Genomic DNA, 56,446 nt, shown 5'->3' with positions numbered 1-56,446 from the left:
GCAGCTCCCCCAGCTGCGCACCGGTCAGGTCCGGTGTCGGCACGGTCCTGGCGATGGCATCGAGCAGGGGCACCACCGCCAGGCTGTGCCCGCTGTAGTACTGACCGCCGGTGCCGAGCACTGTGGTCAGCGTCGGGAGGAGATCATCTCTGATCACCGCGATCGTGGCGTCGAAACGTCGGCGGTTGTCGTCGGATTTCATGTACTCGTTCTCGTAGGCGGTCCACAGCAGCCGCACCGTGCCATCGGCGGTGCTCGGGAACCCCTGCAGCGTCTGCCCGAACTGCCCGAGCAGGAACGACGCAGGCAGTCGCTGCGTATCCGCGACCAGCGTGGCCGTGACGATGATCGTCTGGATGAGCGGGGTGAACGCGCGTGTCTGGTTGGCGATCATCGCCAGCACACTCGCCAGTTTCGGTGTCAGGACATCGTCGGTCAGTTGCCCGATCGATTGCAGCATCGTGGACATGGTGACGTCGGAGACCCGGGACGCGCGGTCTCCGGTCAGGTCGACCACCGCGTTGTCGACCAGATCGATTCCGCCGGCGCGGGGCAGTAACTCGACTTCGCTGATACCGAAGAGGTTTCCCGGTGCGTAGTCGATATCCAGCGCGTCGGTCAACCCGAACAGCTCGGCTTCGGCCAGGTCCAGCACGATCCGCTGATAGCCGTCCGGTTCCGCTTCGATCCTGGCAACGGCACCCACGTTGACCCCGTCGAGGCGGACGTCGGTACCCGATTCGATTCCCGGCCCGACTCGTTCGGTGCGTAGTGTCACGGTGATCCGACCCGGCGGTTCGTTCGTCGAGGCGACCCGGATGACGATGAACGACAGCAGGGCGGCGACGACCGCGACAGCGCCGGTGATCCGGGCCCCCCGCTGCTGTATCCGTATCCCGGGCAGTGCGTAGTTGAGTGGCATGCGTGTCACCCCGTGAATGCGATCGGGGTGCTGAAGCCCCACAGCACGATTGTCATGATCATGTCCAAAGCGATGATGGCCACCAGACTCGCCCTGATCGCCCGGCCGGACGCCGCACCGACGCCCTCGGGGCCACCCACCGCGAAAAAGCCTTGGTAGCAATGAATGAGGATGACCGCGACGGCGAACACCAGCACTTTGATCGCTGCTGCCAGCACGTCCCAGGCCACGATGAACTGATTGAAATAGTGCGCGTACACCCCCGCGGGTTCCCCGTGCAGCACTGTGATCACCAGCCCGGTCGTCGCGTAGGAAACGAGCAATGCGAGCAGGAAGGTGGGGACGATGGAAACGGCGCCCGCGATGACGCGCGTGGTCACGACGAACGGTACCGACCTGATGCCGAGCGATTCGACGGCGTCGATCTCCTCGGAGATCCGCATCGACCCGATCTCCGCCGTCATACGGCAGCCGGCCTGCGCGGCGAATCCGACGCCCGCCGCGATCGGCGCCAATTCACGTGTCGTGGCGAAGGCCGACACCAGGCCGCTGACCTGGCCGAGCGCGACGAGGTTCAGCGCGCTGTAGGCCTCGATGCCGATGGAAGCCCCGACCGCGGCACCCATCACGAGCATGACTGCCGCTGTCCCACCGCCGACGATGATCGAACCGCGGCCCCACGTCATGTCGGTGATCGTCGCGACGGTTTGGGAACGATAGTGCTTGAGCGTCAGCGGGATCGACGATACGACCTGCCAGATGAAGCTGAGCACGAAGCCCACGTGCTCGAGCGGAGCCAATTTCTTGACCCGCCGCCGCAATCGGCTGAACGGGTGCAACAGCGGCGGTGTGTACGGCGTTGTCGTCATCAGGACAACCTCGTCGGGAAGAACATCGCGACCACCTGGGTGATCAGCACATTGACGACCGCGATGGACACGACCGACAATATGACCGCCGCGTTGACTCCGTCGGCCACGCCGCGAGGCCCGCCCTTGGCTTCCAGGCCACGCTGGCAGGAGATCACCACAACCAGATAGCCGAAGATCACCGATTTCACGATCGACACCCAGACATCGGTGATGGTGGCGAATGATCCGAACGAATCCCAGTAACTCCCCGGCGTCACATCGAGCGCGACGATGGCCACGATGTAGCCGGCCACGATGCCGACCGCGATGATGAGCACGTTCAACAGCGGCGCCACCAGGACCATCGCGAAAACCCTGGGGACTACCAGACGCTGGACCGGGTCGATTCCCATCACCCGAAGCGCGTCGACTTCTTCCCGGATAGCGCGTGCGCCCAGATCCGAGGCGATGGCCGCGGCTCCCGCGCCCCCGAGCAACAACCCGGTCGCCAGCGGCGCGCCCTGTTTGATGACTCCGAGTCCGCCGGCCGCACCGATCAGCGCGTTCGCGCCGAGTTGATGCACCACGTTGCCGACCTGCGCGGAGACGATCACACCGAACGGGATCGCCATCAAGATCCCGGGCACCGCGGTCACGGTGATCAAAAACCACGCCTGGCCAAGCAACTCACGCACGGGCAGCCGCAGACGGACGAGGTCGACGACACCCTGCTTCGTCGCCGCGGCACCGGAACGCATGGCTCGGCCGAAGGTCTCGAGGCTCGACAGAACCGTCCCGGCGAAGTTGCCACGCAGGACCTGCATCGCGGACGGCGGCGAATCCTGATCACGCATCGCGGCCTGGTCGGTCGGCGTCATGAGACCACCACCTCCAGCGCCGAATCGAGTGACACGGTTCGGCGACCATTTCTGGTCGACCGAGTGAACGGACTACCACCGAGCGACAGCGACATCTTCGCATGACACGGCAGCAGAACCGCGGTAGAACATGCGGTGATCGCCATCGGCAGACAGGGGCGCCCGTCCTGCGCCGTGGCTTTCACTCCGAGCTCGCGGCGCGCGCGTGCGCGCGCATGTCGGCCAGGTCGGTCAGCTTCAGCCGTGGCCGCGTCACGGCCAGACCGGCGGAGACCTCGAACTCATCGATGCGCTGCCACCCCATCCAGTCGGTGTAGTCGGCGGCGGCCCGGCGCCGGCACAGGTCGTCGAAATCCGCAGGCACAGTGCGGTTTCTCGGCAGAATCCCGGATTCGAGATCCTCGAGCAGGGCGCGGACCGTGCCGACCGCACAGAGCTTGTTGGTGCCGATGACACCCGAGGCACCGCGTTTCGCCCAACCCGCCACGTACACACCGGCCACCGGTCGATCACCATCGATCACCCGTCCCGCCTGGTTGCGGATCGTGCCCCGCCCGTCCAACGGAACGCCGAAAGGTGCTTCCGAACGATGCCCGACCGCAGTGACAACCAAGCCCGCCGCGATCGTCTCGACCACGCCGGTCAGCTCCGCCCTGACTCGTCGATCGGCCCCGACGCTCAAACGCGTATCGGCGGCGACAACTGCGCGCACACACTCCTCACCGCTGAAGGCGGTGGGAACGGAACAGAACTTCAAACGAATCGACTTCGCCGCACCCGACACGCCACGATCGGCGAGTTCCCGGACGATCTGGACGTTCGACTCGACCGAATTGGCATTGGCGGCATTCGCCTCCGGCACCAGTGCGGCCGGATCGTCCATACCCTGCACCGTCACGTCGACATCGGCGAGCTTGCCGAGTTCGATCAGCTCCGGGGAAGTCCACGCCGCCTGTGCCGGTCCGCGCCTACCGAGCACCACGACCTCGCGGATCCGGCTGCGCGACAGGGCGTCGAGCGCGTGCTCCGCGATGTCGGTGCGTTCGAGCTCAGCGACGGGCGTGGTCAGGATGCGAGCGATGTCCAGTGCGACGTTTCCGTTTCCGACCACCACTGCCCGTTCGACCTCGAGGTCTACCGGCAACAGCCGCTGATCCGGATGGCCGTTGTACCAGCGGACGAAATCCGATCCACCGAAACAGCCGTCCAGCCCGGTCCCGGGAATCTCGAGTCCACGGTCCGCGGCGGCCCCGGTCGCGTACACGACCGCGTTGAAGAAACCGCGGAGCTCGTCGTGGGTGATATCGCGGCCGATTTCGACCCCACCGAGGAAGTGGAAGCAAGGGTGCGCCGCCGTCCTGGTGAACAACGAGGTCACCGACTTGATCTTCGGATGGTCCGGCGCCACGCCGGAGCGCACCAAGCCGAAGGGGGTCGGCAACCGATCGATCATGCAGACCCACACATCCGGGCCCAGCTTCTTGATGAGCTCAGCGGCGGCGTAGAAACCGGACGGCCCGGATCCGACGATCGCCACACGCAAGGGTTCCGAAGGCATTCCCCGATCCGCCTTTCACTCGAAGTAGGCGGCGTTGGCGTCGATACTGGCCGCATGCTCCTCGGGCACCCGCTCGATCGCGTGGATGGCGCCGACAGGACAGGCCGCGAAGCACGCGTCGCAGTCGATGCAGGCACCGGGATCGATGTACAGCTGCTCCGCCGCCGCGTAGCCAGGAGTGTCCGGCTCGGGATGGATACATCCGACGGGACACACATCTACGCACGAGGCGTCCTTGTTTCCCACGCACTCGGCGGTGATCACATACGGCATCCCGTTCGACTCCTTCGTCTCGGGTTCATCTGTCTTGCTGAAATCCGGCCATCACGGCCGTGCCACGCGGCCCACATCCAGGACCACCGGCGAACCGAAGACGGTCCACTCAATCGCGGATGATCGAACCCTAGTACAGGGTTGACCCGCTGTCCCAATTATAGGTCATTGAGACTATCGGTCAAGCTTCCTTGGGCACGCCACCTGCAACGACGGCATGGCGGATCACCGCACCGAGCACCGAACACAAGGTCACGGCACGGACCGCGCAGGTCATCCTCGTCAGATGACCTGCGGATTTGCTGAATACCGAACGCGCGGGACCGCGATTGGTCAGGCATCCCGCGGCAGGCTCAGTGGCGGGCTTTTAGGACATCGAGCCGATCAGGTCGGTATTTGGCGGGGCGGCTGAGAACGCCGCCGCTAAGCTCAGGAGCCGTGAGCACTGACGACGACCGAATCGCCAACGATGACGCGGAGGTCGATCCCGAGACCGCTCGCCTGTTGGACGTCGCGCGCGAGGAGTTCATCTCGCATGGATTTCGACGAACCAGCATCGGCGAGATCGCCCAGCGAGCCGGCGTTTCACGCAGGACCGTGCACCGGCGCTTGGGCGAGAAGGACGATATCGTCGCGGCCGTCGTCGAACGCGATATCCAGGAATTCCTCGTGCGAGTAGCTCAATCGGCGATCGCCAGGACCGCACCGGAGGTCGCGACGGTCGAAGCCTTCGTCCTCGGCATCCGGGAGTGCCGCACTCATCCGCTGGTGGCGGCGGTACTCGAGTACGAACCGGAAACGCTGCACGAGACCGCTTTCGGGAACTCCGAAACGCTGGTCAGGATCCGTTCGGTGATCGCCCTGCTCATGGCGCTGGACGGCAGCTTGGATCCCGATTCCGCGCACGAAGTCGCCGAGCTGGTCATCAGGATCACGCTCACCTTGCTGATAGCCCCCTCCGCGGTACTGCCGACCGGCACCGATGACGAAGCCCGCCATCTGGCCACCAAGTATTTCGTCCCCCTGATCACTGCGGCCAAGGCCCAGGCACGCCCACTGCAGCAGTGACGGCGAGCAGATCAGGCGGCGGCCGACGACCGCCGCCTGATCATCCGGCGGTGGGCTCCAGCAGTTGTCGACGCAATCTGCCCTCGGTGTACTCGATCCCCTGCGTGACCAGCGCGTCGATCACCTTCGCCAGCGCCCGGCCGGTGAGCCCGCCGACCAGCGTGTAGGCCACTTCCGCCGCAATCCTGGTCCGACCCGGGTCACGAGGCTCGAAACGCCAGGTCATCACCCCACTGATCGGCCCGTCGGTGAGCGTCAACGCAATCAGCGCGTTCTCACAGTATTCAGTGACCGTACCCAGACTGTGCACAGTCATCGGACCGAATTTGATCGTGACAGCGACGACGGCGCCCAGTCCCCGCTCCTGCGGGCCGATGGGCTCGCACTTGGTGACTCCGAACATCCATTCGGGCGCCTTCCGCATGTCGTCCACATAGGCGAAGCAGACTTCCACCGGGACAGCGATGTCAGCCGAATGGGAAACGCGATGCATGTTATTTCTCCTTGCCGGCCATCCGGCGGCGATATAGAACCCTCTCCGGCAGCGACAGTTTCGTGCCGGCGGCGCGCCGACAGACCACTCGACATGGCCCGCCGGCGCTGTCTGCGCTGAGCCGGTCAGGCCACCTGGACCGTGGTGGGCGGATCACCGGCGCCGGCCTTCTCACGCAAGCGGTCCAGGGCGGGAGAGTAGATACACGCGACCACGACGGCCGCGTTGAGCACCGTGGCCAGAATTCCGGCGATCCAGCCGACGACCGGACCCGCGCCGGTGTGAATAGCGAGATACGCAGGCCAGGTGGTGACGAGCGCGAACAGCGGCAAGACCGCGGCGAGAGCGAAAGGCACCACTACCCAACGCCATCCGTGAATGTGCGGCAGCAGCCACGCGAGCACCCAGGCGACCACCGCGAACATGCCGCCGTTCTGTACGTAGCAGTAGATCGGGACACCGAAGATCACGGAATGGTTGTCGTAGTACTGCATCCACCCGAACTGGGCGCCCGAAATCTCCATCGGCACTTCGAGGATGGTCACGGCGATCACCAACTGCAGCAACCGCTTCGCCGGCAAGCCGCGCTTGGTGATCTCGTGAGCGGCGACCGTCACCAGCGGGATGCCACCGCCGTAGAACAATACCGCGAGCCACGGCATCGGCCGGTCGAAGACGGTCGCGGCGACATCCATGTTCGCCGGGTACCACACTGCGACGAACCAATCGCCGAATGGCTCGACGACCAGCGGGTAGAGCGTCCAGCCCGCTACCGCCGCCCAGAAGAACAGTGGGCTTCGCGTGCGAATCGTATAAACGATCCCGATCACCGTTGTGACGATGGCGAAGCAGATGCCGAAAATCGTCGGGACCGAGGGATATTGAGCGATCGCATCGACGGGCGGGTCGCGGAAAACATCTGTGAACGACATTGCATATTCCCTATCGAACTGAAGTGAGGGCGACCGGCAGGCCGCCCTGGATCACGGTGGAGAACGTCGAGGCGCGCTTCGTTGTCCAACCCGGGTGGGCCGGTACGGATCGGCCGAGTCACCCCGCCACGAACCGCCTCATTCCGCCCTGACCGAACCGGACCTCGGGCGGTAGGCGTGGCAGTCATCGCCGACCGACCTGGACAGATGGTGGCATCGCAGATTCGAATTGTCAATCGCGTATGCGAATCACGATTCGCATACTAGGATTCTGGTGACGACACGTGGGAGGAGGACCTGTGGCTGCCGAGCGGCGATTGGCCGAACGCACGCGAGCCCAGCGCACCGAGCAGGTACGCAAGGAGATCGTCGACGCGGCGATCGTCGAGTTCATCGAGCGCGGATACCACGAGGCGTCCCTCGCCCACATCGCCGAAAGGATCGGGACCGGCGCATCGACGATCTACCGGTACTTCGCGAGCAAGCGCGAGATCCTCGACTACGCGGTCGCCGACACGGTCGCGGCGCTGGCCGAACTCCTGGGCCGCGCAAACGCCGAACCGCCGGGTTCGATCGCCGAATTCCGTCACCGGGCAAATGAATTCGGCGATGTGATGGCCGACCTGTTGACGGGCGATCCGCGAATCGCGCAGATGATGCTCATGGTCGCGACGTCGAAGGACGAAGAGCTGCGCGGGAAGTGGACGGCGATCTATGCTCTCGCGACAACCGTCGTCGAGGATTTCCTGTCCGGCGCGGTCGCGTCCGGCTTCGTCCGCGCCGACCTGGACGCAAAGGCTACGGCCGCCGCGATCATCGCGATCCCGTTCGGCATGGTGGCCTGCAATCCCGACCTTTTCGCCGATCCGAAGGCCGCGACAGCGGCGGTTCGCGCGACGGTCGACATGGTCGTGGGTGGTATTCGCAGCTCCGAAGCCCCGCTGACTTCGCACAGCTGACGCATTCGGCGGAGAAGCCCATTGGAGCGGCGCCCCCGCCGGCAAGGTGCATGCTTGGCGGCGTTCCGCTCGCCTCTGCGGCGCTCTGGGCTATCGCACAACTAGACAAGGTCAGGCGCGGCGCTAGATCTCGGTGCCGACTACTGCCACAGCGTAGGTCGCAGCGAATCGGAGCGGTGACGAGGGTCGTCCCGTCCCCTTCTTCGGTGCCCCGCCGAGGGCACAAACCTGCGACACCATTTTCGCAGCTCAACAGCTTATGCCTCGTAATTCCGAGGAAGTCTCATCATGAAAGCCCAGGTCAGTCGCATTCGCCCTGGTGAAGTGGGTAGGGCAAGCGAACATGGGAACACATCGGTCAACAGGACAAACGTGCCAGGTCCTTCCATGACGTCGACCGCCGCTCCTTGCGGCTTCGCCAATGGCCTGGCGGGGTGCTCCACTGTCCCGACCTCGACCGAGTCCGTCTAGTGACAGCATCGAGGCGGTCATGCTAGGTCGGTTGCACGCCTCCAGCCCTTCTCGGCGTCCTGGAATCCGGTCGGTGTGACGCCTTTCCAGCGTTTGAAGGCATGAGTGAAGCTGGCGGCTTCGGCGTAACCGAGCCGAATCGCGATGTCCTCCACCGACAGCGCGCCGCTGCGCAGCATCTGTTCGGCGAGGGTCACGCGCACTTCGTCGCGCAGGCTGTGGAAGGTGGTGCCTTCCTCGCGAAGACGGCGACGCAGCGTGCGGCTGCTCAACCCGAGCTGACGGGCGACGTCGTCTTGGCCGGTCGCTGTCAGATCGAGCCGAGTCAGCACAACCTGGACCTGGGCCGACAGCCCGTTGCGTTGGCGCCGGGTGTTGACCAGTTCCCGGCACAGCGCCTCGCATTCGGCGAGGATTCGGGGATTGGCCTGTGGGAGCGGCTCGGTCAGCAGTTTCGGATCGAAGACGATGCGGTTGGCCTGTTGCGCGAAGACCGGACGGACATGCAGCACGTCTTCGAACGGCTGCGTCGAAGCCGGTGTCGGCGTAGTCAGTTCGACCCGGTGCGGCCGGAACCGGCCGGGGAAGATTTCCTCGATCACGGTCAGAATGGCGGCCGCATCGCGCTCGACCAGGAACTGCCGGACCGGCTCGGGTATGCCCGAATCGTCCAAGCTCGCCACGACCGCGTCGGCGGTGACTTCGACCTTGGGAATGCAGAAGGTGAAGGTGAGGTCGAGATATCGCAGGAAGACGCTCGCCGCGTCGGCGAAGGTCGGACTGGACAGGCATGCGAATCCGAAGCTGCCGAAGGTCGACATTCGATATCGGCGGCCGAGTTCGAGGCCCACCTGCGGGTGCCCATCGAGGGCGCGCGCGATGTTCGCGGCGACCCGCATCTCCTGCTCGGCACTGATCTGCGCGGTGGAGTCGGCCAGGTCAGCGGCGGTCAGGTCGGACCCGGCCAGAATCCGATCCAGGGGAATCCGCCGGTCGACACCGAACTGGGTCATCAGAACTACGGAAGCCATCGACCGTCGGAATCCGGACCCGGTGACCACGGCGGGAAACTGCACTGGCATACGAGAAGGCCTGGTCCGGGGTCGATCGGCGCTCGCGGGTCTCGAAGCGGTCAGAGGTTCACCGCCCACTTCCGATTCGCCTGTCGTTCCGGGTAGGGATTGCCACGAAATCGTCGGCGCCGAATCTCCTTGTGCGCCGCGCGTACTCCGAGACCAAGCCGGGCCAATTGGAGGTGATTCGTGCCGAGGTCGCGGACCGGTACCAGCTGGCGCAAGCCGCCCACGCGGTCGTGGTGAGGCGCTGCTGGATTTCTTGATCGTAGTGATCTTCGATGTCGGGGCGCACGTCCAGGCTCATGCCTGGACGGTCGAGGAGGTGTCGCACAGCCTGGCGGATGTATTCGGCTTGGCGCTCGAGCATGAAAATGATGGACCCGGTCCCGAGATTGGTGTTGGGGCCGTACATGAGGAACAGGTTCGGGAAGTTCGGCACCGTCATGCCCAGGTAGGCACGAGCGCCCTCGGACCACACCTGATGGAGATCGAGCGCTTCTCGGCCGGAGACCTCGATCGGCCCGAGGAATCGTTGCGTGGCGAATCCGGTGCCGTAGATGATCACGTCGGCGGGGTGTTCGATGCCGTCGGCCGTCCGTACGCCGGTCGCCGTCACTTCCGCTACCCGGTCGGTGACGACGCGGACGTTGGGTTGCGAGACGGCCGGGTAGTAGTCGTTGGAGAACAGGACCCGCTTGCAGCCGATCTCGTAGTCGGGGGTCAACGACTCCCGCAACCGCCCGGAGCGCACGCGGGCCCGTAGGTGCCCCAGTGCCGCCGCCCGCACCGCCGCGCTCACCGCCCGGTTGCCCAGCATGCCGAAGGTCCACAGTTCGCCCAGCCCCCACCACAGCCCACGTTCGGCGCGCAAGGTGATCGGAGCCCGACGGAACAGCCCACGCCGGAACTCGCCATAGCCCCCATCGGGTTTGGGCAGCACGTAAGGGGCCGAGCGCTGGAACACAACGAGGTCGGCGACCTGCGGCTGAATACGTGGGACGAACTGGATGGCGCTGGCTCCGGTGCCGATCACGGCGACGCGCTTTCCGCGGAGGTCGACATCGTGGCGCCACTGCGCCGAGTGGAACGACGGGCCGGCGAAACCGGCGATTCCCGGGAGTTCGGGCAGCGCCGGTCGCGAGAGCTGGCCCGTCGCCGGGATCACCGTTCGGGCCGTGAGGACGGTGCCGTCGGCGGTCTCGACCGTCCAAAGGCCGGACTGTTCGTCGAACCGTAGTGCCGTGACCTCGACGCCACACCGGATACGGTCACGTACTTCCGGTTCATCGGCCGCCGCACGGAGGTATTCCACGATCTGAGCCTGTCCGGCGTAACGCCTCGTCCACGCCGGATTCGGTCGGTCGGCGAAGGAGTAGTACGCCGAGGGCACATCGCAGGCCGCGCCCGGGTACGAATTCTCCCGCCACACACCGCCCACCGACCGCGCCTGCTCGAGAACGAGGAAGTCCTCGATTCCTGTCCGGATGAACTCGCGCGCCATCGCCAAGCCGGCGAAGCCCGCGCCGATGATCACGGCCGACACTGTCTCTGTCGCAGTCATATCTCGCACGACCGTGAACGGTAGTGGCCGCGCTGAGCACGGCCGAGATACTTGTGGCCAGGATTTTGATACTTCGGGCCATCCTTGCTCGGGGTGCTCGGCGTACCGGGTTGCGCTGGCGTCGAGGCAGGGATAGACGGCGCCTGCCCGCTTCGTGTCGGCCATGGTGTCATGCCTCGGCCGCAGCTATCGAAGTGAAGGTGAGCGGCATCGCCGCGGGTCCGCGCAGGGTGGTGTGCTCGCGGTAGGGCGGTGGGTCCATGGTCAGGCGGGGGTCGATGACCCGGCGGGCCAGGCGGCTGACGGCGACGGTGGCTTCGAGGCGAGCCAGCGAGGCGCCGAGGCAGAAGTGCTGGCCCAGGCCGAAGGCGAGATGTCGATTTGCCCGGGCGGGGTCGAAGCGGTCGGGGTCGGTGAAGACCGCGGGATCGCGGTTCGCCGCGGCGATGAGCATGACGATCAGGTCGCCGGCCACGATGGTGACATCCGGGAGGTGAATGTCGTCGCGGGCGATCCGGGGAATCAGCTGGACCGGCGGGTCATAGCGCAGGCTTTCCTCGATCACCGCGGCGGCGAAGGGCGGCGCGGCGCGCAGAATCCCGAGATGGAGGCGGTGTCGTAGCAGGGCGAGAACGGTGTTGGCGATGAGGTTGACCGTGGTTTCGTGGCCCGCGATCAACAGCAGAGCGCACGTGGCGATGAGTTCGTCGTGGGCGAGTGCCTCGTCTGTTTCCTCGGCGGCGATCAGCGCGGACAACAGGTCCTCGCCCGGCCGGGTGCGGCGGTGACGCGCGAGTTGTTCGAAGTAGTCGTGCATCTCGTTGTTGTCGCGAACTAGCGCCGCAGGCTCGGGGCGGTGGAGGGTCGCCGTGGCTGAGACGGGGTCGAGCGCGCGGGTCAGCCGGGTCGACCACCGTCGGATCAGCGGTTCGTCATCGAGCGGAACGCCGAGTAGTTCGCAGATCACCGTGACGGGAAGTGGACCGGCCAGATCGGCGACGACGTCGAGTCGACCGCGGTCGGCCGCCCGATCAAGGGCAGCGTCGGCGATGGCGGTGATGCGTGGCTCCATCCGGCGTACGACGGCGGGGGTGAAGGCTTTGGCTACCAGGCCACGCAGGCGTGCGTGGTCTGGGTTGTCGCGAAACAGCATCGGGGCGGTGCCGACGAGTTCGCCGGCAGCCTCACCCACGAGATCGTGCAGGGGCGTGGGCCCCAGGGGAATCGCGGCGTGGTGGCGTTCGACGCTGCTCGCCTTGTGGCGCAATACCGTTGCGCAGTTCTCGTACGACGACAGCACCACCACCCCCGCCCCGCCCAGCCGGAGCGAACCGTGTTCACGAACGCGGGCGTAGAGCGGGTAGGGGTCGGTGCGTTGTGCCGGATCGAGCAGCTGGGCGAAAAGTCCGGGGTCGATCGGGGGTGGGGTGGTCATCATGTCGCCGCGACGGTCATCCGTGCCGGATGGCGCGGTGGGTGAAGGTGGGTGAGGTTCCGGGATTGAGCAGCGCGCCGGTCAGCTCACTGGACGGGAAGAACTGGAGGAAGCGCGAATCCTGCTGGGATACATCGACAATGGTCTTCTCGATGATCAGCGAGTTGTACTGCTCGTAGGTGGTCTCGATGGTGTTGACGTTCAGCACCACCTCGTGTCCCCAGGATTTCGCCGCGTTCGCCAGGCCGGGGATCCGCGACCTGTCCGGGGTGAGGCATTCGGTGGCGATGGCATTCTCGCTGATCGCCCAGATACCGGTGTCGGTATTGAGTACCAGGGACTGGTTGCCCATCGCGTGGCCGGGCGTGGTGATCAACGCGACGCCGGGGCCGAGCAGGACGCTGCCGTCCAGCGGCAGGATCTTCTCGGGCGGCAGGTCGACGAAGGTGCGCGGCTGGTACCAGGGCCGTTGGAAGGGATGCAGGTCGGCCATGGCCTCGAGTTCGTCACGCTGGGCCAGCAGCTTGGCATTCGGAAATGCCGCTGCCACCGGACTGTTCGGGCTGATATCGGGCTGCGGCCGGGTGGTGCCCAGCCAGCGCCGCACGTCCTGGGTGTGCAGGTGGTCGAAAGCGAGGTAGTCGACCTCGGCCGGATCCACCCCCGCACGGTGGCAGGCGGTCAGCACATCGGTGTGCTCGTGGACGAACAGCCCACGCAACGGTCCGGGGGCCATGCGTTTCATGTCGTCGAAATAGGGTGTGTAGGAGTCGAGTTCGTGATCACTCGGCTCGAAGAGCAAAGTGCGCGGGGTGCCGTCGGTTTCGGTCCAGCGCACGATCAGCAAGCGGTTGCTGATCGTGACGAACGGCGTGGGGCTGATCGCGGCGCGGAACAGACCGTAGCGAGTCGGGTAGGGCAGCGAGATCAGATCGTGGGTTCGGACCGAGTCCGGGCGGCCGGTCGCGGCGAACTCGTGACGGAAATCCAGTGCCGCCGTTCGGCATGCGCGCAGTCGTGGACCGAAACCACCTGGCGCGGTGAGCGCCTTGTCGAAGGTATCGATCCGGGGAAACGATGCGGTGACAGCCGGTCGCGGGATGGCGAGCGGCTCGGTGACGAGTCGATCGGCGATACTCATAGGACTCGGGGCCGCATCCGGGTGGCGGTGAACAGCGGGGTGAGCGGTCGCAGCGGTATCGGTGGCACCCACACGCCGAGCAGGTCGACGCGGTGCAGCCGTGCCTCGATCACCCGCCCGATCCCCATCTGGTCGAGCGGATCGCGTTCGGAGCCGTGCAGTTCCAGGGTGAAGTCCTCGATCTGCCGTACCTCGATCACGCGCTCGCGGGGCGTGAAGCCGACCAGGAAGGCGGGGAACAGGCCGGCGAGGCCGACGACGTTGCGGTGGGGGCGGGCCAGGATCGGCGGTGGATCGGCGATGACCGCGCCGAGCTTGCCACCCATCGTGAGCAGCTTCTCGCCACGGCGCGACGCCTCGGCACGGATCTCGGTGTCGGTGGCGGTCCAGTCGACCTCGCCGAGCTTCTTCGGATAGCCGAGCAGTTCACGTCCGATGATCAAGGCGACATCGTCGTCGAGAATCATCCACGGGCAGTGGATTCCGGTGCCCTGCACGGTCTTGATGTGCACGAACAACCCCGCCTCGTGGTATCCCGGTGATTCGAAGTTGTTGTCCGGGAAGCACGCGGTGAACAGATCCGCGCGTGCCGGTTCGGCCAACCGCACCCCGGCGGGGAGCCAACGGCTCATCGCATCGGGCTCGATTTCTACGGTGGCGCTGAAGTAGTGGGCGTCGCGATAGAGGCTGCGGCGTGGATCACCGATCGCCAGTGCGCGCCGCACATCCGCCCCGAGAGAGCGCCCATCGGTGCGGTCGGCAGGTTCCCAACCCATGTCACTTGACCTTTCGGTAGACGGTGCGCAGGATCGGGCCGACCAACCCGCGCGGGGTGTACTGGCCGCCGACGGTCTGTACTTTGGCGAAGATGCCGGGGACCACGCGGCGGCGGCCACCTGCCATGCCCGCGATCGCGTCGCTCGCGGCCTGTTCGGCGCTGACCCACAGCGGTCCCGGTACCAACCGGTCCAGGTTCGGAACCTCGGCGACTTCGGCGTATTCGGTCCGCACCGGGCCCGGCGCGAGCAGGGTGCACTGCACGCCGGTGCCTGCCAGTTCACCGTGCAGCGATTCGGCGAAGGTGTTGGCGAAGGCCTTGGTGGCCGCGTAGGTGGCGTTGTTCGGGCCGGGCTGGTTGCCCGCGGTGGATCCGGTGATCAGGATCGCGCCCGCGCCCCGCGCGAGCATGCCGGGCAGCACGGCCAGCGTGAGGTCGTGGACGGCGACGGTGTTCAGTTCCACCTGTTGGCGTTCCCGGGCCGGGTTCGCGGTCGCGAGTGTGCCGTAGGTGGCGAAACCGGCGTTGTTGCACAGCACGGCGATCTCGCGCGAGGCTAGTTCGTCGCACAGTTTCGCGCGCTCGTCGCGGTCGGACAGGTCGACTGCGCGGACCTCTGCTTCGATGCCGTGGCGGCCGGCGAGCCGGTCGGCGGACTCGCGCAGCCGGTCTTCGCGTCGTGCCACCAGGATCAACGAGTATCCGCGACGGGCCAGGCCGTCGGCGAGTGCCTCGCCGATGCCGGAGGAGGCTCCGGTGACGACGGCCCGCAGGGCGGGGGTGGGAGTGGGCAAGCTCATGAGTAACTCCTCGGTGATCAGAATTGGGTGAGCGCGCGGACGGTCACGGTGGTCCCGGCGACGGCCAGCGTCCGGAGCGCGCCCGGTCCGCTCACCTGTCGCTCGCCGGCCGCGATGCGACGGAAGTTCGCTGCGTGCCAGGCGAGTTGGAGGTAGGAGTTGATCGGTGTCGCGCCCTTGATCGGGATGCGCGGTGCCGTGGGCAGCGTCAGCGGCTCCTGCGTGCCGGCCAGCAGTTGTGCCGCGATCTCGGGGCGCACCGCGAACGGACGGCCGAGTCCGATCACATCGACCGCGCCCTGGTCCAGCACGTCGTTCATGAAGTCGAGGGTCCGGATTCCGCCGGTGAGCATGAGCGGCATCGCCGATTCGGCGCGTAGATTCTGCGCGTAGCGCAGGAAGTACGCCTCTCGCGCACGAGTGCTGTCCTGCACGACACCGGTCATGGCGGGGGCCTCGTAGTTGCCGCCGGAGACCTCCAGCAGGTCGATCCCGATCTGATCGAGGGCCAGCGCGATATCGAGCGATTCGCGTTCGTCCAGTCCCCCGCTCTGGAAGTCGGCGGAGTTGAGCTTCACCGAGAGCAGCGCCTGTGGCCCGATGGCCGCACGCACGTCGGCGACGACCTCGAGCAGCAGGCGACGGCGATTCTCCGGGCTGCCGCCGTATCGGTCGGTGCGCTGGTTGGCGATCGGCGAGAGGAACTGCGAGAGCAGGTATCCGTGTGCGGCGTGTACCTGCACGCCGGCGAAACCGGCCTCGACGGCCAGCTCCGCGGTGCGTACGAAGCGGCGTCGCAGGTCGGCGATGTCATCGAGCGTCAACGCGCGCGGCTTGCGCAGGTTGTAGCCGATCGTCCCCGGACGCAGCGCCGACGGGCCCACCGGTAGCCGATTCAGCGGGCCGATCGCGACCCGGCCGGGATGGTTGATCTGCATGACCATGACCGAACCCTCGCGCGATCCCGCGCGCGCCCAGTTGCCGACGGCCTCGAGGTGGCGATCGTCTTCCAGCGTCACATTGCGCGGCTCGACGTAGGCGCGGCGGTCGATCATGACGTTGCCGGTGATCAGCAGACCGGCACCGCCGCGGCCCCAGGCGCTGTAGAGCCGGGTGAGGGTCTGACTGGGGGCGCCGTTGATCTCGCCGAGTTGTTCGCTCATGGCGGCCTTGGCGATGCGGTTGGGCAGGGTGACCCCGCACGGCAGAGTCAAGGGGCTGCCGATGGCGACGGTGTGGGGTGCGTGGTTCTTCGGGGGCATGGAGAGGTCTCCTGGGTTGGTAGTTGCGGTCAGGCGATCCGGCGGCCGACGGCGCGGACCGGGCTCAGCACGATGCGGGGCAGGCTGCGCGACGCAACCGGCCCGGGTGCGGTGCTCGCCGTGTCCGGCGCTGTCGTGGCGGGGTCGCCCAACAGCAGAGACTGCAACGTGGACAGCTGGGTCAGCCTGCGCACCAGCCATCGGCCGCGCAGCACTTCCCAGCGCAATTCCGGTCCGCCCGCGAGGATTTCACCCGAAGGCTCGGAAACGATCGAGTACAGATCGCCGAGCGGGGTGCGGATGCGCTGTTGCAGCAGCGCGGCCTCGGCGAGCAGTCGGGAGCTGTTCATCAGCAACATGCCCGCGCCGGAGCGCGGCGCGACCAGTCCGGCGAAGGAGAGGTTGGCCAGGCCGGGCGCGAAGGTGTGCGACACCAGCCGTGGCTGACCGTTCTCCCAGGTGAGCAGCCCATCGCGCAGGAACGGGAAGGTGGTCTTGAACCCGGTCGCCCAGACGATGGTGTCGTATTCGCCGCTGGTGCCGTCGGTGAAGTGCACGGTGTGCCCGTCGAAGCGCGCGATCTCGGGGCGGACCGCGATCCGGCCGTGCTTGAGGAAGTAGGGCAACTGCTGGTTGACCACCAGATCCTGGTCGAAGATGCGGTGTTTCGGCTTCTCCAGCCCGAACTGGTGATAGCTGCCCATCCCGAGTGCGACGATCGCCCGAAAGACAGTCTCTTGCAGTAGTTTCGGCACCGGAACGGACCCGATGTCGAATTTGCTGCTCGGTACGCCGAGCACATATTTGGGAATGAACCAGTAGCTGCGGCGCAGGGAGATCTCCGACGTGCCGAAATTCAGTGCGGCTTCCACTGCCAGATCGCAACCGGAGTTGCCGGCGCCGACGACCAGGATCCGCGTGCCGTCGAGATCGGCGGGGCGCTTGTAGTGCTTGGAGTGGAGCTGCTTGCCGGTGAATTCGCCCGGGTAGGTCGGGATGTTGACGTCCCAGTAGTGCCCGTTGGCGACGACGACGCCGGCGTACTCGCGCACCTGCCCATTCGCGAATTCGACCCGCCAGCCCGCCAGGCCGGTGTCGTCGAGCGGCGCGACATCGGTCACTTCGGTGTCGAACTCGATGCGCCGGTCGAGTCCGAACTCGGCGGCGAAGGAATTCAGGTAGTCGCGCATCTGTGCGGCGCTGGGAAAGTCCGGATAGTCCTCGGGCATCGGGTAGTCGGGATACTCGGTGACCGCTTTGGCGCTGATCAGGTGGGTGGAGTCGTACACACCGTGCGACCAGTTGCCACCGATCGCGGCGGTCGCCTCGATGTGGTCGTAGTCCAAGCCGAGATCGGTATATGCCTTCGCCACGGCCAGACCGGTGTATCCCGCTCCGATGATGCAGTATCGGCGCGTCATTGCGACCTCCCATCAAAAGCTACAGTGATAGTAGCTACAGTGAGTGTAGTATTTGCCATCCGGTGGTCCGGTGTCAAGCGAGGGACATCGAATCGCCCATGACACTCGGGACGATTCACGAGGAGAAGTCACTTGGACAGCGCACCGCGGCAACGGCAAAGAAGGCGCTACGCTGCGCGTAAGACACCGGCGGATCGCCGGGAACAGATCCTGGACGCCGTGCTCCGCATCGTCGTCGAACAGGGCGCGCACTGGGTGACCATGAACAGGGTGGCACGTGCAGTGGGCGTCAGCCGCCCCGTCATCTACCGCGCCTTCGCCACCACCGACGACATGCTGACCGCCTCACTGGAACGAGAACACAGGGCGGTGCTGGCCGAGCTACTACCCTCACTGTTCATCCTTCAGCCTCCGAAGGACACTCACCCCGGGGGTCGTGGACATCGAGATCACCGCACACGTCGTATACACACTGCTGTGGGAAGCCTGCCGCACACTGCTGACAGAGCCGGAAGCCTTCTTTCACCAGCGCATTGTCATGTTCGCTCACACAACGATCGCCGACCACGTCGACAACCCGCGAAATCTCGGCGAACAGCCGACGGCCGAATCGACGAAGGGCCCCGTCGACGACGGCGGACTTCGTCAGGCTTCCGAAGGACTACGAAATGTGGGTAGGGCAGGGAGGAGCCGAGCGACGTAGTCGCGAATGCGTTGCGGCGGAAAGGCATCGGGTTCGGCCAGCACGAGTCGGCCCGCTTCCCAGAACAGCGCGTGGATGAGCCGGGCCGTGAGCTCGACGTCGGTCGAGGCGAGTCTGCCGGATGTCACCGACGCGCGCACATAGGCGGCCAGAGCCTCGGTGAACACCTGGCGTCCGCGCTCGAGACGTCGACGGAAGGCGGGGGTGCTGGAATCGGCGAGCTGGAACGCCGCCCGCCAGCGATCAGGGGCCGCCTGCACCACATCGAGGAAGCGGCCGAGACTGTCCGCCAAGGCACGCGCGGGATCGTCGTCGTCCCGTGGCGACAGCTGGACCACCGTGGCCATCTGCGCCACCGCCCCGGCCTCCTCGCGATCGAGGCAGGCCAGCAGCAGCTGGTCGGAGTCGTCGAAAAGGCCGTAGACCACGGGACGACTCACGCCGGCCTCTTTGGCGACAGTGTCGATGGACACCTTGTGTACACCCTGCCGGACGATGACCCTCAGAACCGCGTCGAGCAACTGCTCCCGACGCTGCTCAGGAGCCATTCGCGGGGCATACGCTGCCCGGCCCTGCCGTTCGGCCACGATCCCTACCACCTTTCCGCGCCGACAACGGTTACCCAGCGGGCAGCGCCGCGAGAATAGTACAACCAATGTAGCTACACATAATGCAGCATTACTTCGGTTGCAAGCTGTCAACGCCCGATAGGCAGGCCGGGTTCGCCGCGGAGACCGCCCATCGCCGCGCATGTGCAGACGGAACACGCGTTGGCCGGATCGGTCGTTGGCCGACCCGACCCGCCACAAGCTCGAGGAACCGGATGGATTCGGCCACTCGCGGTCGCGGATTACAACACCGCGCACTCGGCCATCGGACGCGGCGACCCCGATCTCGCGGACAAGCTCGACGGGCAGGCGCACGAGCGCGCCGCCGCGTTCTGGCCGAACAAGGGCGAGATCGATCCACGCCCGGACCAGAGCCTCGGGTACGCCTCGATCGCGCCGGTCGCGCCGAAGCGGCCCGCCGTTCCCGCCGGCGCGCCCGCGGCCCTGGTGCTGCTGCCCGTTCCCGCCGTTCGCGGCGATCAGCGGCAGCCGAACTGAGCAGGTTTCAGGAATGACAAGCAGTTACTCGACGCGATCGCCGCGTACGCAAGCACAGCGCAGCGCGCGGACGAAGGAGCGACTACTGGAGGCGACAATCGACTGCTGGTCCGAATTCGGCTACGCAAGCACCTCGATGCCTTCGATCGCCCAGCGCGCCGGAGTCACCCGCGGCGCGCTCGACCACCACTACCCGTCGGCGGGCGAACTCGTCATCGCGGCCGCCACCTATCTGACAGACAGGTGGTCAGCGGATCTGATCGCTGCCTCCGCCGACGGTGAGCTGTCGATTTCCCAGCAGCTCGATCGGCTGTGGTCGACTCATCAGGACGGGATCTGCTCAGCGATGATCGAAGTGACGATCGCGGCCCGAACCGACCCAGCGCTGGCGTGCCACTGGCAATCCGTGCAGGACGGCCTTCGGCCACGTAACCCCGCGCCACCACGATCCGAACCAACGAGGTTCCCGGAGTGGGCGGATACCGCCCTGGACGCCATCTGCGGCCTACTGATGAGAACCTTCACCTCCAGCGACCCGGCCACCGCGCGGCAAGCTCACTGGCCGCAACTCCGACAGCATCTGATCACAATGATCAAAGCCGAAGCACCGACCAGATCCGAGCAGTCCTCGACGACAGTTCCCGCCGACTGAACACCGGCGCGGTCGTACATGATTGGTGCGCACCAGCAGTGCCCTGAACTGCGTAAACAAGATTCACCAAGTGGTCAGGTTGATGTCGATGGACGTGCGCACGATCTGCGGTGTGGTCATCTCCCACGGTGTCGGTGGTTCGGCCGCTATCGTCGATCGGTTCGAAGCTTGTAGCGCTGGAGTTTGCCGCTCGGAGTCTTCGGTAGATCATCCACGAAATGAACCCTGCGGGGATAGGCGTGCGCGGCGAATTGTTGTTTGACTCGCTGCTGGAGTTCTGTGACGAGTTCGGGCGAGCCTTGCCCGCCTGCCCGCAGAACGACGTACGCCTCCAGTACCTCGCCGCGGAGCTCGTCCGGCGCGGCGACGACCGCGGCCTCTGTGACGGCGTCGTGGGTGGCCAGGACGTTCTCCACATCGGCGGGGCCGATGCGGTAGCCGGCCATGATGATCACGTCGTCGTCGCGAGCGGAGAAATACACGCGCCCGCTCTCGTCCTGCTTGGCGGTGTCGCCGGTGAAATACCAGCGGCCATCCGCGCTGTATCGCTCGGCGGTCTTGTCCGGGGCGTCCTTGTATTCGCGAAACCACATCAGTGGGCTGGTCGTGTCGAGGGCAAGACGACCTATGGTGCCGTGCGGCGCGACGACGTCCGCGTCGTCGGCGAGTACCACACACGACCAGCCGGGAAGCGCTCGACCCATCGACCCGGCGAGGATGGGCTCGCGGATCTCCGCGCGCCACGCGTTCGCGATCACCATGCCGAGTTCGGTCTGCCCGTAGTGGTCGCGCACCTCGACACCGAGTGCCTCACGCGACCAGTCGACGACTGTCGCGGGGAGCGGCTCGCCCGCCGAGGACGCGCAGCGCAGCCGGACAGCGGGGCCGGGCTCGGCCCGCATCGCGCGATAGATCGTCGGCGCACCCGCGAAGTTGGTGACCTCCAACTCGTCGAGGACTCGCCAGGTGAGCTCCGCCGAGAAACCGGCGTGCAGCAGGATGCTGGTCCGGCCCATCGCGAGTGGGGCGATGATGGCCAAGTAGAGGCCGTAGGCCCATCCGGGGTCGGCGGCGTTCCAGTACACGTCGGACGCCCGCACGTCCAACGCGTCGATCAGGTAGCGCTGCATCGACGCGAGCGCGCGGACAGTGACCGGGACGCCCTTCGGCGCGCCGGTCGTTCCGCTGGTGTACAGCAGCACGAGCGTGCCGTCGGCGCCGATGCGCACCGGCTCGGGTTCGTCGGCGCTGCCGATCGCGGCGAGCAGATCGTCGAACGCGTGCCAGTTCGGCCGGGTGGGTGCCTGGCCACCGACCTGCACGACGCGCAGTTCGGTGTCCGCGGCGAGCTTGTCGGCCTGATCGGCATCGGTCACCACGAATTTCGCGTCGGCGCCGCCGAGCCGCGCCGCGACGGCGGACCCGGCGAATGCGGTGAACAGCGGTACGTGCACGGCGCCGAGCCGCCAGATCGCGAGCAGAACGACCGGCAGCTCCGCCGACTTGCCCATCAGGACACCGACGGTGTCGCCGCGGCGCACACCGAGGTGAGCCAGGCCGGTCGCGAATCGCCTGGATCGTTCGGATAGCTCGCCGTAGGTGAGCTCGCTGATCTGCAAGTCCGGCTCGACGATGCGGAACGCGATGGCGTCCGCCGGATGCCGGTCGCACAGCAGGTCGGCGGCGCATGCGTCGGCCGCGCCGTATTCCGCGAGAGTAGCGGCGATTTCTCGGTCTATCGAGATCATGTGGGGTTCGGCTTCCTGAGAGTCGATTCGTTGCTGTGCAGGCGGATGAAGGATGCGGCTTCGTCGAGAGCCTGACGAGCCTCGGGGATGGGGAAATTGGGCCAGACGTGCACCATGCCCGGGTAGTGCCGGTGATCGATTGCTGGATTGGCTGCCTTCAACCGCAGCGCGTCGGAGCCCAGGATTTCGCGATCCCCGCTGAAGACCATGGTCGGAGGCAGGTCGGCGTGGGAGGCGAACAACGCACTGACGCGCGGGTCTCGCGGCGGGAGCCCTTTGAGCCATCGCGACCGGACTTCGCCGAACAGGCCAAGGGAAAGCATGGGATCGCGACGTGCCAGGGCTTTCTGGCCAGGGTCCTCGCCGGTGAGGTCGAGCGCCGGAGAGAAGAGCACCAGGGCCTTCGGCTGGGGAAGTCCGGCATCGCGCAGCGCCTGTGCGAGCAGCAGCGTCAAGGAGGCGCCCGCGGAGTCGCCGAAGACGATGATGTTCTCCGCGCCGTGGGCTTCGGCGAGGGCGAGGTAGTGCCGCTGGATCGCGGTGGTCGTCTCCGCCCAGTCCGCTTCGGGGCCGAGCGGATAGATCGGCGCCACCACCTCGGCGTCGACGCGTTCGAGCAGGCCGATCGGGATATTCCATTGGATCGTCTGCAGATCCATGATGAAGGCGCCGCCGTGCAGGAAGAGTAGCCGCAGCGGTGTTTCCGGGGCACCCTTTCGCCTGGCACGGAACGTGCGCAGTCCCGCTTCGATCCCTTCCCGGAAATCGAGTTTGGCCAGGCCCCGGCGGGATGGCCGTTGTGGCCCCGCCGCACGATCCTTTTCGATCATCCTGGCGAAATACGCCGGGTCGCCCAGGTCTATCGGTGCGAGCTTTATCGCGTAATAGAGTGCTGTGCTCGGGAGCTGTCGCCAGCGGCGCGAAATCGCTCCAGACAACGTCGATGTTGTCGTCATCAGATACCTCTTGTTCGTCTGCACAGGCCCGCTGTCGAGCCCGGCGTCCGGCTATTTCCGGCCGTATTTTCCGTCGATGGTCATTCCGCGCGACTCGGCCATCTCGAAGGCGTCGTGGGTGTCGATGACCGGCGCGACCGATTCGATGGTCTGCACACCTGGGAATTCCCTGTATGTTTCGACATCGAGCTGACGCTCCATGAACTTCGCGTAGTTGGCGTCGGTGTAGAGCCGCTCAGCCGAGATCAGTTCCGTCTCGGGATCGAAGGTCATCACCACCAGGTACAGCCCTTTGAGCCGACTGCCCTCGGGCGTGTTCCATGACACCCACGCCTCGCGGACCAGCGAGTTCGGCCCGCCCGCGTGCACTCGCTTCTCGGCCGCGATATTCCACTGCTGCGCACCGGGCAGCATCCGCCGGTAGTGCTCGCGAATCGCGTCGAGCCCGATCGCCACCAACCCGTCGCTGGGAAACTCCCAGCGGCCGTTCGGGGACACGGTGGCCATCGTCGCTTCGATATCCATCTCCAGCTCGGCCTTCTCGTGCGCGAGCAAGATGTTTTCCATTTGTTCGAAAGTGAGTTCACCCATGATGATTGCACCTGTTCTCGAAAGCCCGAAGCAGAATCATGCGGCTAATTACCCACGTCCAGTTCGGGAGACCTCGGCGGGGACCACTTGATGCCGGTCAGGCCGCTCTATCGAATCGTAGGAAGGCCATATCGAGTTTGTCAATGCCGCGCCCCAGACGCGCGAACGGCCGGAATATCGACATATTTGTGCCACGTTTGGCGGGTACTATCAGGAAAGTAGGAATGCGATAATAAGCGATTCATTCGCATCACCCGAGGCCGGAGCCCATTGCCATTTCTCGACTCGATTTCGACCGCGGATTCCAGCCCTGCGCGTATCATCTCCGAAGAGAATACGGCGCGCGATTCACACGGCATACGCTCGATCACCTACGCAGGGAGGAACGCACTCGTGGGAAAGCTGTCCTCGGATGTGAGCGAACCCCTCGAGGTCGTCCGGTACTTCGATGCTCTCGTCTCCAGCAGGGTCGGGCTCGACGTGCTGCTGCGCGGCGCGGCCGTCCTCGCCGGAACCGTGGCCGGCGCGGTGCGCAACGGGCGGATCTCGCGATTCGACCCGGCTGGGCGGAACGTTTCCGGCGACGACGAGGGGCCGAGGAGGCCGGAGCGGTCGATCGAGGGCGGGCGTGTGTGGCTCGAGCGCGACGACGCCGCCCATGCCAACGACGAGATGATCCTCGAGCGGTTGGCCTTCGCGGTCGGGCTGCTCGGTGCGTGGAGCGACCGGGCCGCCGGGCTCGCCCTCATCATCGATCAGGCGCGATCGGTCGACGAACGAGCGCCCGGGCTGGCCCGCCTCCACATCGATCCGAGTACCCGGATCAGGCTCATCGCCACCGACGTGGGCGTGGCGCCGGCGGGCATCTCGGCGGCCGTTCCCACTCGATACGGAATTCTGCAAGCGAGTCTGGACCTGAGCGGACGGATCGAACCACCCGGACCCGCGGGCCTGGGGATGTGGGTTCGGGCCGACCACGCTCCGGAATCGTGGGATGGAGCGGTCATCGCCCACCGGCTCACCAACCCCTCGACACCCGTCGTCGACGCCACCGATCTCGGGGCCATGATCATCCTGGCCCGTGACCACGATGCGGCGTCGCCACACGGAGACGTGACCGCGCTCGTCCACCTCGATGCTCGCTCGGCGGAGGTGCTCCGGGTGCTCTGTGATCTCCCCAGTCTCCGCAGCGCCGCGGTCGAACTCGCCATGCACCATTCGACGCTGCAGGCCAAGCACGAGAGTCTGACCCAGCTCCTCGGGTATGACGTGCGCACGACCGCGGGCCGCATGCGCTACATCGCCGCGGAATTCCTTCGCCGTCTCGGCGACTACTGATTCGGCTGCCGCTCGGACTTACCGCGCATGGCGTGCGAATGGCGGGAAAATCGCTCATTTTCCGCCGCGCTCGGCGGATGGTGCGCACCCGCACCGGGGGCCAGGATGGGAATACCGACCGGTGCCCATCAGCGGCATCGTCCTTCTCCGGCAGCGGAATTCGACGGTCCCGCGTAGGCCCACAAGCGCAGAATGAGGAACGCATGAAGGCAGCAGTTCTCCACGGCAAGGAAGACCTCCGAGTCGAGGAGGTGCCGGAGCCCGTGACCGGACCCGGACAGGTGAAACTCGAGAACGCCTACGCCGGTATCTGCGGGTCCGACCTGCACTTCTACTTCGCGCCCGAGTCCATTCCCTACGACCTGACGACGCCGCATCCGCTGACCGGCGCCAAACTCCCGCAGATTCTCGGCCACGAATTCAGTGGCACCGTCGTCGAAGTAGGCGACGGAGTCGCCGATATCGCGGTCGGCGATCGTGGCGCCGTCTTTCCCGTCGTCGCCACCTGCGGAAAGTGTTCCGCGTGCCGTCGTGGAGTTCCGATGACCTGCGCGCTGATGGGATCGCTCGGCGCGAACGCTGTCGGCGGCGGTCTCTCGCGCTATGTCACGGTGGACGCGAGGCAATTCCACCCGTTGCCCGAGAAGGTGGACCTGCGCACCGGTGCCCTCGTCGAGCCGATGTCGGTGAGCTGGCACGGCGTCGAACGCGGCGGTGTGCGGCCCGGCGGAGCCGCGCTCGTGGCCGGAGCCGGTCCGATCGGTATCGGCGCCTGGTTCGCGCTCGCGGCGCGCGGGGTCGATCGAGTACTCGTGTCCGAGCCCAACGCGCAACGGCGCGCGACCATCGCCGCGCTGGGCGCGAGGGTCGTCGACCCGGTGACCGAAGACCTCGCGGCCGCGGTGGCCGCTGTCACCGACGGCGAGGGGCTCGACGCGGTGTTCGACGCCGCCGGAGTCGGACCGGCGATCGAGTCCGGGGTGGCCCACCTCGCGCCCAACGGCCGCCTCGTGGTCCTGGCGCTGCACGAGCACCCGATGGCGTTGCAGCCCACGGATCTCATGATGGCGCAGAAGGAGATCGTCGGGTCGGTCGGTTATCAGCCGGAGGAGTTCCGCTCGGTCATCGCGGCGATGGCCGACGGCGTCTACGACACCACCGGATGGGTCCAGGAATGCGAGATCGACGACATCGTCGACGCGTTCCATCTCCTGCGCGCCGGATCCGCGTCGAAGATTCTCATCCGCGCGAGCTGACCTGCGGTCCCTGCACTCCCGTCGAGTTCCTTGCCCGCATCGAGGGCTTCCCACAGCAGCGGCCGCGATCTCCGCGGGTGTTCCCGGCACAGGTCGAACAGTCGCCCGACCGGCTCGGCCAGCTGGTCTATCTCACCAGAAGGGTCTCCCCATGAGCACTGTCGCTCCCATCCCCGTTCGTTTGCCGCTGCCCAGCGCGTTGGCCGGTGACACCGTCGTCATCGCGGGCGGAACCTCGGGCATCGGGCTCGCCGCCGCCGGCCTGTTGCGTTCGGTCGGCGCCCGTGTGGTGCTGATCGGACGCGACCGCGAGCGACTCGCGGCCGCGATCTCTCGACTGCGCGGCGAGAATCCGGGCGAGGAAGCCGTGCTGGGCGTCGCCGGTGACGGCGGAGACGAGAAGGTCCTGGCCGAAGCGTTCGACCGCGCCGGAAGCGTCGACCATCTGTTCGTCACCGTGGGCGGGGCAGGCGGCATGGGTCCGTTGACCGACATCCCGACCGATGTCCTGCGCGCGACCTTCGACTCCCGCGTTCCCGCGGCCTACGCCGCCGCCCGGATGGCCGCGGGCAGACTCCCCGCCGGTGGCTCGCTGACCTTCAGCTCGGGCACCGTCGTGGTTCGTCCATTCCCCGGCGCATCGGCCGGGCTGGCCGCAGCCGGCGCCGTGGAGGCACTCACGCGGTCCGTCGGCGTGGAACTCGCTCCGGCGCGAGTGCGCGTCAACACCATCCGCTTCGGTCGCGTCGATACCCCACTGCTTCGGTCGGCCCCGCTGATGGATACCGAGGAGCGCGTCGCCGCCGCGGGAGCGGCATGGCCGCTCGGTCGGTTCGGCACTGCCGAGGAGGCCGCCGCCACCGCACTGTTCCTGATGGCCAACAACTACGTCACCGGACAGATCATCACCGTCGACGGTGGCGAAACCATGGCCTGATTTTCCGATCCGACGCACCGTGTGGATGTGCCGGGCCGTACCCAAGCATTGATGACGTGGTTCATCTTCGGATTCCGCAGCGGTAGAGCGCGTCCTGGCCCGGCATCCCCTTGGGCGCCTTCGCCGAGCAGGTCGGACCTTGCGGCCCCTGAACTACGTCGAAGGCCACTGCCTGGCCAACCTCGATCGGGCGGAGGTCGGACGAATTCGATGGCGGAGAAGTGCACGGGCCGAAGAATCCTGCCGAACGCCCGACAATCAGCTGTGCAGCGAACACCACCATCTCGCGAGGTCGAGCGCTTCCAAGTCCGTGAGGTCGCGGTGAATCTCACCGCTGGACAGCTTCACGGCGAACAGATCGAACTCGACAGGCCCCTCATCCTCGTCCACTGTCGCTAGCTCGACCCCGGCCGGATCCGGCTCGATGAGAGCGAACCGGTTGTCGATCGTCAGGTTCATCCGCTGAACCGCGCGGACAACCCGAACCACATGAGCTCGATCTTGTTCTGCCACCAGCGCGACGCTAGTCCGCCTGGGACCCGGGCCTGGAAACTTCGATCGTTTCGTACTCACACGATCAACAATCAGGCACTGTGAGGCAACAACTCTCGAGAAGGCTCCGCGATTCCGCCTGCCACATCCGGAGTTCCATCACGTCGCCCTCCAGGAACGCGCCCACGGGCCCTTGCCGACGAAGCCGCGCACGACGACGTCGAATGCGCTCGGGCCCCGAAACAGCGAGACTCCCGGCGAGACTGCAGTTTTCACCGCAGCGGCACCGGGAGTCCGCGAGCCGGGGGCAGCTATCTGCCTGCCCGATCGCTCAGGGCAGGACCTGGGGAACGGCCTCGGGGTTCACGTGGCCGACGACGCCACCGATGATGGCACCGACGATCGCATGGGGGATCGTGCCGAGGATGAGGCAGATCGGGTAGCCGACGCCCAGCAGGACCACGGACGGGAGGCAATTGACCAGGGTGGCGAGCGCACCGATACCGGCACCGGCGAGAGCGCCGTTGACCACCGGGTCGGAGTTCTCGGCGGTGGGATTGGTCGCCACCTCGTGCAGCTGGGTATCGATCACGTCCGAAACGACGGGAGCGACCTCGGGATCGATCGCCTCCGAGACAGCGCTGTCGCCGGAAAGCCCAGTGTCGTGCGAAATCTCCGCGCTCACCGGGGTCGCGGTTCCGAACGAGAACTCGGCGATGGCGGTCTCGACGCCGCCACCCGGGATGGCCGTCGCGATGGCCGGCTGAGCCTGCTGGTCGGCGAAGGCGTCCGCCGACGCGACACCGTTACCGGCGAAGGTGACCGCCACAACCACCGGCAGTGCACCGAGAAGAAAGAGGCGAGTTGAGCGCATGAACATTGAGTAATCCCTCTCGACGTTGTGCCCCCCAACCCGGACCAATCGAATGTCGACCGAGCTATTAGTAATAGCCCTACCGTCTTAATGGCAACTTTTATGATCTATTTCACATTGACAGCGGGATACCAATCCGCAAACGCCTTTGTCTCGGTGTCGCGCTATGCCGGTTCCGACTGCGGATCAAGTCATTGAATATTCAAGCGGGGCGCGGGGCGTACATGATGACCGCGACGCCGATCAGGCAGATCATCGCGCCGATGACGTCCCATCGGTCGGGGCGGAATCCGTCGAGCGCCATCCCCCACAGCAGTGATCCGGCCACGAAGACTCCGCCGTAGGCGGCGAGGATACGGCCGAAATTGGCGTCGGGCTGCAGTGTCGCGACGAATCCGTAGATGCCGAGGGCGACCACACCGGCACCGATCCAGGCCCAGCCGCGGTGTTCGCGAACGCCCTGCCAGACCAGCCAGGCGCCGCCGATCTCGGCGAGCGCGGCCAGGACGAACAGCAGGATCGAACGCACCACGGTCATCGGCTGAGCCTAAATGCCTGGTTCACGGCGCGACCGCACCGTTCGATGCCGCGATGGCCCATGCCGTCGTCGAACGGGACCGGGCAAGTGGGGATTTCGCTGCGGTGACGGCCTGCTCCGGGTACAGGCGGTGCCCGCCCAGGGAGCGGTCCGGTTCGGCCGGCAATCCGCGGCGTTCGTAGTAGCGCAGGGTTTGCGCGTTCACACCGGCGGCCGCGGCGAGATCCCGGGCGACGGCTTCGGCGCCGACGTCCAGAACCAGCTCCAGCCGCGTCGGGTCGGTCCGGTTCGAGCTGTGCACCGACTCTGCGAAGAACCGGTCGAACTCGGCCACCCGGATCGGTTGCTCGGCGGTGGGCAGGGTGCACGCGGATGGCACCCAGTGCCCCTGACCTGGTGAGATCGTCATGAATCCACGGTAAGCCTGTACCCGGGTACCGGATGCAAGTGCTGATTCCGGTCACCCATCGCGATCGGCGAGGACGGGTTTGCGTGGCATGGTCGCGGTGGAGATCACGGCGGCGACGGCGGCGATCGCGGCGAGGACGAGGTAGGTGCGCGACCAGGTGCCGGTCCAGCTCATCAGAGCGGTTCCGGCGAACGGCGCGGTCGCCATCACGATCACCACGGGCGCCGACAGCAGGCCGTTGAGGCGGCCGTAGTGGGTCGCGCCCCAGCGGTCGGTGATCGCGGTGGCTTGCACCAGGGTCATGATCCCGCGGATCACACCGGCACCGATCGATACCGCGACGAGCGCGAATACCGTTGTCACCCAACCCAGCAGCGCCGTGGCGAGCGCGGTGGTCGCGAACGCGCCGACGATGCGGGCGCCGGGCGTGGTGCGCGTCATCAGCGGCAGGTAACCGAGCCGGCCCAGCACCTGCCCCGCGCCGCCGAGCCCCAGGGTCAGCGCGGCCAGCGACGGGGAGAATCCGCGCTCGATGAGCAGCGGGACCAGGTTGAACACACCGGCGAACGCCGCGAACGCGCCCAGGCTCAGGGACACCACCAACGCCAGGAAGGCGGGGCTGCGAGCGATCGCCCGATGGTCGTCGTCGTGCTGGGTCGCCGGCGGCGGTGCCGCCGGCCAGGGACCCGCCAGCCCGAACAGATGGCCGGGCACGGTGACGACCACCAGCACGACCGTGAGGGCGAGATAGGTCGCGCGCCAATCGGTGCGCTGGACCAGCGCGGCGGTCAGGGGGGCGAAGACCGTGCTGGCCAGACCACCGGCGAGGGTCAGGATCATCAGGGCTTTGACGTGGTCGGCGCCGAACCAGCGGGTCAGCGCCGCGAAGGCGGGCGGGTACAGCACCGCGCCCATCGCGACCCCGGCCGCGAGCCAGCCAAGGAAGAACACCAGCGGATTCGGGGCGAGAGCCACTACCACCAGCGCGGGCACCGCCAGGATCGAGCCCGCGGACATCACGGCTCGGGGCCCGACGCGATCCAGGACGCGCCCGACCGGGATACCGGTCACGGCCGCGGCGAGCTGGCCCAGCGAGAACGCCGCGGTGAGCATCGGCAGTGACCATCCGGTGTCGGCCGAGATCGAGACCGACAGCACGGGAAAGGCGTAGTAGAGGATGCCCCAGCTGGTGATCTCGGTGAGGCACAACGTGATCAGCACGCGCCGCCGCAGACCGGCACCGGGCGACGCCGGTCCGGTCTGCGTGGCCGTCACGGTGGACGACATCGGGCGGGTCAGCGCGCGGGAACCGTGAGCGTCAGGACCTCGGGCGCGGCGGGCGCGCAGCAGCCACCGGAGCTCGCACCGTTCGGGTCGTCGAACACTCCGGCGCCGCCGCAGACACCGGTGTCGGGCAGGGTCAGCTCGACCCGGGCGGCGGATTCGTGGTCACCGGCGAGTTCGGCGGCGACGGAACGGACCTGTTCGTAGCCGGTCATCGCCAGGAACGTCGGCGCGCGGCCGTAGCTCTTCATGCCGACCAGATACACGCCGGTTTCGGGATGGGACAGTTCGGCGACACCGTGCGGGTAGACGGTGCCACAGGAGTGCACGTTCGGATCGATCAGCGGCGCCAGACCCACCGGGGCTTGCAGGACGGGGTCGAGTTCCAGGCGGATCTCCGACAGCCACGACAGGTCGGGGCGGAATCCGGTGAGCGCGATGACATTGTCGATTCCGTCGATGCGGCGCCCGTCGTCGGCGACGAGGGCCGTGCGGTCATCGTCGCCGGTGTCGACCGCGGCGGTGCGGAATCCGGTGACCACGGTGAGCAGTCCGTCTTCGACGGCCTTCTTCGCGCGCAGGCCGAGGGCGCCACGCGCGGGCAGTTCGTCGGCTTCGCCGCCGCCGAAGGTGGCATCGGTCTGGCCGCGGCGCAGGACCCAGGTCAGTCGGGTGCCGGGTTCGTTCGCCAGGCGGGACAGCGCCACGATCGCGGTCAGGGCCGAGTGTCCGCTCCCGGCTATCACGGTGTGCTTACCGCGATAGCGGGCCAGGTCGGCGTCGGATTCGAGGTCGGGCACACGGTAGGTGATGGCGGCGTGGCCGCGTTCGCCCAGTGCGGGAAGTCCTTCACCGCCCAGGGGGTTCGGTGATGTCCAGGTGCCGGAGGCATCGATGACCGCGCGGGCCAGGACCCGGTCTTCGGATCCGTCGGTGCGGCGCAGGTGTACCGACAGCGGTTCGGTGTCGCGTCCGGAGTCCACGACGCGGTCGCGGCCGCGGCGGGCGACGCCGACGACTTCGGTGCCGTAGTGGACCGCGTCGCCGAGCGCGTCGGCGAGTGGCGCCAGGTAGTCGCGGGCCCAGTCCTGGCCGGTGGGGTAATCCTCGTCGGCCGGGGCGGTCCAGTCGGTGCTGTCGAGGAGGCGGCGGGCCGCGGGGGCGACGAGTTCGGCCCATCGGGAGAACAGACGGACGTGGTTCCACTGCGCGACGGCAGCGCCGGCCTCGGGACCGCGTTCGAACACGATCGGGTTCAGTCCGCGTTCGCGCAGTTCCGCTGCTGCGGCCAGCCCGATGGGGCCGGCCCCTACGACGACGACAGGCAGTTCGGTCATCACAGACTCCATTCATCGACACTCATCGATCTAATAATTTCAGACTGTATCGACACACGTCGATGAATGCAACCATCGATCGCCGTCTATATAATCGGCTGCATGACGTCTCTGGACATGCCCACCGTTCGCGACTCCGCCGCGGGTCGCCTCGACGTGCTGCCTGTCGACGACGCGACCACCTACGCGGAATGGTTCGCCTGCCTGGCCGAACCGACGCGGGTTCGGCTGCTGCACCTGGTCGCGACCCGGCCCGCCGGGATCACGGTCGGCGAGTTGACCGAGTCACTGGGCATCTCGCAGCCGACGGTGTCGCATCATGTCCGCAAGCTCGCCGATGTCGGGTTCGTCCGGGTGCACAAGAACGGCACGTCGACGGTGGTGACCGTCAATCCGGCCTGCTGCACCGGCCTGCCCCACGCCGCCGACGCGGTCATGGGCGTTCTCACCCCTCGGCCGTGCTGCCCGACCGATCTGCCCGCCGACGTGTCGGTGCGCGCGATGACCGACGCCGACTGGGCGGCGGTGCGTCGCATCTACGGCGAGGGCATCGCCACCCGCAACGCCACCTTCGCCACCGAGGTGCCGGATCGCGAGCACCTCGATTCCACCTGGCTGCCCGACCACCGCTGGGTCGCCGAGATCGGCGGCGACATCGTCGGGTGGGCGGCACTCGCACCGACCTCGGGCCGCGACTGCTACGCCGGCGTGGCCGAGAACTCCGTCTACGTGGCCGAGGCCGCGCGCGGGCGCGGCGTCGGGAAATCCCTCCTGCATCGGCAGGTGATCGCCGCCGACGCCGCCGGCCTGTGGACCCTGCAGACCTCGATCTTCCCGGAGAACCGGGCGAGTATCGCCCTGCACCACTCGGCGGGATTCCGCACGGTCGGCGTGCGCGAGCGCATCGCGACCCTCGACGGGATCTGGCGCGACACCGTCCTGCTCGAACGTCGCGCCGCCTCGGACGGCGGTTCGTCCGGCGCCTGCGAGCCATCGGCCTGCTGATCGCCCCGGGTGCGTTCACCCACTGTTTGCTTGTCGACTGATTCGACAACCGTCAATATCGATGCGTGTCGAAACCGCTCTCGTCCTGTCAGCCGCAGGACGCTTCCCCGTGTGAGGTCACCCCGCTGACCCGGGAACCGCTGTCCGCCGAATCCGCCGCCGAACTGGCGGCAACGTTCAAGGCGCTGTCGGATCCGGTGCGGTTGCGGTTGCTCAGCCTGGTCGCCAGCCGCGGCGGCGGCGAAGCCTGCGTGTGTGAGCTGTCCGCCGGGTTCGAGGTGAGCCAGCCCACCATCTCCCACCATCTCAAGGTGCTGCGCGAGGCCGGGCTCCTGTCGAGCGAGCGGCGTGGGTCGTGGGTCTACTACCGGATCGAACCGCGCGCACTGGCTCCCCTGGCGCAGGTGCTCGATGTCACGACCGTCCCGGCGGACGCGCGGTGACCGACATTCGACGTCGGCTCCTGGCCGAGTTCGTTGGCACGGCAGCACTGGTCACGGTCGTGGTCGGCTCGGGTATCGCCGCCCAGCAGCTCACCGACGATGTCGCCGTGCAGTTGCTGGCCAACTCCACCGCGACCGTCTTCGGCCTCGGCGTGCTGATCCTGGTCTTCGGGCCGGTGTCCGGCGCGCACTTCAATCCCGCGGTGTCCCTGGCGGATTGGCTGCTCGGACGCCGTCACGGCACCGGCCTGGACTTCATCGATGCCCTCGCCTACGCGATCGCGCAGATCGGCGGCGCGGTCTGCGGCGCCGTGCTGGCCAACATCATGTTCGACCTGGGCGCCTGGCAGATCTCCACCCACGACCGGATCACCACCGGCCACCTGGTCGGCGAGGTCGTCGCCACCGCCGGACTGATCGCGGTGATCTTCGCATTGGCCCGCAGCGGCCGGGCGGCCCTGTCCGCGTCGGCGGTCGCGGCGTATATCGGTGCGGCCTACTGGTTCACCAGCTCCACCAGTTTCGCCAATCCCGCGGTCACCATCGGCCGCGTTTTCTCCGACACGTTCGCCGGCATCGCCCCCACGTCCGCCCCCGGATTCGTCGTCGCCCAATTCGTCGGCGCGGCACTGGGCCTGGCGTTGATCGTGGTGCTGTATCCCCGCTCGGCGAGCGCGGCCGCCGACAACGCGGTGATTCCGCACACCGCGGACCGTCTCGCCACCAGTCCCTCCGACCCGACAACTCACTGACCGAGCCCTCTCCGGGAGCACGCATGTCCGACAGCCCCGCCACCCACGCTGATCGTGCGACATTGACGATCGACCAACGCCACGCGCTCACCACCGCCGCGACCCGGCTACACGAGACCTTCGCCGACACCTACGGACGCGAGACCATCGAACACTTCCTCACCACCAGCTACGACGAGTTCGCCGCCCGCGCCACCGTCGTCAACTACCTGCCGCTGCTGGCCGAACGCTTCGCCCGCCAGCGTCTGCTCGCCTGGCCAAGGTCGAGGGAAAGCTCGACACCGACAAGCCGGTCGTGCTGTTCCTGTGTACCCACAACGCCGGGCGCTCCCAGATGGCGCTGGGCTGGTTCACCCACCTCGCCGGTGACCAGGCGATCGCCTGGTCGGGCGGATCGGAACCGGGGACCCACATCAACGCGGTCGCGGTCGAGGCGATGAACGAGATCGGCATCGACATCACCGGGGAGTTCCCCAAGCCCTGGACCGAGGAGATCCTGCGCGCCGCCGACGTCATCGTCACGATGGGCTGCGGCGACGCGTGCCCCATCTACCCCGGCCGCCGCTACGAGAACTGGGAACTGACCGACCCCGACCACCAGCCCCTCGAGGTCGTCCGCGGTATCCGCGACGAGATCGGCAACCGCGTCCGCGAGCTGCTCGCCTCCCTCGACATCACCACCCACTGAAAGGACACCCTGTGTCGACCAAGCCCAGCGTGCTGTTCGTCTGCGTCCACAACGCCGGACGATCGCAGATGGCACAAGGCTTTCTGACCCACCTCGCCGGTGACGCCATCGAAGTGCGGTCCGCGGGCAGCGCTCCCGGCGACGCCCTCAACCCCGCCGCGGTCGAGGCGATGGCCGAAATCGGCATCGACATCACCAGCCAGGCACCCAAGATCCTCACCCCGGACGCGGTCGAAACCTCCACCGTCGTGATCACCATGGGGTGTGGTGACGCGTGTCCGTACTTCCCCGGCGTCGACTATCGCGACTGGACGCTGGAGGATCCGGCGGGCAAGGGTGTCGAGGCCGTCCGCCCGATCCGCGACGAAATCCGTACGCGTATCGAGAAGCTCATCGCGGAACTGATCCCGGCGTAGCACCGCCGCCTAGGCCGACACCTCGGCGGTGTGTTTGCGAGCGCGTTCGGCGACGGCGGCGGGCATCGGCTCGTGCCGGAGGTACCCGCGGGCGAACGAGCCCGCACCGTGGGTGAGTGACCGCAGGTCGATGACGTACCTGCTCAGTTCGAGTTCGGGTACCTCGGCCCGGATATGGGTGCGGCCGGCCTCGGCCGGTTCGGTGCCGAGAATGCGGCCGCGCCGGGTGGACAGGTCACCGAGGACGGCGCCCAGCTGGTCGTCGGGGACCGTGACCCGCACGGCGGCGACCGGTTCGAGCAGCAGGGTTCCGGACGCGTCCGCCGCGTCGCGCAGGGCGAGGGCACCCGCGGTCTGGAAGGCGGCGTCGGAGGAATCCACCGAGTGCGCTTTCCCGTCCACCAGGGTCACCCGAACATCGACCAGCGGATATCCGGGAGTGACCCCGCGCGCGGCCTGCGCCCGTGCCCCTTTCTCCACCGACCCGATGAACTGCCGCGGCACCACCCCGCCGACCACCCGGTCGACGAACTCGAACCCCGTCCCCGCGGGCAGCGGTTCCACCTGGATCTGGCACACCGCGTACTGCCCGTGCCCGCCGGACTGCTTCACCAGCCTGCCGCGCCCCTCGGCCGCCGCGGCGAGCGTCTCCCGCAGCGCCACCCGATACGGTTCCACGTCCACCCGCACCCCGAACCGCCCGCGCAACCGTTCCAGCGCGACATCCCGGTGGGCTTCGCCCAGGCACCACAGCACCAGCTGGTGGGTGTGTTCGTTGTGTTCCAGCCGCAGGGTCGGATCCTCGGCGACGAGCCGGGTCAGGCTCTGCGAGAGCTTGTCCTCATCGGCCTTACCCTGCGCCCGGATAGCCACGGGCAGCAGGGGTTCCGGCAGCGGCCACGGCTCGATCAGCAGGGGTTTCCCGGTGCCGGACAGGGTGTCGCCGGTTTCGGCGTGGCCGAGTTTGCTCACGAACGCGATATCGCCCGCGACGGCCTCGAACAGGGTCCGCTGTTGCTTCCCCAACGGCGCGGTGACCCCGCCGACCCGGTCGTCGGCATCGTGCTCGGGTCCGCAGACGTGGACGGTGTCCTCGCTGTGCAGCGTGCCGGAGAACACCCGCACCAGCGATACCCGTCCCACATACGGGTCGGACGAGGTCCGGATGACCTCCGCGGCGAGCTCGCCCGCCGGATCGCAGCGCAGCGCGGTGGGCGCGGCGCCGTCGCCGCGCGACACGGCCGACAGCGGGTGTTCGATCGGTGTCGGGAATCCGGCCGTCATCAGTTCCAGCAGTTCGAGCGTGCCGAGGCCCTGTTCGGCGTCCTCGGCCGCCGGTGCGGCGAACAGCACCGGATGGAAGCTGCCGCGGGCGACGGCTCGTTCCAGGTCGTCGACCAGGGTGTCGAGTTCGACGGATTCGCCGTCGAGGTACCGGTCCATCAGCGTTTCGTCTTCGCTCTCGGCGATGATCGCCTCGATCAGCCGATCGCGGGCCGGGTCGATCACCGCGAGCTGGTCCGCCGCGGGTTCGGTGCGCACCCGTTTCCCGCTGCGATAGTCGGCGACGCGTCGCTCGAGCAGTTCCAGCAGTCCGGTCGCGGGCCGGTGCCCGTCGGGGCTCTTCGGCCCGTAGACCGGCAGGTGCAGGGGCAGGGGCAGCACGGTATCGCTCGCGCCGTCGGTCAGCAGCGCCTGACAGGTCTGCACCAGGTCCGCGTACTCCGCCCGCGCGGTGTCCAGGTGGGTCATCACGATCGCGCGCGGCATCCCCACCCGCGCGCATTCGGCCCACAGGTCCCGCGTCGCCCCCGCCACACCCTCCACGCCGTCGGCCGCCGACACCAGGAACAGCGCCGCGTCCGCCGCCCGCAACCCGGCCCGCAGCTCGCCGACGAAATCCGGGCATCCCGGCGTGTCGATCAGATTGATCTTCACCTCGCCCCACTGCACCGGGACCACCGAGACCTGCACAGACCTGTGCTGTCGCCGTTCGACCTCGTCGTAGTCCGACAGCGAGGTCCCGTCCTCGACGCGGCCGGCCCGGTTCACCGTCCCGGTCGCCAACGCCAACGCCTCGACCAGCGTCGTCTTCCCCGCACCACTGCTGCCGACCAACGCGACGTTCCGGATGCTCTCCGGTCGCCACGCACCGTTCGTCCGATCCGCCATGTCGCACGCTCCCTGGGGTTGGGGACCCGGCCCCTTCGAGCTTCCCACCGCAGGTAGGGGCACGTCCACGGTTTGCGGCCGATCGATGCCGGGCCTCGCTCCGGATGTCGAGGCCTACCTCGACATCCGGATAGAGGGCCTCGTCCACCCGGCGGTTCGAGGCCCTCCTCGGAGACGGGCGGCTCAGGCGTCCAGGACGCGGGCCGCCTCGGCGTACATGTCCTCACGGGTGATCGGCTCGATGGTGGAGTTGAGCCGCGAGACACCGGGAATCTCGCCGTAGTCGGGGCCACAGTGCGGGGCGAGGTACTCGGCGAAGAGGGAGTCGCCGTACTGGCGCTCGCTCTTGACCTTCTTCTCGACCGGGTCGAATTCGATGACCGCGAGGTACTGACCGGTCACCCGCTGGCCGTCCTCCCGGTTGAACGAGAAGGACGCCTCCCGGAACAGGGTGTTCGGGCCGACGCCGTGAACGCGCATCTTCGAGGCCGGGTCACCCCGGTCGAGGTCCGCGAGAGCACGCCGGTAGTGCTCGCGGACGGCTTCCGGTCCGTCGGCCGCCCAGCCCCACGACGGGAACTCGTAGTGCGGGTTGGCGACTACGGTCGCCATCGTCGCATCGAGGTCCTCCGACAACTCCGCCATCTCGTGCCGGTAGAGGATCTCTTCCATCTCGGCCAGGGTCAGGTCCGCCATCAGTCACTCCGCACTCTCGGATCCATTTATTAGATCGTTCTATCTAACGCTAAGTGATCGGGCTCACTCACGTCAACGAGATGTTCTGGGCGGCGGTGCGGTTTACGGGTTGTCGAATCCGGCCTGGGTGAAGACCGCGCGGGCGGAGTCCGAGCCGATGAACTCGACGAACGCCGTGGCGGCAGTGGCGTTGGGCGCCTTGGCCAGCGGCGCGACCGGGTAGTCGTTGATCGCCTTGCTCGACTCGGGGAAGTCGATGCCTTCGACCTTCGTGCCTGCGGCGTGCACGTCGGTGCGGTAGACCAGGGCGGCGTCGACCTCGCCGAGGGTCACCTTCGTCAGCACCGCCTTCACGTCGGCTTCGCGGGTGTCGGGCTGCGGGGCGATTCCGGCGGTCTCGAACACCGTCTTCGCCGCGGCACCGCAGGGGACCTGCTCGGCGCACAGGGCGATCTTCGGTTCGGTCTTGCCGAAGTCGGCCAGTCCGGTGATGTGGCCGGGGTTCCCGGCGGGCACCGCGATCTCGAGGCGGTTGCGCACGAACGTGACCGGCTTCGCGGTGATCTCCCCCGCGTCGACGACCTGCTGCATGTTCTTGGGCGCGGCCGAGGCGAACACGTCCGCGGGCGCGCCCTGCTTGATCTGCTCGGCCAGTGCCGAGCTGGCGCCGAAGTTGTAGACCACCTTCACCCCGGGATGCGCGGCCTCGAACTGCTTGCCCAGCTCGGTGAAGGTCTCGGTCAGCGAGGCGGCGGCGAATACGGTCACGGTGCCGGTGACCTTGTCCGCCGAGGCGGGTTCGGTCGTCGTGTCGCTTCCACAGCCGACCGTGGCCAGCGCCACGGCGCCGGCCGTCGCAACACCACAGACCATGCGAATCATCTTCAACTTCATCAACTTTCAGCCGTTCCGGTTCAACAGGTGAGGTCGGGCCCGTATCGATCGGGCGGTCGCAGATGCAGCACGGTAGGCAGTCGCTGTTTCCGGGCGGTCACGACACATCCTCCCACCGGTTACGGTTACCTCTCCGCAGATGCGGGGATTCTTGTAAGATCACCTCGGGGATGCGGAATAACAGGGCTGATCGTACTTCAACTGCGAACATCATGTGCGGCGGTCCGGGAGGGCCGGCTCAGTACACGTCGCGGACATACCGCTTGTCGGTGGCGAGCTTCTTGACGTAGGCGTCGGCGTCTTCTTCGGACATCGCGCCGTGGTGGGAGACGATCTCGCGCAGGGCCGCGTCGACGTCCTTGGCCATGCGGGCGGCATCGCCGCAGACGTAGAAGTGGGCGCCGTCGCGCAGCCAATTCCACAGGTGCGCGCCGTGCTCGCGCATGCGGTCCTGGACGTAGATCTTGGCCCGCTGGTCACGGGAGAACGCGACGTCCAGGCGGCTCAGCACACCGTGTTGCTGGAGTTCGCGCAGTTCGTCGCGATAGTAGAAGTCGGTGGCTTCGTGCTGTTCGCCGAAGAACAGCCAGTTCGGCGCTTGGTCGCCGCGGGCGCGGCGGTGTTCGAGGAAACCGACGAACGGGGCCACCCCGGTACCGGGACCGACCATGATCGCCGGGGTGGCCGGGTCGTCGGGTGGCCGGAAGTGCGGCGCGGACTGGACGTGCAGGACCAGCGGCTGGTCGAGGTCGACGTCGGCGAGGTAGGCCGAGCACAGGCCGCCGCGTGGGCGCCCGGTCGGGCCTTCGTAGCGGATCACCGAGACGGTGGTCCGCACGATCGCGGCGTCGACCAGCGGGCTGGAGGAGATCGAATACAGGCGCGGCTGTAGGCGTTTGAACAACGCCACCCACTGTTGCGGCCCGGCCGACAGCGCGAATTCGGCGGCGATGTCCACGGGTTGGCGTCCCCACAGCCACTTCGCGAGTTCGCCCTTGTTGTCGGGTCTCAGCAACCACTTGATGGTGCGGTCACCGGTCTGTTCGGCGACGAAACGCAGCAGTTCGGTGGTCGTCTTGGTCAGGTCGAGGTAACCCTCGAGCGCGATCGACAGCGGCATCGGCCCCGCCTTGGGCACCTCGACGACGACGGCCGGGTCCAATCCGGTGACGGCGAGGAATTCCCAGACCAGGCCGAGGTCGTTGGCCGGTCGGACACCGAGCGCGTCGCCGACGTCGTAGCTCAGGTCCGATCCGGTCAGATCGTAGGTGAACTGGCGGACCTCTTTCTGCGCGCCGGACAGGCTGAGCAGCCGGTTGCCGACCAGTCTTCCGGTGGGGGTATCGATGCGGACCGCGGTTCTGGTCGAGCCGGGCATCGGTACCGAGACGGTGGCCGCGGGCGCGGGGGTCGCGGTGGATTCGGGCGGCGGGTTGCCCAATGCGGGTAGCAGTTGGGCGAGCCACGCGTGCGCGGCTTCTTCGAAGTCCGGTTCGCAGTCGGCGCGGTCCAGGATCCGCTCGGCGCCCAGCTCGGCGAGGCGCTCGTCGAGACGTTTGCCGTGGCCGCAGAACGCGTCGTAGTTCGAGTCACCGAAAGCCAGGACCGCGAATCGCGTCCCGGTCAGCGCGCCCGCACCGGTCTCGGTCAGCGAGGTCCAGAACGCGGCGCCGTTGTCGGGGGCATCGCCGTCGCCGAAGGTGCTCGAGAAGACGATCAGATCGGCGCCGGCAGGCAGCTTGTCGATCGCGATCTCGTCCATGCCGTGCACGACCGGCACTCGTCCGGTCCCGGCGAGCGCGGGCACCGCGGTGGCGGCGACGAAGTCCTCGGCGTTCCCGGTTTGCGAAGCCCACAACACCACCAGCGGACGGCCGGTGGCAGCCGCCGGTGCCGCCGTCGACACATCGGCGCCAGGCGGGACCGCGAGCGCGGGCAGCAGCCGCGCGAGCCAGCCTCGCGCGGCTTCTTCGAAGTCGGGTTCGCAGTCGACGCGGTCCAGAATCCGCTCGGCGCCCAGCTCGGCGAGGCGCTCGTCGAGGCGTTTGCCGTGGCCACAGAACGCGTCGTAATTCGAGTCACCGAAAGCCAACACCGCGAATCGCGATCCCGCCAGCGCGCCCGCGCCCGCTGCGGCCAGTGAAGTCCAGAACATGGCGCCGTTGTCGGGGGCGTCACCGTCGCCGAACGTGCTCGATACCACCACCAAATCGCAGTTCGGCGGCAGCTTGTCGATCGTGATCTCGTCCATGCCGTGCACGACCGGCGCACGTCCGGTCCCGGCGAGCGCGGGCACCGCGGTGGCGGCGACGAAGTCCTCGGCGTTGCCGGTCTGGGAGGCCCACAGCACGACCAGCGGCCGGACCGCGGCTGCCGCGGGCGGGGTATCCATCTCGACCGGGTGCACGGGTTCGGCTACAGGAGCGAGCTGGTGGGTTACAGCCTGGTGCGGGCCGAAGACCCCGGCCAGCATGCCGTTCACCCAGGCCGTGGCCGGTGGCGGTAGTGGCGCGCTCGACGGTAGGGCGGGGAGTACGTCGCTGCCGAGGCGGTCGATACCGGACAGGAAACCGGCCAGGTAGGCCCTGCCGGTCTCCGACAAGGGCGGAACGCCCAGGTCACCCAGGCCGAGCGCGGCGGCAGCGGTGGCCACCGAGCCGGCCGATGCCCGGATGCCGGGCACGGGCACCGGCGGCGTGGAGGTGGGTGCTGGTGGCGCGGCGTCGACGATGACCGGCGCGTCGGCGGTGGGCTCGACGACGATCGGTGCGGGCACCTTCAACAGCCGCACGGCGCAGACCTTGAATTCGGGCTGCTGGGAGATCGGGTCGATGGCGTCGTTGGTGACGGCGTTGACGGCCCGGTACTCACCGAACAGGTCGTTCCAATGGAACGGGGCGAACACATCACCGACCCGGACCCGATCGGTGACCACGGCGGGCAGCACGGCGCGACCGCGCCGGGAGGCGACCTCGATCCAGTCCCCGGCCGACACGTCGAGGCGGGCGGCGTCATCGGGGTGGACTTCGACGAACGGGCCGGGATTGAGCTTGTTCAGCTTGGCGATCTTGCCGGTCTTGGTCAGGGTGTGCCATTGATGTTGCACACGACCGGTATTCAGTACGAACGGGTAGTCGTCGTCGGGCAGTTCGGCCGGTTCCAGATTCGGTCGGGCGAAGAACACCGCGCGTCCCGAGGCGGTCGGGAACCACAGTCGTGGTGTGGTGCCGTCCTCGCGGGTGCGGAGCTCCTGACTGATCCCGTCGTTGCGGTAGCGGATGGGATTGCGGCGCGGGCCATCCGGGGCGATCGGCCACTGCACCGAGCCTTCGCGGAGCCGGGCGTAGGTGGCCCCGCGCAGGTCGTAGCCGGTGCGCGGATTCCAGGTCTGCTTGATCTCCTCGAAGATCTCCTCGGCGCTGTCGTAGGTGAAAGCCTCGGAATAGCCCATAGCGCAGGCGATTCGGGCGATGATCTGCCAATCCGGGATGGCCTGGCCCGGCGCCGGGAGGGTCTTGGGGATCAGGGTGAGGTTGCGTTCGGAGTTGATCATCACCCCTTCGCCCTCGATCCACAGCGTCGCGGGCAGGATCACATCGGCGTAGGCGTTGGTCTCGGTCTCGGTGAAGACGTCCTGGGTGATCACCAGCTCGGCCGCTTCCAGCCCGGCCAGCACCGTCTTGCGATTCGCCACTGTCGCCACGGGATTGGTGCAGATGATCCAGCACGCCTTGATCTCGCCCGCGGCCATGCGGGCGAACATGTCGATGGTGCCGCTACCGACCTCGGTGCGCAGTGTGCCCGCCGGGACCTGCCACAGCTTCTCGATGAACTCGCGATCACCGTCGACCAGGACCGACCGCTGTCCCGGCAGACCCGGTCCCATGTAGCCCATTTCGCGTCCGCCCATGGCGTTGGGCTGGCCGGTCAGGGAGAACGGGCCGGAACCGGGACGGCAGATCGCACCGGTGGCCAGGTGCAGATTGATCAGGGCGTTGGAGTTCCAGGTGCCGTGGGTGGACTGGTTCAATCCCATTGTCCAGCAGCTCATCCACTCCCCCGCCGTGCCGATCAGCTCGGCGGCGCGGCGCAGGTCCTCGACCGCGACGCCGGTCAGCGCGGCGACGGTCGCCGGGGTGTAGTCGGCGAGGAACTCCGGCATGCCCGCCCAGCCCTCGGTGAACTCGGCGATGAACTCCTCGTCGACGTGTCCGCCCTCGACGAGCAGGTGCAGCAGGCCGTTGAGCAGCGCAAGATCGCTGCCGGGCGTGACCTGGAGGAACAGGTCGGCCTTGTCGGCGGTCGCGGTGCGGCGCGGGTCGACCACGATCAGCTTTGCCCCGGCCTTGACGCGATCCATCATGCGCAGGAACAGGATCGGGTGGCAGTCGGCCATATTGGCGCCGATCACGAAGAACACGTCGGCGTGATCGAAATCCTCGTAGGAGCCGGGTGGGCCGTCCGAACCGAGCGACAGCTTGTAGCCGCTGCCCGCACTGGCCATGCACAGCCGCGAGTTCGACTCGATCTGGTTGGTCCCGATGAACCCTTTCGCCAGCTTGTTGGCCAGGTACTGAGCTTCCAGCGTCATCTGGCCCGACACGTACAGCGCCACCGCGTCGGGGCCGTGGGTGTCGATCAGCTGCCGGAGCCGCTGTGCGGTGTCGGCGATGGCGGTGTCCACCGAGTGCGCGACGGGCTCGGCGCCCCGCTCGGCGCGCACGAGCGCGGTGTCGAGGCGGCCGTCGACCCCGAGCAGGTCGAGGTGGCTGCCGCCCTTGGTGCACAGGCGTCCCCCGTTGGCCGGATGTTGTTTGTCGCCGGGGGCTTTGCGTACTCGCGGGGTGCCGTCGGCTCCGGTCTCGACCTCGAGCGCGATGCCGCAGCCGACACCGCAGTAGGAGCACACCGTGCGGATCGGCCCCGTCATCGCGGGAGCGGGATCAGTTCGGCGAGCGCGCCCCTGGTGCCGCCCGGCGGGAGCAGCGCGAGGGCTTGGGCCTCGACCAGATGTGCCAGGTGCGGGATCCCGATGGGGCCGGTGGCCCGCCATACTCCGCCGCCGACCTGCCCGACCGGGACTACTTCGGTCAGGTCCGCGGTCGCGGCGCAGCGGTCGACCAGACGCCCGAGCATCGGCGGCACCGGATCGCGCGCGGTCAAGGCCTCGAGGACGCGCCGTCCGGTGACCATGAGCGCGGCGATCGCTTCGAACGGATCGGCGGGCACCGCGAGCAGGGTGCGTCCATCGGGTAGCCGGGCCAGCAGCTGGTCGCCGCCCGGGCGCATCCGGACGCCGTCGACGAGGAGGTCGGCGGCGATCTCGGCCAGCAGGAACCGAACTTCCTCGAGCGCGCCGACGACAACGACGACCTCGGCGTCGGCCGGCAGCGCGAACCAGGAGCGCAGCAGTTCACCGTCGCTCATCTGCCACACCTTGCCGGAGCGGATGTCGCACGCCCGCAGGAAGTCCGAGATCACGGGGGCGACGGCGTCGGGTGCCCACTGCGCACCGCGGTTGACGCCCCGGCCGAGCCGACCGCTGGTCACGAGGACATCGGCCGACAGCGGTCCGCGCACCGAGGCCTGCCCGACCCGCGCGCTCGATCCGACCGAGACCACCGCCGGGCCGACCCGCACGCCCGCCGAAGCCAGCACCATGCCCGCGTGCCACTGCGCACCGCGGACCCGGGTGTCGTCGGACTTGGGCGCTCCCGCGGCGCGCATCAGCACGGCCTGGCCGAGCACGCGCGCGAATTCCACGTGGGCGTCGCGGATCACCGCCGTGGTGCACAGCGGTGTCGAGGTCCCGGCGGTGATCCGCGCGGCTTCACCCACCGCCAGCGCCGGGGTCGTCGAGCTCACTTTGCCCGCGCGGACCACCCAGTAGGGGCCGGGTCCGCTGACGGCGTAGCCGTCGCGCGCGGCGGTGTCGACGGAGGGTTCGGCGGTCTGGGCCAGCAGCGGCCGCGCCAGGGTCGCGCCGACGGCGTCGGACAGCAGTCGCGTCACCGGCGCGATCGGCCGCAGCCCGCGACGGACCGCCGGCCCGAGGTCCGCGACCGAGATCCGCGCTGCGCATTCCGGCACCGGGTCCGCGGTGATCATCTTTCCCGCGGCACCGGCCGCGACCTGCTGCAACCCATCGACTCCGACCATGTGTCGATCCTCAGTATCGGATATTGCGGCTCAATATCACCGTAGTTGCCCATTCATCACCGATTTCTCACCCGCATTTGCAGGCCGGTGTGCGCTCGCCCACTGGCCGACCTCAATCGCGAGGTCACGGCGGGTATGAGCGGGAAGGTTCGACAGGGAAGGCGGCCGAATCCGCAGGAGAGGAGACTCAGATCACGTTCGTCCGCAAGTGCGGATCTGCTTGAGTCGACACCATGGCCGACATCCTGCTGTTCTCCTACGGAACCCTGCGTCAACCCGAGGTGCAGCGCACCGTGTTCGGCCGCGAGCTCGACGGCAGGCCCGATGCGATCGTCGGCTACCAGCTGGGTGAGGTGACCATCACGGACGCGGCGGTCATCGCGGCCAGCGGCAGCGCCGTGCATCCGGCGCTGGTGTCCGCCGACCCGGATTCCGGGGTGGACGGGACCGTATTCGCCCTCACCACAACCGATCTCGCGGCAGCCGACGACTACGAGGTCGACGACTACACGCGGGTTCTGCTACCGCTGCGCTCAGGTGCGAAGGCGTGGGTGTACGTGCTGGCGGCCGCGACTCCGGACGGTGTCGATCACGCGGGATAGGTGTGGATCTCAGTCGCTTTCACCGAGGCCCACAGCCGTGCTCCGCTGTGCAGGCGCAGGTCGGCGACGGTGGCGGGGGTGATCTCGGCCAGGACCGGCGGGGCGCCGTCGAGGCGGACGCGGGTGGTGTGCGCGTGCTGTTCGAGGCCGGTGACGGTGACCTGCCAGGTGTTGCGCGGGCTGCCGCTGGGGCGTTCGGGATAGAGGCTGACCGCGGTGGGCGCGAACGACGCGTGGACCGGGCCGTGCGCGGGTTCGGCGATGGTGAAGGCCGCGCCGCCGCCGAGGTCGACGGTGGTGCCCTCGGCCGTGCCCCGGTAGAGGTTGAGGCCGACCAGGTCGGCGACGTAGTCGGTGCGGGGGCGGCGGGCGACCTCGCTCGGCGCACCCTCCTGGACGATGGCGCCGTTCTCGATGATGATCAGCCGGTCGGCCAGGACCATCGCGTCGAAGGGGTCGTGGGTGACCAGCACGGTGTGGCCGGGGTAGTCGCCGAGGTGATGGGCCAGTTCGGCGCGAACCTGCAACCGGGTGCCCGCGTCGAGCGCGGCCAGCGGTTCGTCGAGCAGCAGCAGGGCCGGGTCGGTCACCAGGGCCCGCGCGAGCGCGACGCGCTGGGCCTGACCGCCCGACAGCGCCCGGGGTTTCGCGTGCAGGTGCTCGCCGAGGCCGACGCGTGCGAGCCAGGCGCCGGCCGCGGCCCGGGCGGTGGTGCGATGCTGTCCGCGAGCGCGCGGGCCGAAGGCGACGTTGTCCTGGGCGCTCATGTGCGCGAACAGCAGATAGTCCTGGAACACGACGCCGACCTCGCGTCGTTCCGCCGGGACGAACCGGTCCGGCGGCGCGTCCCAGACGTGGTCGTCGAGGACGATCCGCCCGCCGGTGAGCGGGGTGAGCCCGGCCAGGGCCCGCAGGGCGGTGGTCTTGCCCGCGCCGTTGGGTCCCAGCAGGGCGACGACCTCGCCCGGGGCGACCTCGATCGCGATGTCGAGTTCGAACGACGCGCGGGTAACGCGGATGTCGGCGGTGAGGGTCACAGGGCCCCCCGCGTCCACCGGTCCCGCAGCGCCACCAGCACCGCCACCGACACCGCGAGCAGCACGACGCTGAGCACGATCGCGTCCTCGGGATCGGTCTCCAAGGCCAGGTAGACGGCCAGCGGCATGGTGGTGGTCGTGCCGGGATAGCTGCCCGCGAAGGTGATGGTCGCGCCGAACTCGCCGAGCGCCCGCGCCCAGCACAGCACCGCGCCCGCGACGACGCCGGGCAGCACCGAGGGCAGGGTGACCCGGCGGAAGGTCAGCCACCGCGACGCGCCGAGGGTGGCGGCGGCCTCCTCGTAGCGCGGATCGGCGCCGCGCAGCGCACCCTCCACCGCGATCACCAGGAACGGCATCGCGACGAACGCCTCGGCCACGATCACGCCGGCGGTGGTGAACGGCAGCGAGAAACCGAACCATTCGTAGAGGTATCGGCCGACCAGACCGCGGCGCCCCAGCACCAGCAGCAGCGCCACACCGCCGACGACCGGCGGCAGCACGAGCGGCACCGTGACCAGCGCACGGACGAACCGCTGACCGGGCACCTCGCCGCGCGCGAGCAGCCACGCCAGCGGGATGCCGAGCACCAGGCACACCAGGGTCGCCGAGGTGGCGCAGATCAGCGACAGCCGCAGCGCCTGCCAGACCTCGGGACTGCTCAACCGCTCCGGCAGGGTCCGCCACGGCGTCCGCAGCAGCATGCCGAGCAGCGGCAGGGTCAGAAAGACCAGCCCGCACACGGCGGGCACCAGCAGGATCAGCGGCCGTCTGCCGCGCACGGCCCGCCGCCGGGCGACCCGGGTCATGATCCGGCCCGCACGATCGACCTCGTCAGCTTTCCGGGACTTCGACGACGACATGCGTCGACTTGACCGAGGCCACCGCGATACTGCCGACCTCGAGCCCGAGCTCGTCGACCGAATCGCGGCTCATCAGCGACACCAGCTGAAACGGCCCGGCCTGCATCTCGACCTGCGCCATCACGGTGTCCTTCACGATCCGCGTGACGATCCCGCGCAGGCGATTGCGCGCCGAGGACGCGACCGTGATCCCCGGCTCCGGCGCCTCCGCATTGTGCTGCAGGAATTCCGCCAGCTCACGACCCTCGACACCCTTGCGCCCGCTGTCGAGCTGGATCGCGGTGAGCCGCCCCTGGTCGATATACCGGCGCACGGTGTCGTCACTGACACCCATCAAGGCCGCTACTTCACTGATCCGCAGATTCGACACGATAGGCAGCATATTCGGAGCACTTGCGGAACGCCCGACCCCCGGTCCCTCGGATCCGGTCCGACACGACGGGCACCGGATGAACCGGAGTCGACAAGCCGAGGACAATCGAGCGTTCGCGTTGCCGCCGCCCACGGCTCGCAATATCGTGGTGCGCAACCGATCCGGCTGCGGCGCGACGAAGCGCCGCACCGATGAGACTCACGCCCCGGCCGACCGTTTCCACCACGTCACCGTCCACTCGACGCGACCACCAGTAGCCGCACACCGTCGGGTCGACGCCACGACCAGACACCGTTCGCGCCCGCCGTCGGCAGCGCATTCACGCAGTCACCCCGAGCAGGAAAATCTGTGAGCACCACCAGCGTCATCTATCGGCACACCTCTGTCTACAACCTCCTCATGCGCGGGCTCTACGGCCGCCACTACGGAGCCCGATTCGAAGCGATCGCCGCGTTGATCCCCGACGGAGCCGAGGTCCTCGACCTGTGCTGCGGCCCGGCCACCCTCTACACCCGCTACCTGCGCGGAAAGTCGGTCCGCTACAAGGGTTTCGACATCAACGAACGCTTCGTCGCCCGGGTGGTCGCCGCGGGCGGGGACGGCCTCGTCTGGAACCTCAGGGAGGACACCGCGCTGCCCCGCGCCGACTACGTCGTCATGCAGGCCAGCCTGTACCACTTCCTGCCCGAGCCCGACCCGGTCGTCCGGCGCATGCTCGAGGCCGCCCGCGAGCAGGTGATCATCGCCGAACCGATCCGCAATCTCACCACCAGCTCCAACCGCACCCTCGCGCGATTGTCGGGCCGGTTCACCGACGCGGGCGAGGGCGCTCAGGCGCACCGATTCACCCGCGACACCCTCGACCGGGCACTCGCGCGCTATGCCGACCGCATCGCGTCGACCAGCCTCATCGCCGGCGGCCGCGAGCAGCTGTATGTGCTCACACCGGACCCGCGGGCCCATGTCACCTCGGCGTCCTGACCACCGCGGGCACCGCGATCGCATCCCCTGCCGAGTGCCGCCCGTCGCTGTAGGGTCTGCTGCGTGACCGACAGAGCTGTACCGATCACGGCGGCTGACCCCACTGGCTCCGAATCCCGCGAACACGTAGCCGGAGAACCGTTCTCCCGATCCGGGAGGATTCGCTGGGGCATCGTCACCGTTGTCGGCACGATCGTCGGCTATCTGGCGGTGCTGCTGGCCGACCCGCGCCACTACTACCTCGACGACACCGAATCCCAGTACACCGGCTTGTGGGTCGGGCTCGGGCGCTCGCTGCGCGCGGGCGATTTTCCCGCGCTGTGGCCCAACCAGTGGATGTCGGGCAACAACACCATGGACGACGCCGGCCTGTTCAACCCGGTGCAGCTGCTGATCGACGTCATCGCGCCGTCGGTGGACAACATGGCCCTCTACGCCACGGTCGTCAAGCTGGTGTTCTCGATTCTGTGCGCGCTCGGCGTCTACCGGATCTGCCTGGTCTATCGAGCGGCTCCCGCGTGGAGCGCCGTCGCCGGTGTCGCGTTCCCGCTGTCCGGGTTCTTCCTCTTCTTCGACCAGGCCAGCTGGATGACGGCGCTGACCGGAACCGCCTGGATGCTGCTGGCCTGGGCCTCGGCCGTGCGCTACACCCGCGGTGACGGCGGACCGATCCCCGTCTTCGTCTTCCTGTACCTGACGATCTCGACGCAATACATCTTCCCCGCGGTCGAGGCCGTGCTGATGCTGTTCGCGATCGCCGTCGGCGAACTGGTCTCCCGGGGCGACTGGCGATCGGTCCTGCGGCTGACGGCCGTGTCGGCGTGCGCGGGCCTGGCCGGGCTGCTCACCTTCCTCCCGTCGATGCTCTCGGCGAAAGTCACCTGGCGCGGTACGGCGCAGATCAACAACGACAATTTCCTCGCGGTGCCGTGGTCGGAATCCCTCAACGCGAGTCTGCCGACGGTGTCGCCGGCGTTCACCACCTGGTGGGGCTATATCCAGCCGTTCCCGGTCACCTACGTCGCGTGGTTCCTCATCCCGATCCTGGCGTTCGTCGACTGGGACCGCGCCCGCCGCCACTGGCGCGAACTCACCACCGTGGCCCTGTTCACGATCATGATGCTGATGTGGACGGCGGGCCCGGGCACCATCGGCCCGCTCCGGTGGCCCGCGCGGGTGCTGCCGATGCTCGCGATCGGTCTGCTCGTCCTGGTCTGCGTGCTGGTGGGACGCTTCGGCACCACCGCCAACGCGCGGGCGCGCGGCATCGCCGCCGGCGTGCTGATCGGCCTGCTGTGGATTCGCACCGCCTCCGCCGATCCCGCCGACTGGATCAGCCACGGTGTGGCCGCGGGGTTCGTCGCCGCGGCGGGCGCGGGCGTCTTCTGGCTCGCCCGGCACCGCAACACCGCGGCCGCGTGCGCGGCGACCATCGCGGTGATGTTCCCGATCGCCTTCTATCAGGTGGGTCACGCCCTACCCAACATCATGTCCTACAACCTGCCGACCAGCCGTGCCGAGGCCAAGGCGGCCTTCCCCGACCTGCCCGGGTCCACGATCCAGCTCGCCGATCGCGCGCTGCTGCAGCCCGGTGACAAGAGCCTCGACGGCGCGTACGGGTCCCTGGTGTTCGGCAACTACGCCAAGTCGCTCGAGCTCGACTACGTGAACGGCTACACCCCGACCGGCCATTTCTATTTCGGTGAACTGCTGTGCATGCGCTGGGATTCGAGCGTGTGCCCCGATGCCTATCGCCGCATGTTCGCCCCCGAGTCGACGACCGGGCGGACCCTGGTCGATCTGATGCTGCTGGATCGGGTGGTGCTGCAGAAGGCGCTGTTCCCCGAGGCGGGCAACCAACCCGCTCCCACCGGATGGCATTTCGTCCGCTACCCGGATCACGAGCGCTACATCTGGGTGCTGGAACGCGACGGTGGCGCGGTGTCGACAGCCAACGGCCGGGTCTCCGCCCTGCGCGGAGTGTCGGCGACCTCGCTCACCGAAGCCGACATGTCGAGCACGCTGCGGGTCAGCTCCGCCGACGGCGGCCGGATCGTGTTCGCCCGCCTGGCCTGGCCCGGCTACCGGGCCACGCTCGACGGAAAGCCCGTCCCGATCACGACCGTCGCGAAATCGATCACCGCGGTCGACATTCCCGCGGGCACCGACAACGCGGTTCTCGAACTGACGTGGCGCCCACCGGGCTGGAAGATCGGCGCCGCGACGGCCGCCGCCGGTCTGGTGGGCCTGGCGGTGCTGCACTGGCTCTACCTCCGCGCCCGCCGACGCGCCGCCATCGCGTCACCTCCCGACCACGAAGACCCGGTCGCCGCGCCGGCCGATGCGCACGCGGATTCGGCCGGTGTGCCGCCCGATCAGACCGACTTGGCGACCGTCATCGCAGCGCCGCGTCCAGAGCGGCGGCCAGGTCGCGTGAACCGCTGACCGTGATCTTCTCGCCGTTGAGGAAGAAGCTGGGGGTGCCAGCCACGCCCAGCGTCCGCCCCTCATCGAAGTCCGCCTGCACGCGCGCCGCCGTCGCGGGGTCGGTGTAGGCGGAATCGAAAGCTGCCATGTCCAAGCCGATTTCGGCGGCCAGGTTCCGGAACACGGCGTCCTGGGCCACGCGCTTCTCACCCCAGTCGGCCTGCGTTTCGAACAGGCGTTGGTACATCCGCTCGAACCGGCCCTGCCGCGCCGCCGCCTCGGCGGCACGCGCCGCGCGCCCCGAGTTGACGTGCGCCGGAATGGGGAAATAGCGCACAACGAAGCTGACGCGGTCGCCGTACTCGGCGCGTAGCCGTTCCATGGCCGGATACATCGCCCCGCAGGCCTCGCACTCGAAGTCCAGGAACTCCACCAGCGTCACCCGCGCCCCGGCGGGGTCCGACAGCCGATGACTGTCCGGCCGGACCGCCATCGCGGGTTGATCGGTCGCGGCGGCTCCTGGCACCGGAGCGCGGTCGTCCGTGCGGGCCGCGGCCAGCACCACGGCGCCGACCACGATGACGAGCACCGTGGCCAGCGTGGTCAGAATCCTGGTGCGGCGGGAGACCGTGCGCGTGTTCACCGACACCAACTCCTGATAAATGAGACAAATCGGGCAGATTCGATCATGGCCGCCATGCTAGCCATACTGTGCGGATATGCGGATACACCCCTGCGGGGCGGACGATCTGGACGAGCTGGCGGCCCTGCGAGCGCGCCTGTGGCCCGACAGTTCCGTCGACGAGCACCGTGCCGATGCCGGCGAACACTACGACGGCTCCCGCACCGCCGCCGCGTTTCTGGCCCGCGACGAGCACGGCACGGCCGTCGGCTTCGGCGAGGTCACTCTGCGCCACGACTACGTCAACGGCTGTGAGACCTCACCGGTCGCCTTCCTCGAAGGGCTCTACGTCGTTCCCGCGCACCGGCGCGGCGGAGTAGCCCGCGCTCTGTGCGAGGCGCTGGAGACCTGGGGTCGAGACCAGGGCTGCACCGAATTCGGTTCCGACGCCCTGCTGGGCAATGCCACGGGGCAGCAGATGCACGCCGCCCTCGGCTTCACCGAACGCGAACGCGTCGTGTACTACCGGAAGATGCTGTAGCAGAGCACTATCGGTGCGAGTACCCCGGACCGGCAGCAGCGCGCGGGTTCGAACACGCCCGTCGAAGCGGGGAGGAAACGATGGGACCGAGACGCGCACCGAGCACGCGATGGCGGCTTCCGATCGCGGCCGCGGCCGGTGTCATCGTTGCCGTAGCGGGCCTGATCTTGCTGCGGTGCGTGTACGTCGCACTGCGCTCGCGGCTGTCGACCGATCCGCTGGCCGATCCCCACGGCTACGAACTCATCGCCGGCACCGTGCTCGTCTTCCCCGCCGCCGCCGTGGTCGCGGTAGTCGCGCCGTTTCTCGTCGCGCCGGGCCCGGACCGGGCACGCTTGGCGAAGACCGTGACGATCCTGCTCGTGGTCCTGACGCCGCTCCCCCTGATAGCGCTGCTCACCGCCTGAACCCGGCCTCGAGCCGCACTCGGGCGGCGCCTGATCAGGTGCAGCAGTTGGGGTCGAGGACCACGCAGAGCGCGGAAAGGGCGTCGCGGCGGGCGCGGTGGAAGGTGTTCATCCCACGCCGTTCGGATTCCACCAGCCCGGCCTTGCGGAGCTGGCCGAGGTGATGGGAGACCGTGGACTCGCCCAGGCCGACCTCGGCGGCCAGGTCGCCGCCGTTGCGTTCCCCCCGCGGGGCGGTGAGCAGCAGCGACAGCAGCTTGACCCGGACCGGGTCGGCGATCGCCTTGAGCCGCAACGCCACTTCGAGCGCGGCGGCGTCGTCGACCGGTCCCGCCGCGACGGGGGCGCAGCAGACCGGGGCGGACATGTCGATCACGGGTAGCGCCTTGGGCATGACATCGAGACTACCCGCGGTATTGACATATGTCGAAAAGGTGAGCAGACTCGGCATCAGAAGTTCTTCGATATATGTCACACAAGTGGAGGTTCGATCATGTCTCGCATCCAGCTCGCCCTCAATGTCGACGACCTCGACACCGCCGTACGGTTCTACTCGACCCTGTTCGACACCGAACCGGCCAAGCGCAAGCCCGGCTACGCCAACTTCGCCGTCGCCGATCCCCCGCTCAAGCTGGTGCTGATCGAGAACGCCGGACAGGGCGGGTCCATCAACCACCTCGGCGTCGAGGTCGAAACCTCCGAGCAGGTGCACGGCGAGATCGCCCGGCTCTCGGAAGCAGGCCTGTTCACCGAGGAGCAGATCGCGACCACGTGTTGCTTCGCCACCCAGGACAAGGTGTGGGTGACCGGTCCGGGCGCCGAGCGATGGGAGGTCTACACCGTGCTGGCCGACAGCGAAACCTTCGGCACCGCACCCGAACTCACCGACGCCGCAGCGGTCGAGGTGTGCTGCGGCACCGCCGCCGAAGCCGAGGCCGAAGGCGCGTGCTGCGGCAGCCAGGCCAAGGAGAAGGCCGTGGCGTCCGGCGCCGGCTGCTGCGGCTGATCGGAGCGCCTTGCGACCGTCCGAGCCCGCCGTGCCGGGCGCGTCCCCGATGGTGGTGACGCGCCCGGCGCCCCCGATGCGGGGAGGCCGCGACCTACGCGGGCGAATCCAGCGTGACGGCGCCGGGCCGCACCTCGACCGGAGCCAGAGTCGGCCGCTTGGCCACCCGGCCGTCGCCGGACGACTTGCCGGTGAGGCGCCGTAGCACCCACGGCGCGAGAAATCCTGTCACCCAGTTGATTTCAGTGGCGACGGCGGCCACCACACCCCGCTGAGCCGGGTCGGGCGACAACGGCTCGGTCCAGGCGCTGCCGGATCCCGGCAGATCCAGTACTTCGGCCAGCGCGTCCGCGATGCGCTGGTGTCCGAGTGCACTGGCGTGCAGGCGATCCCACGACCACATGCGCGGATCGGTGCACACCGGGTGGGCGGCGGTTTCCGCCACGAGGACGCCGTGTCGTCGCGCGACGGCGCGGATCTCCTCGTTGAGCGCGGCGACGCGGCCGCCGAGGGGCCTGGTCACGGGGTTGATCCGGGTGATGTCGGGGACGGTCACCGTCGCCACCACCGCGCCCTGCGCGATCAGCGCCGCGAACATCGCGTCGAGGTGGCCGCCCACCACACTGGCGTCGAAATCCGGGCGGAGCAGGTCGTTCACACCGGCGATCACCGTGGCGACATCGGGGCGCAGCGCCAACGCGGCATCGAGCTGCTCGTGGCGCACCTGACTCGCGAGCTTCCCGCGCACCGCCAGATTCGCGTACAGCACGTCGGGATTCGACCGCGCCATCGCCACCGCGAGCCGGTCGGCGAGGCCGATCAGCCCGGTGTCGTCGGTGCCGTCGCCGACCCCTTCGGACTGACTGTCCCCCAGCGCGACGTAGCGGGCGAACGACGGATCGCTCACGCCGAAGCCTGGCTCTCGATCGCCGCGCGGGCTTCCTCCTGGATGCGCGGGTATTGCTCGGCCATCCGGGCGGCCAGCGCCTGGGCCGCCGAGAGCGGTCGCACCATCACCGCGAACTCGTCGATCCTGCCGTCGGCGTCGAAGTGCAGGAAGTCGCAGCCCGTCAGCTGCAAGCCGTTCACGGTGGCCTCGAACACCAGCGCGTGGTCACGGCTCGCCGGGTCGCCGATCTCGCGCACGTAGCGGAAGTCCTCGAACACGCGCAGCACCCCGCGCAGGATCGCCGCCGTCACCGCCTTGCCGGGGTACGGGGCGAACGCCACCGGGCTGGTGAACACCACCTCGTCGGCCAGCAACTCCTCCACGTTGTCGAGATTCCTCGCCTCGACCGCGGCCCGAAATCGTTGATGCACCCGTGCCTCCTAAGCAAATAATTGAATAGATCTGATCGAGGCTATCCCGCGTCGACATCGCTGTCCAGAGTCGCCTCGTCAGTGCCGGAATTGAATAGTTCAATCCTGTAGGATCAGCCGATGGCGTTACGACATGCGGTACTGGCCACGCTGATGGAAGGCGAGGCGTCCGGCTACGACCTGGCCAAGCTCTTCGACGCGGCGGTCGCGAACTACTGGATGGCGACCCCCCAGCAGCTGTACAAGGAGCTCGAGCGGATGACGGCCGACGGCCTCATCGAGGCACGGGTGGTCGAGCAGGAGAAGCGCCCGAACAAGCGGCTGCATTCGATCACCGAATCCGGCCGGGAGGCCCTGCGCGCCTTCATCGCCGACTCGACCAAACCCACCGTCATCCGCGACGAGATGCTGGTCAAGGTGCAGGGCATGGACTCCGGCGACGCCCCCGCCGTGGCCGCGGTCCTGATCGAGCGCATCGGCTGGGCGGAGGCGAAGCTCGCCCGCTACGAACGCTCGCGGACCCGCCTGCTCGCAGGCCGCAGCGAGCAGGCCTACCTCAGCGAATCGGCCCACATCGGCCCCTACCTGACCCTGTTGCGCGGCATCGCCTTCGAGCAGGAGAACATCCGCTGGGCTCAGTTCAGCCTGGACGCCATCCGACGCCGCGACGCGGCCGTGGCCGATCCGGCCGACGGCGAGGACTCGACCGCCCGTCGGTGACCACACGACCGGCATGATCGTGTTAATGCAAGTTCTGATAGCTTTAATTAGGTAGGTACCCACGCCGGAGAGTTGAGCCGCAGCGAAGAGAGGCAGCAGCACCATGGCCGATCCCCTCCAGATCCACGCGATCCTGGGAAAGCAGCAGGTGTCCCGCGACCAGGTCAGGGCATGGGAGTCGCGCCGAGCCGACGCGGTCCTGAAGAAGTTCGCCGCACGCCT

57 protein-coding genes and 1 pseudogene (2 of these 58 running past the window's edge) are annotated in these 56,446 nt (G+C 67.9%); 21 read left to right on the top strand and 37 right to left on the bottom strand.

The features are described from left to right. The 5 genes from ACFVW6_RS13845 to ACFVW6_RS13825 all read right to left on the bottom strand — a co-directional run. Positions 1–922, bottom strand: the 5' portion of a protein-coding gene (locus tag ACFVW6_RS13845; protein WP_378827865.1) for an MlaD family protein. It extends 152 nt beyond the left edge of the window; the window shows 922 of its 1,074 coding nt (coding positions 1–922); it begins with the start codon at positions 920–922; its stop codon lies beyond the left edge, outside the window. A gap of 5 nt (positions 923–927) precedes the next feature. Then, on the bottom strand, positions 928–1,791 hold the full coding sequence (locus ACFVW6_RS13840) for an ABC transporter permease (RefSeq protein ID WP_378827867.1): 864 nt from the start codon (positions 1,789–1,791) through the stop codon (positions 928–930). Continuing rightward, entirely contained in the window at positions 1,791–2,651 is an 861-nt protein-coding gene (locus ACFVW6_RS13835; protein WP_378827869.1) for an MlaE family ABC transporter permease, read from the bottom strand. Before ACFVW6_RS13835 ends, ACFVW6_RS13840 begins: the two co-directional genes overlap by 1 nt. Positions 2,652–2,832: 181 nt before the next feature. Beyond that, the gene (locus ACFVW6_RS13830; protein WP_378827871.1) at positions 2,833–4,209 is read right to left on the bottom strand and encodes an FAD-dependent oxidoreductase; all 1,377 of its coding nucleotides are present in this window, start codon (positions 4,207–4,209) and stop codon (positions 2,833–2,835) included. A gap of 15 nt (positions 4,210–4,224) precedes the next feature. Then, positions 4,225–4,482, bottom strand: coding sequence for a ferredoxin family protein (locus tag ACFVW6_RS13825; RefSeq protein WP_378827873.1), 258 nt, complete (start codon positions 4,480–4,482; stop codon positions 4,225–4,227). A gap of 438 nt (positions 4,483–4,920) precedes the next feature. Between ACFVW6_RS13825 and ACFVW6_RS13820 the strand changes: the two genes are divergently transcribed. Continuing rightward, the gene (locus ACFVW6_RS13820; RefSeq protein WP_378827875.1) at positions 4,921–5,550 is read left to right on the top strand and encodes a TetR/AcrR family transcriptional regulator; all 630 of its coding nucleotides are present in this window, start codon (positions 4,921–4,923) and stop codon (positions 5,548–5,550) included. A 40-nt stretch (positions 5,551–5,590) separates the two neighbouring features. On the opposite strand, the gene ACFVW6_RS13815 is transcribed toward ACFVW6_RS13820, so the two are convergent. Both ACFVW6_RS13815 and ACFVW6_RS13810 read right to left on the bottom strand, forming a co-directional pair. After that, positions 5,591–6,043 carry an SRPBCC family protein gene (locus tag ACFVW6_RS13815; RefSeq protein WP_378827878.1) on the bottom strand — a complete coding sequence of 151 codons (453 nt, stop codon included), beginning with the start codon at positions 6,041–6,043 and terminating at the stop codon, positions 5,591–5,593. A 125-nt stretch (positions 6,044–6,168) separates the two neighbouring features. Further along, positions 6,169–6,975: a hypothetical protein gene (locus ACFVW6_RS13810; protein WP_378827880.1), complete on the bottom strand. Its 807-nt coding sequence runs from the start codon at positions 6,973–6,975 to the stop codon at positions 6,169–6,171. Positions 6,976–7,274: 299 nt separating this feature from the next. Here ACFVW6_RS13810 and ACFVW6_RS13805 point away from each other — a divergent pair, with 299 nt between their 5' ends. Further along, positions 7,275–7,934, top strand: a complete 660-nt coding sequence (locus tag ACFVW6_RS13805; RefSeq protein ID WP_378827882.1) for a TetR/AcrR family transcriptional regulator — start codon at positions 7,275–7,277, stop codon at positions 7,932–7,934. 488 nt (positions 7,935–8,422) lie between these two features. Here ACFVW6_RS13805 and ACFVW6_RS13800 read toward each other — a convergent pair whose 3' ends face one another. From ACFVW6_RS13800 to ACFVW6_RS13765, 8 genes are all read right to left on the bottom strand, one after another. Further along, positions 8,423–9,466, bottom strand: coding sequence for an AraC family transcriptional regulator (locus tag ACFVW6_RS13800; protein ID WP_378827884.1), 1,044 nt, complete (start codon positions 9,464–9,466; stop codon positions 8,423–8,425). A gap of 79 nt (positions 9,467–9,545) precedes the next feature. Continuing rightward, positions 9,546–11,207: a flavin-containing monooxygenase gene (locus ACFVW6_RS13795; RefSeq protein WP_378827886.1), complete on the bottom strand. Its 1,662-nt coding sequence runs from the start codon at positions 11,205–11,207 to the stop codon at positions 9,546–9,548. A 4-nt stretch (positions 11,208–11,211) separates the two neighbouring features. After that, positions 11,212–12,477 carry a cytochrome P450 gene (locus tag ACFVW6_RS13790; RefSeq protein ID WP_378827888.1) on the bottom strand — a complete coding sequence of 422 codons (1,266 nt, stop codon included), beginning with the start codon at positions 12,475–12,477 and terminating at the stop codon, positions 11,212–11,214. A 16-nt stretch (positions 12,478–12,493) separates the two neighbouring features. Next, on the bottom strand, positions 12,494–13,618 hold the full coding sequence (locus ACFVW6_RS13785; RefSeq protein ID WP_378827890.1) for a hypothetical protein: 1,125 nt from the start codon (positions 13,616–13,618) through the stop codon (positions 12,494–12,496). After that, complete coding sequence (locus ACFVW6_RS13780; RefSeq protein WP_378827892.1) at positions 13,615–14,394, bottom strand: acetoacetate decarboxylase family protein; 780 nt, start codon at positions 14,392–14,394, stop codon at positions 13,615–13,617. The genes ACFVW6_RS13785 and ACFVW6_RS13780 overlap by 4 nt, the downstream gene beginning before the upstream one ends. Position 14,395: 1 nt before the next feature. After that, on the bottom strand, positions 14,396–15,196 hold the full coding sequence (locus tag ACFVW6_RS13775) for an SDR family NAD(P)-dependent oxidoreductase (protein ID WP_378827894.1): 801 nt from the start codon (positions 15,194–15,196) through the stop codon (positions 14,396–14,398). Between the two features lie 17 nt (positions 15,197–15,213). After that, positions 15,214–16,458: an NADH:flavin oxidoreductase/NADH oxidase family protein gene (locus tag ACFVW6_RS13770; RefSeq protein WP_378827896.1), complete on the bottom strand. Its 1,245-nt coding sequence runs from the start codon at positions 16,456–16,458 to the stop codon at positions 15,214–15,216. A 29-nt stretch (positions 16,459–16,487) separates the two neighbouring features. Beyond that, on the bottom strand, positions 16,488–17,879 hold the full coding sequence (locus ACFVW6_RS13765; protein ID WP_378827898.1) for a flavin-containing monooxygenase: 1,392 nt from the start codon (positions 17,877–17,879) through the stop codon (positions 16,488–16,490). 219 nt (positions 17,880–18,098) lie between these two features. Between ACFVW6_RS13765 and ACFVW6_RS13760 the strand changes: the two genes are divergently transcribed. Beyond that, on the top strand, positions 18,099–18,557 hold the full coding sequence (locus ACFVW6_RS13760; RefSeq protein ID WP_378828188.1) for a TetR/AcrR family transcriptional regulator: 459 nt from the start codon (positions 18,099–18,101) through the stop codon (positions 18,555–18,557). Here ACFVW6_RS13760 and ACFVW6_RS13755 read toward each other — a convergent pair. After that, positions 18,525–19,169: a TetR/AcrR family transcriptional regulator gene (locus ACFVW6_RS13755; RefSeq protein ID WP_378827900.1), complete on the bottom strand. Its 645-nt coding sequence runs from the start codon at positions 19,167–19,169 to the stop codon at positions 18,525–18,527. The genes ACFVW6_RS13760 and ACFVW6_RS13755 overlap by 33 nt on opposite strands. 165 nt (positions 19,170–19,334) lie before the next feature. Between ACFVW6_RS13755 and ACFVW6_RS13750 the strand changes: the two genes are divergently transcribed. Together ACFVW6_RS13750 and ACFVW6_RS13745 are read left to right on the top strand one after the other, a co-directional pair. Further along, positions 19,335–19,688: a hypothetical protein gene (locus ACFVW6_RS13750; RefSeq protein ID WP_378827902.1), complete on the top strand. Its 354-nt coding sequence runs from the start codon at positions 19,335–19,337 to the stop codon at positions 19,686–19,688. Positions 19,689–19,701: 13 nt separating this feature from the next. Beyond that, positions 19,702–20,340 carry a TetR/AcrR family transcriptional regulator gene (locus ACFVW6_RS13745; RefSeq protein WP_378827904.1) on the top strand — a complete coding sequence of 213 codons (639 nt, stop codon included), beginning with the start codon at positions 19,702–19,704 and terminating at the stop codon, positions 20,338–20,340. 146 nt (positions 20,341–20,486) lie between these two features. Here ACFVW6_RS13745 and ACFVW6_RS13740 read toward each other — a convergent pair whose 3' ends face one another. Genes ACFVW6_RS13740 through ACFVW6_RS13730 form a run of 3 tightly spaced genes read right to left on the bottom strand, consistent with a single transcriptional unit; the run spans position 20,487 to position 23,611 of the window. After that, the gene (locus ACFVW6_RS13740; protein WP_378827906.1) at positions 20,487–22,088 is read right to left on the bottom strand and encodes an AMP-binding protein; all 1,602 of its coding nucleotides are present in this window, start codon (positions 22,086–22,088) and stop codon (positions 20,487–20,489) included. After that, a complete protein-coding gene (locus ACFVW6_RS13735; RefSeq protein ID WP_378827908.1) occupies positions 22,085–23,044 on the bottom strand; it encodes an alpha/beta hydrolase in 960 nt (319 codons plus the stop codon). Before ACFVW6_RS13735 ends, ACFVW6_RS13740 begins: the two co-directional genes overlap by 4 nt. A gap of 51 nt (positions 23,045–23,095) precedes the next feature. Continuing rightward, on the bottom strand, positions 23,096–23,611 hold the full coding sequence (locus tag ACFVW6_RS13730; protein WP_378827910.1) for a nuclear transport factor 2 family protein: 516 nt from the start codon (positions 23,609–23,611) through the stop codon (positions 23,096–23,098). Between the two features lie 438 nt (positions 23,612–24,049). Here ACFVW6_RS13730 and ACFVW6_RS13725 point away from each other — a divergent pair, with 438 nt between their 5' ends. From ACFVW6_RS13725 to ACFVW6_RS13715, 3 genes are all read left to right on the top strand, one after another. Continuing rightward, complete coding sequence (locus ACFVW6_RS13725) at positions 24,050–24,973, top strand: hypothetical protein (RefSeq protein ID WP_387791702.1); 924 nt, start codon at positions 24,050–24,052, stop codon at positions 24,971–24,973. Positions 24,974–25,176: 203 nt separating this feature from the next. Continuing rightward, positions 25,177–26,229, top strand: coding sequence for an alcohol dehydrogenase catalytic domain-containing protein (locus tag ACFVW6_RS13720; RefSeq protein WP_378827915.1), 1,053 nt, complete (start codon positions 25,177–25,179; stop codon positions 26,227–26,229). Between the two features lie 151 nt (positions 26,230–26,380). Further along, entirely contained in the window at positions 26,381–27,166 is a 786-nt protein-coding gene (locus ACFVW6_RS13715) for an SDR family oxidoreductase (RefSeq protein WP_378827917.1), read from the top strand. A 258-nt stretch (positions 27,167–27,424) separates the two neighbouring features. Here the strand turns inward: ACFVW6_RS13715 and ACFVW6_RS13710 are convergent, their stop codons facing one another. From ACFVW6_RS13710 to ACFVW6_RS13685, 6 genes are all read right to left on the bottom strand, one after another. Next, positions 27,425–27,679: a hypothetical protein gene (locus tag ACFVW6_RS13710; RefSeq protein WP_378827919.1), complete on the bottom strand. Its 255-nt coding sequence runs from the start codon at positions 27,677–27,679 to the stop codon at positions 27,425–27,427. Positions 27,680–27,989: 310 nt separating this feature from the next. Next, positions 27,990–28,493: a hypothetical protein gene (locus tag ACFVW6_RS13705; protein WP_378827921.1), complete on the bottom strand. Its 504-nt coding sequence runs from the start codon at positions 28,491–28,493 to the stop codon at positions 27,990–27,992. Positions 28,494–28,734: 241 nt separating this feature from the next. Beyond that, a complete protein-coding gene (locus tag ACFVW6_RS13700; protein WP_357348271.1) occupies positions 28,735–29,070 on the bottom strand; it encodes a YnfA family protein in 336 nt (111 codons plus the stop codon). Positions 29,071–29,092: 22 nt separating this feature from the next. Further along, entirely contained in the window at positions 29,093–29,404 is a 312-nt protein-coding gene (locus ACFVW6_RS13695) for a MerR family DNA-binding transcriptional regulator (protein WP_378827923.1), read from the bottom strand. A gap of 126 nt (positions 29,405–29,530) precedes the next feature. Then, positions 29,531–30,766 (bottom strand): MFS transporter, encoded by a 1,236-nt coding sequence (locus tag ACFVW6_RS13690; protein ID WP_378827925.1) that lies wholly within the window; start codon positions 30,764–30,766, stop codon positions 29,531–29,533. An 8-nt stretch (positions 30,767–30,774) separates the two neighbouring features. Beyond that, positions 30,775–32,100: an FAD-dependent oxidoreductase gene (locus tag ACFVW6_RS13685; RefSeq protein WP_378827927.1), complete on the bottom strand. Its 1,326-nt coding sequence runs from the start codon at positions 32,098–32,100 to the stop codon at positions 30,775–30,777. A gap of 102 nt (positions 32,101–32,202) precedes the next feature. Here ACFVW6_RS13685 and ACFVW6_RS13680 point away from each other — a divergent pair, with 102 nt between their 5' ends. The 5 genes and pseudogenes from ACFVW6_RS13680 to ACFVW6_RS13660 all read left to right on the top strand — a co-directional run bounded on the left by ACFVW6_RS13680 (position 32,203) and on the right by ACFVW6_RS13660 (position 35,404). After that, on the top strand, positions 32,203–33,105 hold the full coding sequence (locus ACFVW6_RS13680; RefSeq protein WP_378827929.1) for a helix-turn-helix domain-containing GNAT family N-acetyltransferase: 903 nt from the start codon (positions 32,203–32,205) through the stop codon (positions 33,103–33,105). 65 nt (positions 33,106–33,170) lie between these two features. Continuing rightward, positions 33,171–33,548: an ArsR/SmtB family transcription factor gene (locus ACFVW6_RS13675; RefSeq protein ID WP_378827931.1), complete on the top strand. Its 378-nt coding sequence runs from the start codon at positions 33,171–33,173 to the stop codon at positions 33,546–33,548. Then, positions 33,545–34,300, top strand: coding sequence for an aquaporin (locus ACFVW6_RS13670; protein WP_378827933.1), 756 nt, complete (start codon positions 33,545–33,547; stop codon positions 34,298–34,300). Before ACFVW6_RS13675 ends, ACFVW6_RS13670 begins: the two co-directional genes overlap by 4 nt. Before the next feature lie 23 nt (positions 34,301–34,323). Further along, a pseudogene (locus ACFVW6_RS13665) lies at positions 34,324–34,988 on the top strand (arsenate reductase ArsC). 11 nt (positions 34,989–34,999) lie between these two features. Beyond that, positions 35,000–35,404 (top strand): arsenate reductase ArsC, encoded by a 405-nt coding sequence (locus ACFVW6_RS13660; RefSeq protein ID WP_378827935.1) that lies wholly within the window; start codon positions 35,000–35,002, stop codon positions 35,402–35,404. Between the two features lie 9 nt (positions 35,405–35,413). On the opposite strand, the gene ACFVW6_RS13655 is transcribed toward ACFVW6_RS13660, so the two are convergent. The 5 genes from ACFVW6_RS13655 to ACFVW6_RS13635 form a co-directional block, all read right to left on the bottom strand. Next, positions 35,414–37,576: an elongation factor G-like protein EF-G2 gene (locus tag ACFVW6_RS13655; RefSeq protein WP_378827938.1), complete on the bottom strand. Its 2,163-nt coding sequence runs from the start codon at positions 37,574–37,576 to the stop codon at positions 35,414–35,416. 183 nt (positions 37,577–37,759) lie between these two features. Continuing rightward, on the bottom strand, positions 37,760–38,272 hold the full coding sequence (locus ACFVW6_RS13650) for a hypothetical protein (RefSeq protein WP_378827940.1): 513 nt from the start codon (positions 38,270–38,272) through the stop codon (positions 37,760–37,762). A gap of 102 nt (positions 38,273–38,374) precedes the next feature. Next, on the bottom strand, positions 38,375–39,145 hold the full coding sequence (gene modA, locus ACFVW6_RS13645; RefSeq protein WP_378827942.1) for a molybdate ABC transporter substrate-binding protein: 771 nt from the start codon (positions 39,143–39,145) through the stop codon (positions 38,375–38,377). A gap of 259 nt (positions 39,146–39,404) precedes the next feature. Beyond that, positions 39,405–44,096 carry a molybdopterin-dependent oxidoreductase gene (locus ACFVW6_RS13640; protein ID WP_378827944.1) on the bottom strand — a complete coding sequence of 1,564 codons (4,692 nt, stop codon included), beginning with the start codon at positions 44,094–44,096 and terminating at the stop codon, positions 39,405–39,407. Beyond that, positions 44,093–45,325 carry a molybdopterin biosynthesis protein gene (locus ACFVW6_RS13635; protein ID WP_378827946.1) on the bottom strand — a complete coding sequence of 411 codons (1,233 nt, stop codon included), beginning with the start codon at positions 45,323–45,325 and terminating at the stop codon, positions 44,093–44,095. The genes ACFVW6_RS13640 and ACFVW6_RS13635 overlap by 4 nt, the downstream gene beginning before the upstream one ends. Positions 45,326–45,558: 233 nt before the next feature. Between ACFVW6_RS13635 and ACFVW6_RS13630 the strand changes: the two genes are divergently transcribed. Beyond that, positions 45,559–45,927, top strand: a complete 369-nt coding sequence (locus ACFVW6_RS13630) for a gamma-glutamylcyclotransferase family protein (protein WP_378827948.1) — start codon at positions 45,559–45,561, stop codon at positions 45,925–45,927. Here the strand turns inward: ACFVW6_RS13630 and ACFVW6_RS13625 are convergent. From ACFVW6_RS13625 to ACFVW6_RS13615, 3 genes are read right to left on the bottom strand one after another with little or no spacing between them, the layout of a single operon-like run. Then, the gene (locus ACFVW6_RS13625; RefSeq protein ID WP_378827950.1) at positions 45,915–46,964 is read right to left on the bottom strand and encodes an ABC transporter ATP-binding protein; all 1,050 of its coding nucleotides are present in this window, start codon (positions 46,962–46,964) and stop codon (positions 45,915–45,917) included. The genes ACFVW6_RS13630 and ACFVW6_RS13625 overlap by 13 nt on opposite strands. After that, positions 46,961–47,773, bottom strand: coding sequence for a molybdate ABC transporter permease subunit (gene modB / locus ACFVW6_RS13620; RefSeq protein ID WP_378828190.1), 813 nt, complete (start codon positions 47,771–47,773; stop codon positions 46,961–46,963). The genes ACFVW6_RS13625 and modB overlap by 4 nt, the downstream gene beginning before the upstream one ends. Before the next feature lie 25 nt (positions 47,774–47,798). Next, the gene (locus ACFVW6_RS13615; RefSeq protein WP_355276787.1) at positions 47,799–48,197 is read right to left on the bottom strand and encodes a helix-turn-helix transcriptional regulator; all 399 of its coding nucleotides are present in this window, start codon (positions 48,195–48,197) and stop codon (positions 47,799–47,801) included. A 351-nt stretch (positions 48,198–48,548) separates the two neighbouring features. Between ACFVW6_RS13615 and ACFVW6_RS13610 the strand changes: the two genes are divergently transcribed. Together ACFVW6_RS13610 and ACFVW6_RS13605 are read left to right on the top strand one after the other, a co-directional pair. After that, positions 48,549–49,181, top strand: a complete 633-nt coding sequence (locus ACFVW6_RS13610; protein WP_378827953.1) for a methionine biosynthesis protein MetW — start codon at positions 48,549–48,551, stop codon at positions 49,179–49,181. 159 nt (positions 49,182–49,340) lie between these two features. After that, on the top strand, positions 49,341–51,626 hold the full coding sequence (locus ACFVW6_RS13605) for a hypothetical protein (RefSeq protein ID WP_378828192.1): 2,286 nt from the start codon (positions 49,341–49,343) through the stop codon (positions 51,624–51,626). Here ACFVW6_RS13605 and ACFVW6_RS13600 read toward each other — a convergent pair. After that, complete coding sequence (locus ACFVW6_RS13600; RefSeq protein WP_378827955.1) at positions 51,577–52,251, bottom strand: DsbA family protein; 675 nt, start codon at positions 52,249–52,251, stop codon at positions 51,577–51,579. The genes ACFVW6_RS13605 and ACFVW6_RS13600 overlap by 50 nt on opposite strands. A gap of 76 nt (positions 52,252–52,327) precedes the next feature. Between ACFVW6_RS13600 and aac(6') the strand changes: the two genes are divergently transcribed. After that, entirely contained in the window at positions 52,328–52,771 is a 444-nt protein-coding gene (gene aac(6') / locus ACFVW6_RS13595; RefSeq protein ID WP_378827958.1) for an aminoglycoside 6'-N-acetyltransferase, read from the top strand. Positions 52,772–52,851: 80 nt separating this feature from the next. Next, on the top strand, positions 52,852–53,178 hold the full coding sequence (locus tag ACFVW6_RS13590; RefSeq protein ID WP_378827960.1) for a hypothetical protein: 327 nt from the start codon (positions 52,852–52,854) through the stop codon (positions 53,176–53,178). 34 nt (positions 53,179–53,212) lie between these two features. Here ACFVW6_RS13590 and ACFVW6_RS13585 read toward each other — a convergent pair whose 3' ends face one another. Next, positions 53,213–53,572, bottom strand: a complete 360-nt coding sequence (locus tag ACFVW6_RS13585) for an Rv2640c family ArsR-like transcriptional regulator (protein WP_378827962.1) — start codon at positions 53,570–53,572, stop codon at positions 53,213–53,215. 99 nt (positions 53,573–53,671) lie between these two features. On the opposite strand from ACFVW6_RS13585, the gene ACFVW6_RS13580 reads away from it, so the two are divergent. After that, positions 53,672–54,184, top strand: coding sequence for an ArsI/CadI family heavy metal resistance metalloenzyme (locus tag ACFVW6_RS13580; RefSeq protein WP_378827964.1), 513 nt, complete (start codon positions 53,672–53,674; stop codon positions 54,182–54,184). 94 nt (positions 54,185–54,278) lie between these two features. Here the strand turns inward: ACFVW6_RS13580 and ACFVW6_RS13575 are convergent, their stop codons facing one another. Together ACFVW6_RS13575 and ACFVW6_RS13570 are read right to left on the bottom strand one after the other, a co-directional pair. Beyond that, positions 54,279–55,091 (bottom strand): SGNH/GDSL hydrolase family protein, encoded by an 813-nt coding sequence (locus ACFVW6_RS13575; protein ID WP_378827966.1) that lies wholly within the window; start codon positions 55,089–55,091, stop codon positions 54,279–54,281. Beyond that, positions 55,088–55,504 carry a nuclear transport factor 2 family protein gene (locus ACFVW6_RS13570; protein ID WP_378827968.1) on the bottom strand — a complete coding sequence of 139 codons (417 nt, stop codon included), beginning with the start codon at positions 55,502–55,504 and terminating at the stop codon, positions 55,088–55,090. Before ACFVW6_RS13570 ends, ACFVW6_RS13575 begins: the two co-directional genes overlap by 4 nt. Before the next feature lie 120 nt (positions 55,505–55,624). On the opposite strand from ACFVW6_RS13570, the gene ACFVW6_RS13565 reads away from it, so the two are divergent. Then, complete coding sequence (locus ACFVW6_RS13565) at positions 55,625–56,224, top strand: PadR family transcriptional regulator (protein WP_378827971.1); 600 nt, start codon at positions 55,625–55,627, stop codon at positions 56,222–56,224. Positions 56,225–56,327: 103 nt separating this feature from the next. Further along, a protein-coding gene (locus ACFVW6_RS13560) for a hypothetical protein (RefSeq protein ID WP_378827973.1) crosses the window boundary here: on the top strand, positions 56,328–56,446 show its beginning. Its footprint extends 673 nt past the window's final position; the window shows 119 of its 792 coding nt (coding positions 1–119); its start codon is at positions 56,328–56,330; its stop codon lies beyond the right edge, outside the window.

It is taken from the genome of Nocardia sp. NPDC058244 (assembly GCF_042882065.1).
Taxonomy (GTDB): Bacteria; Actinomycetota; Actinomycetes; order Mycobacteriales; family Mycobacteriaceae; genus Nocardia.
This window is presented reverse-complemented; position numbering and strand designations above follow the sequence as displayed.

Coding starts and splice junctions, on each gene's coding strand:
- ACFVW6_RS13840 (WP_378827867.1), bottom strand. CDS start 1,791: ATGACGACAACGCCGTACACACCGCCGCTGTTGCACCCGTTCAGCCGA.
- ACFVW6_RS13835 (WP_378827869.1), bottom strand. CDS start 2,651: ATGACGCCGACCGACCAGGCCGCGATGCGTGATCAGGATTCGCCGCCG.
- ACFVW6_RS13830 (WP_378827871.1), bottom strand. CDS start 4,209: ATGCCTTCGGAACCCTTGCGTGTGGCGATCGTCGGATCCGGGCCGTCC.
- ACFVW6_RS13825 (WP_378827873.1), bottom strand. CDS start 4,482: ATGCCGTATGTGATCACCGCCGAGTGCGTGGGAAACAAGGACGCCTCG.
- ACFVW6_RS13815 (WP_378827878.1), bottom strand. CDS start 6,043: ATGCATCGCGTTTCCCATTCGGCTGACATCGCTGTCCCGGTGGAAGTC.
- ACFVW6_RS13810 (WP_378827880.1), bottom strand. CDS start 6,975: ATGTCGTTCACAGATGTTTTCCGCGACCCGCCCGTCGATGCGATCGCT.
- ACFVW6_RS13795 (WP_378827886.1), bottom strand. CDS start 11,207: ATGGCCGACACGAAGCGGGCAGGCGCCGTCTATCCCTGCCTCGACGCC.
- ACFVW6_RS13790 (WP_378827888.1), bottom strand. CDS start 12,477: ATGACCACCCCACCCCCGATCGACCCCGGACTTTTCGCCCAGCTGCTC.
- ACFVW6_RS13785 (WP_378827890.1), bottom strand. CDS start 13,618: ATGAGTATCGCCGATCGACTCGTCACCGAGCCGCTCGCCATCCCGCGA.
- ACFVW6_RS13780 (WP_378827892.1), bottom strand. CDS start 14,394: ATGGGTTGGGAACCTGCCGACCGCACCGATGGGCGCTCTCTCGGGGCG.
- ACFVW6_RS13775 (WP_378827894.1), bottom strand. CDS start 15,196: ATGAGCTTGCCCACTCCCACCCCCGCCCTGCGGGCCGTCGTCACCGGA.
- ACFVW6_RS13770 (WP_378827896.1), bottom strand. CDS start 16,458: ATGCCCCCGAAGAACCACGCACCCCACACCGTCGCCATCGGCAGCCCC.
- ACFVW6_RS13765 (WP_378827898.1), bottom strand. CDS start 17,879: ATGACGCGCCGATACTGCATCATCGGAGCGGGATACACCGGTCTGGCC.
- ACFVW6_RS13745 (WP_378827904.1), top strand. CDS start 19,702: ATGACAAGCAGTTACTCGACGCGATCGCCGCGTACGCAAGCACAGCGC.
- ACFVW6_RS13740 (WP_378827906.1), bottom strand. CDS start 22,088: ATGATCTCGATAGACCGAGAAATCGCCGCTACTCTCGCGGAATACGGC.
- ACFVW6_RS13735 (WP_378827908.1), bottom strand. CDS start 23,044: ATGACGACAACATCGACGTTGTCTGGAGCGATTTCGCGCCGCTGGCGA.
- ACFVW6_RS13730 (WP_378827910.1), bottom strand. CDS start 23,611: ATGGAAAACATCTTGCTCGCGCACGAGAAGGCCGAGCTGGAGATGGAT.
- ACFVW6_RS13720 (WP_378827915.1), top strand. CDS start 25,177: ATGAAGGCAGCAGTTCTCCACGGCAAGGAAGACCTCCGAGTCGAGGAG.
- ACFVW6_RS13715 (WP_378827917.1), top strand. CDS start 26,381: ATGAGCACTGTCGCTCCCATCCCCGTTCGTTTGCCGCTGCCCAGCGCG.
- ACFVW6_RS13700 (WP_357348271.1), bottom strand. CDS start 29,070: ATGACCGTGGTGCGTTCGATCCTGCTGTTCGTCCTGGCCGCGCTCGCC.
- ACFVW6_RS13690 (WP_378827925.1), bottom strand. CDS start 30,766: ATGTCGTCCACCGTGACGGCCACGCAGACCGGACCGGCGTCGCCCGGT.
- ACFVW6_RS13685 (WP_378827927.1), bottom strand. CDS start 32,100: ATGACCGAACTGCCTGTCGTCGTCGTAGGGGCCGGCCCCATCGGGCTG.
- ACFVW6_RS13680 (WP_378827929.1), top strand. CDS start 32,203: ATGACGTCTCTGGACATGCCCACCGTTCGCGACTCCGCCGCGGGTCGC.
- ACFVW6_RS13655 (WP_378827938.1), bottom strand. CDS start 37,576: ATGGCGGATCGGACGAACGGTGCGTGGCGACCGGAGAGCATCCGGAAC.
- ACFVW6_RS13650 (WP_378827940.1), bottom strand. CDS start 38,272: ATGGCGGACCTGACCCTGGCCGAGATGGAAGAGATCCTCTACCGGCAC.
- modA (WP_378827942.1), bottom strand. CDS start 39,145: ATGGTCTGTGGTGTTGCGACGGCCGGCGCCGTGGCGCTGGCCACGGTC.
- ACFVW6_RS13640 (WP_378827944.1), bottom strand. CDS start 44,096: ATGACGGGGCCGATCCGCACGGTGTGCTCCTACTGCGGTGTCGGCTGC.
- ACFVW6_RS13635 (WP_378827946.1), bottom strand. CDS start 45,325: ATGGTCGGAGTCGATGGGTTGCAGCAGGTCGCGGCCGGTGCCGCGGGA.
- ACFVW6_RS13630 (WP_378827948.1), top strand. CDS start 45,559: ATGGCCGACATCCTGCTGTTCTCCTACGGAACCCTGCGTCAACCCGAG.
- modB (WP_378828190.1), bottom strand. CDS start 47,773: ATGACCCGGGTCGCCCGGCGGCGGGCCGTGCGCGGCAGACGGCCGCTG.
- ACFVW6_RS13590 (WP_378827960.1), top strand. CDS start 52,852: ATGGGACCGAGACGCGCACCGAGCACGCGATGGCGGCTTCCGATCGCG.
- ACFVW6_RS13585 (WP_378827962.1), bottom strand. CDS start 53,572: ATGCCCAAGGCGCTACCCGTGATCGACATGTCCGCCCCGGTCTGCTGC.
- ACFVW6_RS13580 (WP_378827964.1), top strand. CDS start 53,672: ATGTCTCGCATCCAGCTCGCCCTCAATGTCGACGACCTCGACACCGCC.
- ACFVW6_RS13565 (WP_378827971.1), top strand. CDS start 55,625: ATGGCGTTACGACATGCGGTACTGGCCACGCTGATGGAAGGCGAGGCG.